Origin of the sequence: Nonomuraea zeae, assembly GCF_005889725.1 — a bacterium.
Classification (GTDB): domain Bacteria; phylum Actinomycetota; class Actinomycetes; order Streptosporangiales; family Streptosporangiaceae; genus Nonomuraea; species Nonomuraea zeae.
Genome location: NZ_VCKX01000001.1, coordinates 1 through 57065 on the forward strand (window position 1 = coordinate 1; position 57065 = coordinate 57065).

A 57065-nucleotide genomic window follows, 5' to 3' on the forward strand; every position below is an offset into this window, starting at 1 on the left:
GGCTGATGAGGGAGGGAGGCGTCGGGCCTGGCTCAGCGGGGGGCGTTGACCAGGCTGGTGCGGTGGTGGGCCACCAGCTCGGCCAGCTCGGGCTCGAACTCGGCGACGATCTGCTTGACCCGGAACTCCGCGAGCGGGCCGAGGGTGTCGTAGACCTCCACGAACACGTCCCTCGCCGCGCTCCTGGGCCAGTCGGCAGGCAGCAGCTCGGCCGGCAGGTCGGGGTCGTGGTTGGGGAAGGTCCGCCAGGTGTCCATGATGCCGCTGCGCGCCACGAGCGCCTCGGACGCGCCCACCGCCCCCTTGCGGACGCGGACCAGCAGCGGCGAGTATTGCGCCACGAAGCCTTCGTAGGTGCGCCGGAGCTGGTCGAAGTCCCACGCCTCCTGCGGCGCCCGCATGCCGGGCAGGTCCAGGGCCCGGGCGCGCAAGATCGTGGACGTGGGCACCTGCAGCTCGGCGAGCACCGCCGCCGCGTCGTCGGCGTCCGCCGTGGGAGAGACCCACAGCCCGTCGTAGAGCGGGGCGAAGCCCAGCCAGCGCAGCCGGGCGCGCAGCGCGTGCCGCAGGTCGCGCTGCTCCTCGGAGATGGAGAACGCGGCCACCACCCAGGTCCCGTCCCACGCGTCCTGGTCCAGCCCGAAGGACATGATCCGCTGCCGCCCGTCCAGCAGGACGGCGGCGGCCCGGTCGGTGAGCCGGTAGTAGGTGCGCCGCCCCACCTTGGACGACTCCAGCAGCTCGCGCCGCGTCAGGCGGGAGAGCGCGGCCCTGGCGGCCACGGCGGACACGCCGAACTCCTCGGCCAGCCGCACCAGCGCCGCGGACGGCAACTGCTCGGGCCTGCTGATCCAGTAGTCGCCGAGCAGCGTCGTGATCAGATGCTGCGGAGGCGCACCCACCTGGAAGCGCGGGAGATCGACGTCGCCTGCCTCGGCCCATGCACCGTCAGTCACGGTAGGAGTATATGTATAACGCTTACGCATACGCACGCAATCGAATCGTCGTACATCTCAGGCCGGCCGAAGCCGTACCGGAACGGACACGGCACCGATCTCGGGCATGCGCGCGCTCTCGGTCGGCCCGCTGACCTCGATCGCGGACGTGCGCCGCAGCAGCTCCTCCAGCGCGACGCGCATCGACAGCCGGGCCAGCGGCATGCCGGCGCACGCGTGCCGGCCGCGCCCGAAGGCCAGGTGCGCTGCGATGTTGGGACGTCCCAGGACGAACGTGTCGGGGTCGGGGAAGACCTCCTCGTCCCGGTTCGCAGAGGCGTAGACGAGCGTCACCGGCTCGCCGGGGCGGATGGTGCGCCCGTGCAGCTCGACCTCCCGGCTGACGGTGCGGGCGAAGCCGCGGTAGGGCGCGTACAGGCGCAGCAGCTCCTCCAGCGCCGCGGGCAGCAGCTCGGGGCGCGCCCGCAGCTCCGACTGGAGCTCCGGGTGCTGCGACAGGTGCACGCAGATGGAGCCGAGCAGGATGGGCGGCGCCACCATGCCCACGACGAGGCACTGGCGCAGCGCGCCGACGATGTGCTCCTCCTCCAGCGGCCGGCCGTCCGGCCGTTCGGCCAGCAACGAGCTGGCCGGGTCCTCCTCGACGGGGCGCGGGGACGCGCGGCGGTCGCGCACCAGGTCGCGCGCGATGCCGTACATGCGCTCGCTGGTCTCGTTGACCACGTCCCGGTCGAGTGCCCGCCAGGCCCGCACCCACCGCGCGGCGGTGGCGGCCAGCTCGGGGGCGAGCTCGGGGTCGAGGTTCAGCCATTCGGTGGTGACCCAGGCGGGGAACTGCGCGCCGAACTCCTGGGCGATGTCGCCGCCGCCGCGCTCGACGAGCGGGGTCAGCTCGCGGGCGGCGTGCGCGCGCAGCCGCGGCTCCAGGCGAGCGATGCGGGCCCGCTGGAGGGTGCGGTCCAGCGCTCTGCGATAGGGCGTGTGGGCGGGGGCGTCGTAGTTGAGCGGCGGGCGGCGCAGGCCGCGGGGGTCGCTCGGGACCACGGCGCGCACCGAGGAGATGAAGGTCGCCGGGTCGCCGGCCGCGGCGGCCACGTCGGCGTGCCGGGTCAGCGCCCAGAAGCCGCCGTACCTGCTGCTGCGGGCCACCGGGCAGGAGCCGCGCAGCCGGGCGTACATCTCCAGGCTCTCGGGGGCCGAGCCCGCCTCGTCGGGGTCGAAGTCGTCGGGGACCACCGGATCGGGCGCCGCGACGTTGGCCGGGCCGGGCGCCGCGACGTTGGCCGGGCCGGGGGCCGCAGGGTTGGCCGCGCCGGGGGCCGCAGGGTTGGCCGCGCCGGGGGCCGTGCCGCCTGCCGAGCCGGTCATCGGGTGGCCGCCGTGAACCGCATGGGGACCGAGTTGGTGCCCCACTCGGCCCAGCTCGCCATCCTGACCTCGCCGCTCACCTCGAACGCCGACGTGCGCGCCAGCGCCTCCTCCAGGGTCGCGATCAGCATGATGCGGGCCAGCGGGGCGCCGGGGCAGGTGTGGACGCCGCTGCCGAAGGCGAGGTGGCGGGCGAGGTTCGGCCGGTCGAACCGGAACGTCTCGCCGTCGGGGAAGACCGTCTCATCGCGGTTGGCCGAGGTGTACACCAGCGCGATGGGCTCACCGGCCTTGATCAGCCGGCCCCCGAACTCCACGTCTTCCCGCGCCGTCCTGGCCATCCCCCGGTACGGGCCGTACAGGCGGAGAAACTCCTCGACGGCGGCGGGGATGCGGGATGGGTCGGCGCGCAGCAGGTCCGCGAGCGCCGGGTCGCCGCTCAGGTGGACGAACATGTTCCCGATGAAGACGCTGGGCGCGACCATCCCGGTGACGAGGAGCTGGCGGACGCAGCCCAGCACCATGTCCGGAGGCAGGGGGTCGCCTTCGTACTCGGCGTTCATGAGGGCGCTAGCGAGGTCGTGGCCGGGGTCGATCGGGTGGGCGAGCCGCTCGTCGATGACCGCCTGGGCGATCTCGTACAGCCGGCGGCTCAGACGTACGACGTTATCCGTGTCGACCACTTGAATGGCTGCAACATACTGGGCGCTGATCTCCTTGATCAGCTCAGCCAGGTCGGTCGGCAGATTGAAGAACGCCGCGAAGACATGTGCCGGGAACTTCTGGGCGTAGTCCACCGAGACGTCCCCCTCGCCGGCGTCGATGAGCGGCTGGAGCAGCTGCACGGCGTACTCGCGCACGCGCGGCTCCAGGGCGGCCATCTTGTCCCGGGTGAAGAAGCGGTTGATCACCCGCCGGTAGGCCGTGTGCTCCGGCGGGTCGAAGTGCAGCGGCGGCCGGCGGCCGGTGAAGGCGAACTTCGGCACCGTGTTCTGCACCGACGTGGTGAAAAGGGTCCGGCCGTCGAGGACGCGCTTGACGTCCTCGTAGCGGAACAGCGCCCAGAACCCGCCGTCATAGGTCGTGCTGTGGGCGACGGGACAGGACGACCTCATCTCCTTGTACAGCGCGTGGGCGCTGGTGAAGGTCTCGGGGGCGCGGGGGTCGAAGTCATGGGTGACGTCGCGGTCGGATCCGATGTCCTGGTGGGGCGTGGTCATCTTGGCCTTTCGTCGCGCTCGCGGACTCAGCAGGGAGACCTTCTGACATTAGACATTTATCATTACGTGCGTCAACACAGTGACGCTTATGTGTGCGCGGGCCACGGGGATGCAACTTTCAGGCGTCGGCAGCAGGGATCCGCAGCTCACCTCCGGGCGACTTCACCGGCAGGACACGAGATCTTGACAGCGCCTGTCGGCTCGCCAACACTCGGAGCCGCTCAACGGCATGTCACATACCGCAACCCGGCCCGGAGTGTTAGCGCTAACACCTCGTCTGGAGGTCCTTCACATGAGACGACTGCGGGTGGCCGCGACCGCCCTCCTCCTGCTTGCCGGCCTGTTATCCCTGTCCACGCCCCCCGCGGCGGCGGGCAGCGGGTCGGCGCTCGCCAAGACCGTCTACATCCCGTCGCGCTGGGCCACCACCGGCGAGGTGCCCTGGGTCCCCGAGCGGACGAAGGAGTCGGCCGATTTCATCCTGCTGTGGGGTGATCGATCGGGCACCGACCCCAGGAACGCCCCCTCGGCGTACCGCTTCGACCCCGACAACATCCTCGGCCAGCTGGAGAGTCTCTACTCCTTCTACGTGAACACCATGCGGTTCACGCCGGAGACCGGCCTGCTCGCCCAGCACAAGATCATCGTGATCATCACCAGGACCTGGTCCACCGCCCCGCTGGACGCCTGGGCGACGGGCGGCTCGACCGACGGCAGGGTCGGCGTCATCAACATCGCCCCGGGGGCCGCGCAACCCGGCTCGTGGGGCCTGGCGCACGAGCTGGCCCACGTCTTCCAGAACTACACCTTCCTCGGCAGGTCCGGTTACGGCTTCACCCACCCGGGCTCCGGGACGTTCTGGGAGGCCAGCGCCGAGTTCATGGCCATGCAGGTCTACCCCAGGACGGCCGCGGGCGACCTCACCAGGTTCATCCGCACGGAGAACCTCGCCTACAGCAGCAGCCGCCACCACTACGGCGCCTGGATGCTGCTGCAGTACATCAAGGACCGCGACGGCCTGGCCATGTTCAACCGCCTGTGGAACGAGGCCAGGAACACCGAGCACCCCCTGGAGGTCTACCGCCGCATCACCGGCATCGACCAGGCCGAGCTCAACCGGCGCCTCGGCGAGTACGCCCAGCGCAACGTCACCTGGGACTACTCCAACCGGGCCGACTTCATGCCGTTCATCACCGGCCTGTACCCGTTCGTCACCGCCTACAACGGCGTCGCGGTGGAGGCGGTGAACGCCGCGGCCGGCCACTTCCGCGTCTCCGACGCCCTCGCGCCCTCCGACTACGGCTACAACAAGATCCGCCTCGTGCCCGGCAGCGACGGCGCGCTCATCCGGCTGCGTTTCCGTGGCCACGTCAACGCCGCGGCGCAGTCCGGATGGTCGTACGGGTTCGTCGCCGTACGGAACGGCACGCCCCGGTACGGCCCCGTCCACAGCTCGTCCAACGGCGAGGTGACCTTTCAGACGCAGCCCGGCGAGAAGGACGTCTACCTCGTGGTCCTCGGCGCGCCGGGGACCGTGCACAAGTACGCCTACCTTGACGGCTATCCGCGCAACTACCGCTACCCCTACCAGTTCCGCCTCCAGGGGGCGACGCCGTGGGGCTTCGAGCCGGGCCACGTACGGCCGTCCGCGCCGGGCAACGGGCACTGGCACTCCAACGGCGGCGGCTGGGTCGACAATCGGGCCAGCGTGGCCGCCACCGCCTACGTCGGCCCGCGAGCCGCCGTGTACGGCAACAGCACCGTCAGCGGCAACGCCCGCATCGAGGACCTGGCCTGGGTCAACAGCGGCGCCACCGTCACCGGCAACGCCGTGGTCAAGAACAGCGCCCTCGTCCAGGGAGGGGCCAACCTGAGCGGTGGGGTGGTCGTCGGCGGCGACGCCGAGCCGGCCACGGCGTGCGGCTCGGGGACGTACCTGATGTTCAACCCGGATCGCCGCTGCGACGGCGGCGCGGGCGAGACGGACGTGAACCCGGCGCATCCCGTCTTCAGCGACAGCGACCTCGCCTTCGGCAGCGGCTGAGCCCGACCGGCGGTGGACTCGGTGATCGCGTTCCGCTCGGCCAGTGCTCCCCGGTGCTCGCCAGCGCCGCGACCGGCGGTGGACTCGGTGATCGTGTCCCGCTCGGCCATGCCCCCGTCGCAGGTCGGCACGACCTCGCCGCGCAGCGCGTGCTCGGCCAGGCGGGCGAGCATTCTGGCGTTGGCCGTCAGATGGGCCGGCACGTGCCCGCGTGGACCATCCGGGAAGCGCGGACGCGCCGGTCGCCGGGCTCGGCCAGGACCTCCTGAAGCGCGCGGTGCGCCTGGGCGGCCTCGGCCGCTGGCGGCTCCTCGCCCTCCTTAGGAGCCCTGCTTCTAGGAGCCCTGCTTCTCAGAGCCCTCCTTGCCTGCGCGCCACTCCGGCGCGAGCACGGACCAGACCTCCACGTCGTGCCGCTTGCCCCGGTGCGGATAGCTTTCCCGCAGCACGCCGTCCTTCCTCATGCCGAGCCGCCGGGCCACGGCGATGCTGGCCGCGTTCCCCGCCGCGACGAGCCACTCCACCCGGTGCACGGCCCGCTCCTCGACGGCCCAGTCGATGATCAGGCGGGCCGCCCGGGTGACGAGCCCCTTGCCGGCGGCGGCGGGCTCCAGCCAGCAGCCCGCCTCGGCAGTGCCCATCTTGATGTCCATCGTGCGGAAGAGGACTCCGCCGACCAGCTTGTCATCCACCCAGATGCCCCAGAGCCGCGCCGTGTCGGCGGCGGCCTTGTCCGCGTACGCCTGGAGGAACGCCCGGCTCGACGCCAGGTCCACGACCGCGTCCGGCAGCATGATGTACTGCCCGATGAACTCCCTGCCCCGCTCCATGTGGGCCAGCAACTCCTCGGCCCGCCACGGCTCCAGCGGACGCAACTCCGCGCCGTCATCTCCCAAAGAGGTCGCGAACATTGGTCATCTCCACATTTATCGACCTAAGGAATGCAGTGACGACGTAAGGTACCAGAAGTCCCTTAATGTTGTCATCGGACCCGTCACGCGAACACCCCCGCCGACCAGGTTGCAGAGATAGCCGATGGCCATGAAGGCGACCGCGCCGGCGGCGTACGCGGCGGGATCGACCGAGAGCCGCCCCGACAGCCCCCATCACCCCTTCCACCAGGCGACGCCCGCGCACCCCACGAGCCCGGCGGTCAGCACCGAAGGCAGGCAGGGCGCCGACCAGCAGCGGGGAGCCCACGAAGATTGAGCCGGTGCGATGACGAACATGGCGGCCGGCCCGTACAGGACGACGGCGACGAGCACGCCGGCCGGCCAGGCAAGCCACCAGGCCAGGCGGTGCCGGGCAGCGCAACGAACGCCGGCAGCAGGGCCAGCACGATCCCGACCCGCATGTCAGCGGGCCGCGGCCCGGCTCAGCCGCGCGCGGCGGTAGAGCAGCGACCAGCCGATCAGCAACGCGAACGTGGCGAGCTGGAGCACGGTGGACAGGCCCACCATCACATCGAGCGGCAGGCTGTAGATGAGCGGCACCCTGACGATCGACTCGGCGAGCAGCCCGGCGCCCCAGACCAGGGTCAGGGTGAGGAACACCTTGCGGAACTGGGGCGCGGACGCCCACAGCCGCTCCCATTCCGCGAGCTTGCCCGGGTCGCCGGCCGTCAGGCGGCGCATGAGGGCGTACATGAGGGGCTTGCCCACCAGGCAGGAGCCGAGCAGGAGCAGGCCGAGCAGCCCGGACAGGAACGACTCCTTGGCCAGCAGGAAGCGCGGGTCGCCGGTGACGAGGGTCAGCAGCGCGCCGGCCGCGAAGCCGGCGCACACCAGGGCGGCCAGGCCGTTGAACCGGCGTCCCACGACGGCGGCGAGCAGCACGCGGACGAGGGCCGCCGCCGCGCCCAGCAGCATCGAGCATTCCTCCGCCACGCCGAGCCTACGGCAGGCGTAGTAGACCGCGACGGGCAGAACCACGTCCGGGATGAGTGTCTTGAGCAGGCTGGACTTGTTCACAGTGACTCCCCGAGGAGATGAAAGATCCAGTCCCCTATTAAGGGACGTTTAGTACCTTACAAATGGGTGCCCTAGGATGCAATAAGAGACGAACCGGACCGTAAACGTCAGGAGGAGCCCGTGGCGCCGACGACGAGGGCGGATGGTGACAAGCGTTCCCGGCGACGGGGCGCCGAGCTGGAAAAGGCGCTCCTCCAGGCCGCGGTGGACGAGCTGGCCGACGGCGGCTACGCGCGGCTGACCATCGATCGGGTGGCGCAGCGGGCGGGCACCAACAAGACGGCGATCTACCGTCGCTGGCCGAACCGCGCCGCGCTTGCCTTCGCCGCCTACCGCCACTTCGTAGCCCGGCCGGCGGCCCTGCCCGACACCGGCGACCTGCGTGCCGACGTGCTGGCGCTGTTGCGGGGGGCGGCGGCCCGGATGGGGTCGGCGGTGGGCGGCGAGATCCTGCGCGGCGTCATGTCCGAGACGCACGCCCATCCGGAGCTGCTGCAGCACCTGCGCGAGGAGCTCGCCCACGAGCCCGGCGCCATGATGACCATCCTGGGCCGGGCGGTGGCGCGCGGCGAGGCCAGGCCCGACGCGCTGAGGCCCCGCGTGGCTACCGTGCCGGTCGTCCTCCTGCGCCAGGAATATCTGATGAACCCGGACGCCAGCATCTCCGACGAGGTGCTGGTCGAGCTGGTCGACCAGGTCTTCTTGCCCATGGTCCGCCGCTGATCACCTCATTTCTCCCCGGGAAGCTCCAGGAGCATGGGCCGAAGCCGGCTCGCGAGATCGGGGACGGTCCGGTCCATCTCCTCCGCGAGCGCGGCGGGTGACGGCGCGGAAGGAGCGGCAGGACTCGGCCTCGGCGAGAGAGCGGACGAGCGCCACCTCCAGTGGTGCTGTCCAGCTGGGCGAACTCGAGCAGGCGCGCTGGAACGCGATCCCGTTTCTTCGGCGGAGAACACGGTACGAAACGCCCAGAAGGCGGTCATCACGTTACAGTGGACGGTATGACGGTGACGGTGGACGCGATGCCGCTGGCGGGCCTCGTCGAGCTGGTCAACGGGTGGGGCACGGTGCCCCGCGAGGCGCGGGCCGAGGACGGCGGGGAGGAGGCCTACCCGCCCATCGCCGCGCAGGCGGGCGTCCCGCCCGAGGCCGCGGGCGTGCTCACGGACCAGGCGATGGCTCACATCGCCGACCGCCTTCACCCGATCTTCGCCACGTCCGGCGCGGCCGAGCAGGTCCGGCTGGTCAACGAGCTGCTCGCCGAGACCGGGGTCCGGCCCATCCTGAGCATGGAGGAAGATCAGCCGCGCCTCGGGTGGATCGTCGGCGGCGGCAAGGACGCGGTCCTCGCCGCCGGGGCGGTCGCGCTCCGGCAGTATCTCGCCGACCACAGATCCGACCGCCTCGGTGTGTGCACCGGACGGCGCTGCGCCGACGTCTACATCGATACCTCACCGGCCGGACGGCGCCGCTTCTGCTCCCTCACCTGCCAGAACCGCGCCCGCGTCGCCGCCTTCCGCAGCCGCCGGGCGCGGTCGGGCTCGTCGCGGACCTAGCCGCCCAGGCCGTACCCCCCAGCCGTTGATCTCCTCGACGAGTGCGTCCTCGTCGATGAAGGACCGCGTGGCCGTGACGGGGCCGAAGATCTCCTCCGACCACAGCGCGAGGGAGCCATCGGGGCATTCGACCACCGAGGGGCTGACGAAGCAGCCCTGGCCAGGGGCGTCCGGGCCCGGGGATGACCCGCGCGCCGGCCGCGTGCGCCTACGCGACCAGGCCGGCCAGCCGCCGCTGCTGCTGCTGCTCGGCGGTGATGAGAGGGCCGAGGCCGGTGCTCTCGTCCGCGGGGTCGCCCTACCGCAGAGCCGTCGCGCGTCTGGCGAACCGCTCGATGAACGGCGCGTACAGGTCCTCGTGCACTTCACCGAGCTGTCCGGCACCGGCCGCGATCGGCCGCGCCGGTCGCGTCCGGCGGCGTCTCCGGCTGAGCGCGCACCCCGACCGGCCGCCGACACGTGTGGTGTCTCGGCGTCAGGCGGCCGGTCCCTGAACATTTCACGCCACGGACCGTCGTCCCCCGCGTTCGCGCAGGTCGCCGAAGAGGGTCGGGCACCGGCATTGCATCCGGGATCGGCGCATCGTGCAATTTACGATGATCCGCCCCTTCGAGATGGGAGTCCCGGTGCGTCACCGACTCGTCGCCCTGTCACTGTTCGCGGCCACCGCTCTGACACCGGTCCTGGCCACGGCCACGCCCGCGCAGGCCACCCCGACCCTCCAGGTCGTCTACACTAACCTCCCCTACGAGATCTGCCTCTCGTTCGGCCGGTCCGGGCAGGAGAACGACCGGTGGGGCACCTGGTGGTGCAGCATGCACTATCCGTCGAATCCGTACTATCCGGCGTACGACCTCTGGGCGTACGTGAACTGAGCGCAGGACCGCGTCACTGCTCCAGCTCGGAGTGCCGCCGGCTGTACGCGAAGTAGACGATCAGCCCGATCGCGAACCAGACGATGAACCGGAGCCAGGTCTGCGGTGCCAGAAAGGTGATCAACCAGAGGGAGAAGACCACCCCGATCGCCGGCACCGCGGGCATCGCCGGCGTCCGGAACGCCCTGGGCAGCTCCGGATGCCGGTAGCGCAGCACGATCACCGCGACGCACACCACCACGAAGGCCAGCAGGATCCCGATGTTCGTCAGCTCGGCCGCCTCCCTGATGGGCAGGAACCCGGCTATCAGCGCCGAGACGGCGCCCACGATCCAGGTGACGCGCGTGGGCACCCGCCGTACGGGGTGCAGCCGGGCGAACCACGCCGGCAACAGCCCGTCCCGGCTCATGGAGAACCAGACCCGGGTGACCCCCAGCATGAACGTGAACATGACGGTCAGGATGCCGATGATGGCTCCCACGGCGATCACGCTAGCCAGGCCGGACAGCCCGACCGACGCGAACGCCGAGGAGAACCCGCTCTCCGGGTCGATCTCGCGGTAGTTCTGCATGCCGGTGAGCACGAGCGTGGCCAGCACGTACAGCACCATGGAGATGGCCAGCGAGTAGATGATCGCCCTGGGCATGTGCCGCGTGGCGTCCTTCGACTCCTCGGCGGCGGTGCTCATCGCGTCGTAGCCGAAGACGGCGAAGAACACCGTGGCCGCGCCCGTGAGCGCCCCGCCGACACCGAACGGGAAGAAGGGCGTGTAGTTGGCGGTGTTCACGTAGAAGAAGCCGACCACGATCACCAGCAGCACCACGGCGATCTTGAGCGCGACCACGAACGTCTCGAACCTGGCGGCCGTCCGGATGCCCAGGTTCAGCAGGAACGCGATCAGCAGGCACAGCACCACCGCGAACAGGTCCACCACGCGCCCCTCACCGGTGCCGGGCGCACCCAGCATCCAGGCGGGCAACGCGAAGCCCAGCTGCTGGACGAGGAAGCCGAAGTAACCGGAGATGCCGATGGCCACGACCGCGACGATGGCGGTGTACTCCAGCAGCAGGTCCCAGCCGATGAACCAGCCCACGATCTCGCCCAGGACCGCGTAGCCGTAGGTGTAGGCCGATCCCGCCTTCGGGATCATCCCGGCGAACTCGGCGTACGACAGGGCCGCCGCCGCGCTGGCCACACCGGCGATCAGGAACGACACGAGCACGGCGGGCCCGGCGGTCTGGTTGGCGACGGCGCCCGCGAGGGCGAAGATCCCCGCGCCGATGATGCCGCCGACGCCGATCGCGGTGAGCTGCCACAGGCCGAGCGACCGGGACAGCTCGCCCTCGTGCTCGACGGCGATCTGTTCCACCGGCTTACGGCGGAAGATGCTCCGCGAAGAGACCATGACACCACTCCTGACCTGGCATTACACCAGTCCTTCCCGCCTGGCCTCGTCTCCAAGCCCCACCTTTCCGGCGTTCGCCCGGCCGGGGCCGGCCGCCGGGAACGAGCCGTCGCCGAACAGGATCCGCGCCGCCAGGGCCCGGCCGGCGCGACCGCGCAGCGCGCGCACCGCCGCCTCGGCCATGGCGGGGGATCGGATGCCGGCGAACACGCGGCGCAGCAGCAGCCGGCCTCGGAACCGGGCCCGCAGCGCGCCCCCGTCGTACTGGCTCAGCATGCGCTGATCACCGGTCCGCAGGTATCCGGCGGCCACCGACGCGGCCAGCTCGGACATGCGTAAGCAGGGGTCCAGCCCGCCGGCGGTCAGCGGCGACACCGCGCCCGCCGCGTCCCCGACGAGCAGCCCCTCCGGGCAGACCAGCCGGCGCAGCACACCGCCGACCGGGATCGGGCCGCCCCGGCGCTCGACCGGGCCGGCCGGCGCCGCGCGGCCGGGCGCGTCCGCGGCGAAGTCGTCCAGCAGGTGGCGGATGCCGGCGCGCATCGCGTCCGGATATCCGGCGACGCCGACGTGCGCGTGCCGTCCGTCGTCGATGACCCAGCCCAGGTAGCCCGGGGCGACCCGGGGGTCCAGCACGCAGTGGAACGCCGGGGTGGTCGTGCCCGGCGCGATCGGGTGGACGATCTCGGCGCCGACGAGGAAGCGCCGGTTGACGTCGAGCCCGAGGTCACGCGCCACCCGGGAGCGGGCGCCGTCCGCCCCGACGATGAACCGGGCCGTCACCGGCTCCGCGTCCGCGAACCGCGCCAAACCCTTCGACGCGCCGGCGTACCGCACGCCCAGCAGGACCCGCGCCCCGGCCGACTCCGCCGCGCGGTGCGCGTGCTCGTAGACGGCCGCCATGTCGGCCACCCGGTACTCGTCCCGGTCGCTGGTGAGCCGGATCGGCGCCCGCCGCGACGGCGGATACAGCAGCACGTCCCGTACGCCGGGCCCGAGCAGGTGCTCTGGCAGGTCGAAGTCGTCGAGGGTCCGCCGCACGAAGATCCCGGTGGTGCGGATGCCCGCCGACAGCGACCTGCGGCGGTCGACCACCATCACGTTCAGCTCCCGTCGCGCGAGCAGACGGGCTGTACGCAGACCGGCCAGGCCCGCCCCCACGACCAGTACGTCTACTGTCTGCATACTCCGCGACGTTAGGAGCCACGCCCCACCCACGCGATGGTTTGCACGCTACCCACCCAGTACCTCTACACCGTCGCCACACTCGGGTCGTAGCGGATGATCGGCCCCGCCGTTGTCCTCTTGCCGACCGCACGGCGCGTCGGGTCGCCGGCGGATCGCGGCAACGCCCGGCGAATGTCCGGTCATTGACCTGTCAGCGGTCACGCCTGCGATGAAAGTGTGATGTCGCGCGAACGAATGATCAGGCCAGATTCCGCGATCGACGCGAAAGCCACCACGAACGCCTCGCGGATGACGCATGCCCTCATGCGGAAAAAGGAGAGCCCATGAAATCGACGATGCAGAACTTCTTTCTGGCCACCACGGCGGCATTGATGCTCATCACCACGGCCGGCGCCGCACACGCCACCGGCACCAGGCAAGCCGGTTTGTGCGACGCGCCCAACGCGTGCAACTACAAGACGCAGATTCTCAAGCCCAATCCGCGTGACGATTGGGCCTACAGCCAGGCGATCAGGACCATCTACCTGGCAGCGGGCACGTACTCGCTGCGGTACGAAGGGTGCCTCGACCACGCCACCGCCTCGACCTACCTGCCCGCCGGAACGTACAGCTGGCGCAATCTCCTCGACCCCAAGAACGGCTATTACCACCAGAGCGTGGTGCTCGACGGGCCCGTGTACTGGAGCAGGGGAACCTGCGACTGGCAGGTTTTCACCGAAGGGTCCTACACGTGGGGCACCAGCCTTTCCCCGGTGCGATAGGCCAGCGAATTCCCCGATCTCCGAATACCGCCAGATCGGCTGCCGGAACATCCCCGTCCCACAAATGCCAACCGGAGGTACAAATGAAACGTCAGCTCTCTGTGCTCGTCGGCACGGCGGCCACCGCGTTGTTCACCACGTTCGGCGCCGGCACCGCCGCGTACGCACAACCGGCGCAGGCCGACCCCGTCACCGTGGCGGCCACGTGCAACGGGAACACCTGCTCGGGCAAGGACCCCAACGCCACCGGCTGTTCGGCCGGCGCGCGGGTTCTCGCCGACATGGTGGTCCCCGGCTACGCCTCCAAGGAGTTTCTCGTCCGGCTCTCGTACTCGCCGACCTGCAACGCGAGCTGGACGGACATCCAGGCCATCAACCAGCCGGACTGCTACGGCGGGGAGAACATCTGGCACGAGGCGGTCAACAACAGCACCGGCGCCGTGACCAGAACCGCGAGGGTGTACGACGGGGACGCCTGCAGTGCGTACACCGTGATGATGAGCCGGGTCGGCAGGTCCACCCGAGCCTGTTCCACCAGTGCCTGGACCGGCGGTAACTACTGCACCCCGTGGAAGTAACCAAGCGATCCGCGCACCGGCGACCCACGGGGGACTAACCCCTGGATCCATCCGCCGGCGGACCGTCAGCGCCGGTGGCGCTGGCCGTCCGCCGGCTCTTGACTTTACGGCCGCGCTACTCAACGTTATGAACTATCTAGTTCGTACTCTCGGGACGGAGTCTCCCATGCGCCCCCTCCTCCTGGCCTGCGCGTTATCCCTCGTGCTGATCAGCACCCCGGCCCTCCCCGCGAACGCCCATCTGGATCAGCCGGGCTCCCCCTTGGTGACAGGACCGATCCCCGCCGGCGACCAGCCCCGGGACCACCCGTTCTTCGCCACCGACCAGGACCTCGGCAAGGCCGGATACGTCGAGGAGGAGTACTTCATCGAGGGCACGGCCAGCCGCTACACCACGCCCGACCAGGCCACCGGCACGGTCATCGACAGCGGGCACCCGTACCGGACCCGCATCGTGGTCCGCCGGCCGATCTCGCCGAAGAAGTTCAACGGCACGGCCGTCGTGGAGTGGTACAACGTGACCAACAACTTCGACTACGAGGTCATGTGGTCCCGCTCGTTCCGCCACCTGCTCGACGAGGGGTACGCCTGGGTCGGCGTGAGCGCGCAGCGCAACGGCGTCCACACTCCCACCGGCCTCAAGCTGTGGAATCCGGCCCGCTACGGCGATCTCGACCTGACCGCCGGCGGCGCCGTCACCGACGACGGCCTGGCCTACGATGTCTTCACCCAGGCCGCCAAGGCCCTGACCGAGCCGCGCGGCGCGCACCCCCTCGGCAACCTGAAGGTCAGGACGCTGATCGCGACAGGCCAGTCCCAATCGGCATCAAGGCTCGCCGTCTACGCCAACTCGGTGCACCCCCTCGCCCCCGTCTACGACGTGATCACCGTCGTGGACGGCGGCGTGCAGATCCGCACCGACCTGAGCACCAAGGTCTTCAAGACCGCCAGCGAGTACGACGTCCTCGCCAACCAGGCCGCCCGCCGCCAGCCCACCGGCGACCGCTACGCCTACTGGGAGATCGCCGGAGCCTCGCACTCCGACCGGCACGCCTATCTCGTCAACAACCCGATCAGGCTCCGCGACGCCGGAGTGTCGGGCCTGCTCGCCGGGCCCACCGCGCCGTGCGTGTCCCCGGCGCGCAGCAACGTCCCCTACGAGTACGTGCTGAACGCGATGTTCGACCACTCCGTGCGCTGGGCGCGCGACAACCGGCAGCCGCCCGCCGCTCCCCTGCTGGAGGTCACCGACACCACCACCAGCCCCGCCGTCGTCACCAGGGACGCCTACCAGCTCGCCCGCGGCGGCATCCGGCTCGCGGCGGTCGACGTCCCGACCGAGCGCAACACCGGCTGGAACCTCGGGCTGACCGACGCCACCGCCAGCGCCTGCCGCCAGGGCGGAACCTGGATCCCCTTCGACGAGACGACCCTGGACGCGCTGTATCCCAGCCACCGCGACTACGTGGCCAAGGTGCGCGCGGCCACCGAGCGGAACCTCCGCGCGGGCTTCATCACCTGGCGGGACGCCGACAGGACCATCCGCGACGCCGAGCGCTCACGGGTAGGCAGGTAACCGCGAAAGGCGCACGTCGTCCGGCTCGGCGACGTGCGCCTTCGCCGCGCTGGACGCGTGACGAGCCGATCACATTACGAATTATGGCCCGCTCCAATCGGATTAGATGCCATATCTCGCTATTTATGGACATGGGGTAAAAGCGTCGATTGTCCCCGGGGCCGGGTATGGCCCGGCTAAGGTGATCAACACTCGCTTCAGGGAACCCCCCGACTGGAGGCCCTTTGTTAACCCATCGACGGGCGGTGCCTGCCGTCCTCGTCGCCTTGGCCTGCGTGTTCACCACCGGTGTGACGCACGCGTCGGCTGCGACGGCGCCGGTGAGCGTCGTGGTCCCCTCGACCAACGACGTGTTCATCAGTCAGGCCGCTCCTGAAACCGTTTACAGTAGCGCTGAGTGGATGTCAGTCTGCGTCAAGACCTGCAACGACGCCACCAACGCCGAGCGTAGAGCCCTGATGGGGTTCAAAGTGTCCGGCATCCCGGCCGGCGCCCAGGACGTCAAGCTGACGCTCCAGGTGCGCTCCACCCGGACGACCGACACCACGGTCAGCGCCCACAAGGTCACCGGCACCTGGTCGCAGAGCGCCACGTCGTGGACCTCCCGGCCGACGTTCGGCACGGCGCTGACGACCCACACCGGTTTCACCGCGAACGCGGTGGCGAGCCTGGACGTCTCCAAGGCGTACACGGGCAACGGCACCTACTCCTTCGGCCTCACCGCGTCCAAGGGACCGGTGGCGGTGCTGTACTCCTCGCGTACCTCCGGCAAGGGCCCCAGCCTCAAGGTCACCTACACCCCGGCCACGGCCACCCCGACCGCGAGCCCCACCGCGACGGCGTCCCCGACGGCCACCGCCACGGCGTCCCCGACCGCGAGCCCGACCTCAAGCCCGACCGCCAGCCCGACGGCGACGGGCAACGTCCCCTGCCTGCCGTTCGACAAGCCGGCCGCGTCCACGCTGCGCTCGTACGACAAGAAGGTCTTCGCCTTCTACTTCCCGCCCTATCCGCTGTCCATCGACAACAAGGACCCGTCGAAGGACCAGTACGCGTCATGGCTGGACCCCGCGGGCTCCAACGGCATGTACGCCGCGCAGGGCGGCCACTCGCGTGACCGGCCGCTGACCCGTCCGGTGCGCACCGGCGACTGGCGGCAGGCGGACTTCGAGGTCGAGGTGCGCCAGGCCATCGCGATGGGCCTGGACGGCTTCATCTACGAGCACCACACCTCGGCCAGCGACCAGCGCTTCAACCAGTTCCCCAAGATGCTGGCGGCGGCCAAGGCGGTGGACCCGGGCTTCCGGATCATGCTCAGCCCGGACTTCCCGACCACGAAGGACGCGGCGCCCGACAAGGTGATCACCGACATCCTGATGGCCAAGGGGCACCCGTCGCTGTACACGCTGCCCGACGGGACGATCCCGCTCGCGCCGTTCTACCCCGAGCGCCAGTCCCCGGCCTGGTGGGACACGCTGCGCGAGAAGCTGTCCGCCCAGGGCATGAAGACGGTGCTGGTGCCGATCTTCCTGGACTGGAGCGGCTCGGGCAAGACCGAGTGGAACGACTCGGTGGCCGGCTACTCCTCCTGGGGCGTCCGCTGGCAGACCTCGACGGACGGCTACCGCAAGTCGGGCATCGAGGCGGCCAAGCGCGGCAAGTTCTACATGGCCCCGGCGGCCCTGGAGGACGTGCGCCCGCGCGACAAGCGCTACTGGGAGCCGTCCAACAGCGGCACCCTGCGGCAGTCCTTCGTCAAGGCCATGGAGGGCGACGCGGACATCGTCAACCTGCTGACGTGGAACGACTACGCCGAGTCGTGGCTGGCCCCGTCGGTCGAGCGGGGTTACGCGCCCGCCGACGTGATCGCGTACTACACGACCTGGTTCAAGACCGGCAAGGAGCCCAGCGTCAAGCGGGACGCCCTGTACTACTTCCACCGCAGCCACCGCACCGACGCGCCGTTCGACGCCACGAAGCAGACCATCGGCCCGATCTCCATCCCGTACGGTGACGCGGCCACCAACAACGTCGAGCTGCTCGCCTTCGTCAAGGAAGCGGGCACCCTGACCATCAAGCAGGGCGACGACGTGCAGACCAAGGAGGTGACCGGCCCCGGCATGGTGTCCTTCAAGGCGCCGATGGTGCCAGGGACGACCCCCGTCTTCGAGCTGAAGCGGGACGGCAAGGTCATCCAGACGGTCAAGAGCGACACCCCGATCGTCAAGAGCGTCGTCTACCAGGATCTGATCAACCACGCAGGCGGCGGCGTCGCCTGCTCGCGCCCGCTCTAGCGGCCACCCAGCCGCCTGGCGGCCACCGCCTCCCGGCCCCTCTCGGGCCGGGAGGCGTTCGTGTTCCGGCGGGTGGCGGTGTACGCGGCGATGGCCCTACCTGCCGTGCCGGTCCCGGAGGGCGTCGCGGAGCTGGCCGCGCGCGGTGATGCCGAGCTTGCGGAACACCCGGTACAGATGCGTGCTGACGGTCCGGTGCGACAGGTACAGCTGCTGGCCGATCTCGCGGTTGGTCAGCCCGGCGGCGGCCAGCCGGGCGATGTGCAGCTCCTGTGCGGTGAGCTGGTCGACGCTGCTCGGCAGGCGCAGGTCGCTGGCCTCGCCCGCGGCGCGCAGCTCCTGCCTGGCCTTCTCGCCGAAGGCGAGCAGCCCCAGCGCGTCGAAGGCGTCCCGCGCGGTACGCAGCGGGACGCGGGCTTCCTGGATCCTGCGCCGGCGGCGTAACCAGACACCGTGGGCGAGCAGCAGTCGTGCCCGCGCGGTGGGCCAGGGCGACAGGTCGGCGTTCAGGGCGTCCTGGTAGAGCGGTCCGGCGTCGGCGTCGTCGGCCAGGACCGCCCGCGCGTGGCGCAGCCCCACGTGCAGCAGCGGGGCCGGGGTCCGCGCCCCCACCTCCTCCAGCTCCGCCAGCACCGCCCTGACGGCCTCGCGCCGCTCCGGGATCGCGGCCTCGGTCAGGTCGATGATCGCCCACAGCCGCCACATCGGGTGGTAGACGGCGTCGTCCGGGTCGAACAGCCGCCGCAGACGCCCGAACGCCTCCTCGTGCCGTCCGGCGCACAGAGCGATCACGCCCCTGGCGTGCTCGACGATCGCCATGGTCGAGCTGTTGGCGCCGGAGCCGAGCACGCGCTCGGCCTGCGCGGCCAGCGCCAGGCCGCGCTCCTCCTCCCCGCGGAGGCCGGCGAGCAGCGCCAGCGCGGCGCAGGCGGAGGACTGCCAGCGCGGCTGGGCGGTCTCGCGGGCCAGTCGTTCGCCCTCCTCGGCGGCCAGCAGCGCGCTCTGCCAGTCGCCGCAGAAGAGCCGGCTCCACATCTGCGAGCCGAGCGCCTGCGCCAGCAGGCCGAGCCGGCCCTGGGCGCGCGCGTCGGAGATGCAGGCGTCGAGGAAGTGCCCGGCGAGGTCGTGGGCGCCGACCGCGGTCCCGGCCACGCCCAGGAACCTGGCCATGGCCGCGTCGAAGCGGGCGTCGCGCAGCTTGGTCAGGCGATCGATGATGGCGCCGCCGCTCTCGACGGGGGTGACGGTGGCCAGGATCAGCAGCAGCTCGGGGTCGTCGCCGCTGCTCGCCAGCCGCTCGGCCAGCGCCATGACGCGCCGCCGCAGGTCCCGGCCGGAGTCGGTCCACCAGCAGCGCAGGGCGGCGGCGCGGGCGAAGTTGAGCGCGAGCGTGGGATCGCCGGCGGACTCCATGGTCTCGGCGTACGCGATCAGCCGCAGGATCCGTTCGGGCCCCTCGTTGCGCCCCTCCTCCAGCACCTCGCCCAGCCAGGCCAGCCTGGCCCGTTGCGGCCGGCCGAGGAGCGCGGGCTCGACCAGGGCCAGCAGCGCGGCGACCTGGTCGCGGCGGCCGAGCTCGAAGGCCAGCTCGGCGGCGCGCAGGAGGCGCTCGGCGCGGACCGGCGGGTCCTCGCTGACCTCCGCGGCCCGCCGCAGCGCGGCCACCGCCACCGTGATCGCGCCGCGCCGCCGCGCCCGCGCGGCCACCTCTTCGAGCTCGGCGGCGACGGACTCGTCCTGACGGGCGATCGCGGCGGCGCGGTGCCAGGTCCTGCGGTCGGGATCGGCCGCGTGCACGGTGGCCAGCGCGCGGTGGGCGGCCAGGCGGTCGGCGGGCCCGGCCTTCTGGTAGACGGCCGAGCGCACCAGCGGATGGCGGAACTGGATGCCCGGCTCGCGCAGCTCCACCAGGCCGGCCTCGACGGCCGGGGCCAGGGCCTCGGCCGTCAGCTCCGTGCCAGTCACGGCGGCGCCCGCCAGCAGGGCGGCGGAGAGGTCGGGGCCGTCGTTGGCGGCGGAGACCAGCAGCAGCGCCTTGGTGGGCGGCGGCAGCGCGGCCAGGCGGGCGGCGAAGGCCCGCTCCAGACGCGCGGTGAGCGGCAGGAACTCCGCGTTCGTCGTGGCCGCGCCGCTGTCGAGGGCGAGCGGCAGCTCGACCAGGGCGAGCGGGTTGCCGGCCGCCTCGGACAGCACCCGCCAGCGCATGCCGACGGGGAGCGCGGGCGACTGGGCGTCCAGCAGCGCCTCGGCGGCCGCGGGCGCGAGGCCGTCCAGGGCCAGCTCGGTCAGGTCGCTGTCGTCGAGGCTCGTGGCGTAGCCGTCGCGGACGGCCAGCAGCAGCGCGATCGGCTCGGAGCGCACCCTCCTGGCCACGAATCCCAGCACCTCGGTGGTGGAGCGATCAAGCCACTGGACGTCGTCCACGACGATCAGCAGGGGCCGGCGGGCGGCCGCGTCGCCGAACAGGTTGAGTACGGCCAGCGCGATCAGGAACGGCTCCGGGGCGGCGGCGTCCTCCATGCCGAAGGCGCCGAGCAGGGCCTCGCGCTGGCGGGCGGGCAGCTCGTCCGCGGCGCCGAGCAGCGGCTGAACGAGCTGGTACAGGCCGGCGAAGGGCAGATGCGTCTCGCTCTGGACGCCGGACGTGCTCGACACGGCCACCTCGTGCGCCCGCGCCCACTCGCTCGCGACCGCGAGGAGGGCAGACTTGCCGATCCCCGGCGCGCCCCGCAGCACGAGCGCGTCGCCGCGCTCCCGGATGCGGTCGACGAGCGCTTCGACCTGCGCCGTCTCACGCTCGCGCCCGACTAACGCGATCACGCTGCCTTCTCCCCGCCTGATGATCATGTCCGTCCCCGAGCGAATTGTCGCAGACGTACGTCATGTGACGAATGTCCGGCAGGTAACTTCCGCCTAGTGTCAGCGGCGGTCTCGTCCTTTCCTTGGAGCGCCCATGACCAAGCCCGTGCTGGAGCCCGCCGCCCAGGCTTTCGCCGATGCCACCGCGAACCCGCCCTACCTGTACGGCATACCGCCCCACCAGGCCCGCACGGCCGTCGGCGACGTCCAGCGCCCCGAGCCTGCAGTGCCGGGCGTCTCGCGGCAACGCCTGCGGGAGGCGGGCGTGACCGTCTTCCGGGCCGAGCGGACCGGCGGCCTCCTCCCCGTCGTGCTCTACCTGCACGGCGGCTGGGTCTTCGGGGACGAGCACACCCACGGGCGGCTGGCCCGGGAGCTGGCCCTGTGCGCGACGGCCGCGGTGGTGTTCGTGCACTACAGCCGCGCGCCCGAAGCCCGCTATCCCGTCGCGCTGGAGGAGAGCGGGGCCGCGCTCGACTGGGTGCGCACGCGCGGGAAGGCGTACGGGCTGGACGCCTCCAGGATCGCGGTGGCGGGCGACTCCGAGGGCGGCGCGCTGGCCGCGGCGCTGTGCCTGCTCGACCGGCGCGGGCTGGCCGGGCAGGTGCTGTTCTGCCCGGTCACCGACGCGTCCTTCGACACCGGCTCCTACCACGACTTCGCGGAGGGCGTACGCGGCCAAGCTCCGCGCGGCGCGCGTGGCCATCACCGCGGCGCGCTACCAGGGCGTCATCCACGGCTTCGTCACGCTCAACGCCCTGCGCGGCACCCACGCCGCCGAGGCGGCGATCGACCAGGCCGGGCGCTTCCTCACGCGGGTGCTCGGCCACGGAGGTGATCATGACCAGTAGGCGTGTCGTCAACGCCGCCGTGATCGGCAGCGTCGTGGAGTTCTACGACTTCACCCTCTTCGGCCTGGCCGCGGCGCTCGTCTTCAACGAACAGTTCTTTCCTTCCGCCAGCCCGGTCGCGGGCACGCTCGGCGCCTTCGCCACGTTCGCGGTCGGCTTCTTCGCCAGGCCGGTCGGCGGCGCGGTGTTCAGCCACTTCGGCGACCGCGTCGGCCGCCGGCAGATGCTCGTGGTGACGCTGCTGCTGATGGGCGTGTCCACGGCCGGGATCGGGTTGCTGCCGACGTATGAGACGGCCGGTCTGCTCGCGCCCGTGCTGCTGACGCTGCTGCGGGTCGCGCAGGGCTTCGGCGCGGGAGCGGAGTACGCGGGCGCCCTGGTCATGACGGCCGAGGCCAGCGACCCGAGGCGGCGCGGCCTGTGGGCCGCGCTGCCGGGCGCGGGGGTCTCCGCCGGCATCCTGCTGGCCACGCTGGTCTTCACCGGGGCGGCCGCACTGCCGTTCTTCGAGACGTGGGGCTGGCGGGTGCCGTTCCTGCTCAGCCTGGCCGGGGTGGGCGTGGGGCTGTACTTCAGGTTCCGGGTGCCGGAGTCGGAGATCTTCGAACGCGAGCGCTCGCGCGGCCTGAGCCGCTTCCCGATGCTGGAGGTCGTCAGGCGGCAGCCGCGCAGCCTGCTGATCGTCTTCGTGGCGAACGCCCCCTTCGGCGCGATGAGCTACATCATCCAGGTCTTCGTCCTGTCGTACGTGACCAGGACCCTGGGCCTGCCCGCCACCGTGGGATTGCTCGCCAACGTCGCCTGCGCCGCGGTGGCGATCGTGGCGGGCCCGCTGTTCGGGCTGCTGAGCGACCGCGTCGGCAGGCGGCCGGTCTTCCTCGGCGGCGCGGCCTTCCTCGCGGTCTTCGGCTTCCCGATGTTCTGGCTGCTCGGCACCGGCGACCCCGTCCTGGTCATCGTCGCCGTCGTGCTCGGCTACGGGGGCGGCATCACCGCCATGTTCGCCGCGCAGGCCGCCTTGTACACCGAGCTGTTCCAGACCCGCTACCGCTACAGCGGCATCGCCATCGCCCGCGAGTGGACGGCCGCGCTCACCAGCGGGCCCGCCCCGTTCGTGGCCACGGCGCTGGTGGCGGGCGCGGGCGGCGCGTCCTGGCCGATCGCACTGCTGATCACGGTGTGCGCGGTGATCTCGTACGTCGCGGTGGCGCTCGCCCCCGAGACCCGCGACACCGACCTGGACACCTACGCCGGCGACCTGGCCACCTACTCGCCTTCCTGAACTCCTGACGAGCCACCAGCACGGCCCCATCCCTCTAACCGAAGGAAACCCGCCATGAAACCCGACACGATCGTCCTGATCCACGGCTTCTGGGTCACGCCCCGCAGCTGGGAGCACTGGATCGCCCACTACCAGGCCAAGGGCTTCAAGGTCCTCGCCCCCGCCTACCCCGGTTTCGAGGTCGAGGTGGAGGCGCTCACCGCCGACCCCACCCCGATCGAGCAGGTCACCGTCCCGCAGATCATCGAGTCGCTGGAGACCCTGATCCGCGGCCTGGAGACCCCGCCGATCATCATGGGCCACTCCGCCGGCGGCGTGTTCACCCAGATCCTTCTCGACCACGGGTACGGCGCCGCCGGGGTGGCCATCAACTCCGCCCCTACGGAAGGGGTGAAGGTCATCCCGCTGTCCCAGCTCAAGGCCACCTTCCCGGTGCTCAAGAACCCGGCCAACCGGCACAAGGCCGTCGGGTTCACTTACGACCAGTGGCGTTACGCCTTCACCAACACCTTCCCCGAGGACCAGGCCCGCGCGACGTACGAGCGCTACCACATCCCCGCCTCCGGCCACATCTTCTGGGGCAGCGCGCTGGCCAACGTCCACCCGGGCAAGGACGACAACTGGGTGAACTACCACAACGACGATCGCAAGCCGCTGCTGTTCGTCGCCGGTGAGAACGACAACCTCATGCCGCCCAAGATCCAGCGATCCAACGCCGCGCACTACAAGTCGCCGAAGACCGTCACCGAAGTGGTCGAGTACCCCGGCCGGGCCCACCTGCTGCCTGCCCAGGACGGCTGGGAGGAGATCGCCGACCACGCCCTGGCCTGGGCCCTGGACCACTCCTGACCTCGGGGGCCGGCTTCCGGGCACGCCGCCAGGGAAGCCGGCCCCAGGGGCCTGATCGGCGCCGCCCAGGTCGTGGCGCCGGAGCTCACCACCGCCGGGAGGACCATTCCATGACGAAAGCGCGCTTCACCCATATCGGCGGCCCCACGGTCCTGATCGAGTTCGGCGGCTGGCGGCTGCTCACCGACCCCACCTTCGATCCCCCGGGCCGCACCTACTCCTTCGGCTGGGGGACGTCCTCCCGCAAGCTCACCGGTCCCGCCGTGACCGCCGCCGGCCTGCCGCCCGTCGACGCCGTGCTGCTGTCGCACGTGCACCACGGCGACAACCTCGACGATGCGGGACGCGCCCTGCTCCCGGACGCCGGCACGATCGTGACGACCGCCTCCGGCGCCCGCTCCCTGCCCGCCGCCCGCGGGCTGAGCGCGGGCCGGACCACCCGCCTGGAAGCGCCCGGACGCCCGGCTATCGACATCACCGCCACCCCCTGCCGCCACGGGCCCCCGCTGAGCAGGCCGATCGTCGGCGACGTCATCGGCTTCTCGCTCACCTGGCCCGGCCAGGAGCACGGGCCGCTCTGGATCACCGGCGACACCGTCTACCATCGCGCGCTCCGCAGGGCCGCCGCCGGGATCCGGCCGGGAACGGTCCTGCTGCATCTGGGCGGCGTCGGCTTCCCCCTCACGGGGCCGCTGCGCTACACCATGACCGCCAGGCAGGCCGTACGGCTGTGCGAGGCCATCGCCCCGCGCACGGTCCTGCCCGTCCACTACGAGGGATGGCAGCACTTCCGGCAGGGACGCGACGGCATCGAGCGGGACCTGCGGCGGGCACCGGAGCGGATCCGCGACCTGTTCCACTGGCTGCCGCCAGGCACGGCGGACCACGTGCTGCTCTAGCCGCCCGCCGGGTAGGGCGACGCACCACACCCGTCATTCACCTTCGCGTCAGGCGCGGTTCACACATTATTCCCAGCTTCGTGCTGTCAGATGTGTGCTGACGTAAGGAGGGACATGCTGAAAAGGTTCCGCAAACCAGCCGTTTCCGCAGCCGGCAGTGGCGATCAGCCGGTGCCCGGTGCGGAGACGGGTGGCGACCTGGGTCACCGGCTGCGGGCGCCGAGCAGGCTGCACGCCTTCAACCGGTACGAGATCAAGTATCTCGTGGACGCGGCGGAGGCGGCCGCGCTCAGGGAGGAGATCGAGCAGCGCCTGGATCGCGACCACCACAGCGGCGACCAGGGCTACGGCATCTGGAGCGTCTACTACGACACCCGGCAACTCCGCTTCTACTGGGAGAAGATCGAGGGCCTGAAGTTCCGCAGGAAGCTGCGGATCCGCCACTACGGCGACCGGTTCGCCGTGCAGGACGGCACGCCGGTGTTCGTCGAGATCAAGCAGCGGATCAACCGGGTCACCCAGAAGCGCCGGGTACGCCTGCCGTACCGGGACGCGCTGCGGCTGTGCGACCGGCGCGAGATGGTCGAGCACGAGCCTTCCCAGGCGGCCTTCCTCGAAGAGGTGCTCGACCTGGTCCTCCGCCTGGACCTGCGGGCCGTCGCGATGACCGGCTACCAGCGGCACGCTTACATGGGACGCGACGCCGACGTGGGCCTGCGCGTCACCTTCGACCAGCGCATCCGCGGCCGTGACCGGGACTTCCACCTCGGCGCCGACAGCGAGAACCGGCTCATCGTCCCCGCCCGCAAGTCGATCGTCGAGGTCAAGGCCAACGAGCGGGTGCCGTACTGGCTGACCGACCTGACCGCCAAGCGGAACCTGCAGGTGGTGCGGGTCTCCAAGTACTGCCAGAGCGTGGAGGCCCACGGCCTGGCCCCGCGATCGATCTTCCACGTTCCCGACCACGACCACGACCTCGGCCGCGACCGGCCGACCGTTCTCTCGGAGGCATGACCCCCCATGGACTTCTCCTTCCAGGACCTGTCCGGCACGTTCAGCGTGGCTGACATCGCGATCGCGATGGCCCTGTCGTTCGTGCTCAGCGCGATGATCGGCTGGGTGTACCGGGCGACGCACCGCAACGTGTCCTACAGCCAGTCGTACGTGCAGACGCTGGTCATCCTGGGCATGCTGATCTCGCTGATCATGCTGGTCGTGGGCTCGAACATCGCCCGTGCCTTCGCGCTGGTCGGCGCCCTGTCGGTGGTGCGGTTCCGCAACGCCATCAAGGAGACACGCGATGTCGGGTTCATCTTCCTGGTGATGGGCGTCGGCATGGCCGTCGGCACCCGCTTCTACCTGCTGGGCATCGTCGCCGCCGTGGCCATCTCGCTGATCATCATGGTCATGAGCCGGTTCAACTGGTTCCAGCTGAACGTGCGGCGCCAGGTCGTCAAGGTCCAGGTCCCGTCGGACGAGGACTTCACCGCCTCGATCCAGGATGTGCTGATCCGGCACACCGACGAGTTCGAGCTGGTCAGCATGGAGTCGATCAGGGCGGGCGCGCTCATGGAGCTGATGTACACGGTCAAGATCAAGAAGGGCAGCGAGCCCGCCGACCTCATCGCCGCCCTCCGCGAGCGCAACCACGGCCAGTCGGTCACCGTCCTGACCGGGTACGACCAGACCGATCTGTAGGCCCGGCACATGGCACAGTCCAAGCAGCTCAAGCACCGCATTCCGGTCAAACTCCGGCACAACTGGAAGCTGGTCGCGCTGTGCGTGGCGTTCCTCGCGGCGTGCTGGGGCGTGTTCGGCAGCGGGACGATCCGCCCGTACGTCACCACCGCCCAGGCCGCCGAGGCCAGGACCGTCACCACGAACCTGACCGGCACCAAGGACCTGTTCGACGCCTCCATGGCGCACGAGGTGAAGCTCACCTTCACCGACGAGGCGTATGAGGACATGCTGACCGAGTACTTCAAGGAAGGCGAGAAGAAGTACGTCGAAGCCGACCTGACCGTCGACGGCACCCGCATCCCCAGCGTGGGTGTCCGGCTCAAGGGCAACTCCACCTTGCAGGGACTGACCTGGAAGGGGCAGTCCAAGCGGCGGGCCGTGCCCGGTGGCGGGCAGCGGCCGGAGGGGATGCCCGAGGGCTTCCAGCCACCCGAGGGCTTCGAGCCACCTGAGGGTTTCCAGCCGCCTGAGGGTTTCCAGCCACCCGGCAATGGCCAGCCTCAGACCGGCCAGCCTCAGACCGGGCAGCCTCAGACAGGGCAGCCGCAAGGTAATGGGGGGCCGCCCGGAGGCGGCATGTTCGGCTCGTCCCTGAAGGCCGAGGAGCCGGAGAACCTGCCGTGGCTGATCAGCTTCGACGAGTTCGTGGAGGGCCGCCGCTATCAGGGCCACAGCCAGGTGGCCGTACGACCGGCCGCGATGGGCTCGACGACGATGCTGAACGAGGCACTGGGCATCTCGGTCGTCGGCGCCTCCGGCGAGCCGACCCAGCGCTCCGCCTACAGCTCCTTCACCGTCAACGACCGCTCCTCGACGCCGCGCCTGGTGGTGGAGTACCTGGACGAGGGCTACGCCGAGGGTCTCGGTGACGGCGTGCTGTACAAGTCGCTGGCCACCAGCACGTTCACCTACAAGGGCGAGGACCAGACCGAGTACACCACCGACTTCAAGCAGATCAACAAGGTCGGCGGCAAGGACCTGCAGCCGGTCATCGACCTGGTCAAATGGGTGAACGAAGCCTCCGACGCCGAGTTCGCCGCGGGCCTCGCCTACCGCCTGGACGTGGAGTCGTTCGCCCGCTACCTGGTCCTGCAGAACCTCATGGTCAACTTCGACGACATGGCCGGCCCCGGACGTAACTACTACCTGTGGTACGACACGGCCGCCAGGAAGTTCAAGGTCATCACCTGGGACCTCAACCTCGCCTTCAACGGCGACGCCAAGAGCGGGGTGAACGACTCGATCGGGATGGGCGGCTTCGGCCGGGGACGTCCCCAGCAGAACCAGCAGCAGAACCAGCAGCAGGGCCAGCAGGCACAGCCCCAGCAGCAGGGGCGGGCACAAGGTGGCGGCGGGATGCGCATGGGCCACCCCCTGAAGGAGAAGTTCCTCAAGAACGCCACCTTCAAGAAGCTCTACGAGGAGCAGTACCGCGCCCTGTACGCCAAGCTGCTGAGCGACGGCACCGCCTCCGGCCTGCTCGACGACCTCGTCACCTCCTACAAGCTGAACGAGAAGGCCGACGACGCCAAGGTCGACGCCGAGGCGCAGACCCTGCGCACGTTCCTGCAGACCCGGGCCGAGACACTGCGCTCCGACAAGGCGATCAGCGGCGCCTGACGCTTTCCCGGTGATGGGTTCCCGGGGCTCCAACCCGGAGAGCCCATCACCGGAACGCGGGTCCAGCAGCCCGCCCGGCGCGCCACGTCCGAGCGGACCGGTTCGGCCGGCACCGGCGCTAGCTGACCTTGCTGACCTGCCACGTCTGGTTGGCGCCGCTCCAGCACCTGGACTGGACGAGCCTGACGCCGTCGGTCTTGCCGGCCCAGGCCACGTCCAGGCACTTGCCGCTGTGCTTGGCGATGACCTTCTGCGGGCGCGAGCCGTCGGCGGGGTCGTCCTTGATCCACCACCGCTGGTTGTTCCTGAAGTAGCAGGTGGCCTGCACGACGATGGTGGCGTCGGTGGTGCTCGCGCTGTACACATCCAGGCACCGGCCGCTGCGCCGGTTGACGATGCCGTAGGAGCCGTCGTCGAGCGGGCGCAGCTCCCACTGCTGGCTGTTCAGCCCGGGGATGCACTGCCACTGGTGGACGCGGGCGCCGTGCGCGGTGCTGCCGTCCTTGACGTCCAGGCACTTGCCACTGTGCTTGGCGGCGAAGGTGTAGTACGGGCCATCGGCGTGGGCCGTACCCATGCCGGCGAGGACGACGCCCGCGGCGGTCAGGGCGACGGCGACGGCGCGGCGGGTTGCTGTGATGGACATGTTTGTCCTCTCTGATGGGTGTGCTTGGGCGGGTCAGGCGCGACCGGGGGCGGCGAGGTCGATCCCGTCGGAGGAGCGCCGGGCGCGGCGGCGGTCGCGCAGCCAGGCCCCGAGGGCGACCAGGCCGAGCCCGGCGGCGTAGATGGCGAGGTTGACGACGGCGTACGGCCATTCGGGCTGGTTGGGATCCTTGGCGAAGGCGTCGTAGGCCCCGCCGACCCAGGCCTTGGTGAGCGTCATGGTCTGGAAGGTGAAGACGAAGGAGTGCGCGCCGATGTAGGCGAGGTAGGCGGCGACCCGCGACCGGACGAGGTAGCCCAGTGGCAGGGGCAGCAGCAGCATGACGATGAGTTCCACGGTCGGTCCTTTCCTGCACCTGTTGCCGGTGTGCACCGATCGTGGCCGGGCGGCCGGGCCCGGCACATCCGGGCCAGCGCCGGATCGGCGAGGAGGCGGCCACGCACGTGCTGGCACGGATGTCCCGGGCCGCCCGTCCCGTGCATCATGGCGAGATGGACGTCCGGAGATCGTTGCGCCGGCCGGTGGCCGCGCCCGTGGGCGTGTTCGCGGTGGGCGCCGCCTTGCAGGTGGCGTTATCGGTCTCGGCGGGGGTGGACGGCCGGCCGGGTGAGCCCGCGGTGACGTTGACGATCCTGGCGATCCCGGTGCTGATCGGCTGCCTGGTCGGATGGCGGGCGCCGCAGGTGCCCGTCGGCGCCGCGCTGGCGTGGGTGGGCGCGGCGCCGGCCGCGGTGTTCGCGCTGGAGCAATGGGGAGAGAGCGCTCTGACGCCGCACCCGTGGCCGGGCGCCGACGCTGTTTACGTGGTGCAGCTCGGCGCCTGGGTGTGGAATCTGGCCGGGTTCGCCGCGCTGTGCCTGGTCTTCCCGTCCGGGATGCTGCCGGGGCGGTGGTGGCGGACGGTGGCGTGGGGCGCGGTGGCGACCGGCGTGCTGGCCAATGCCGCGATCTCCTGGCTGCGTACCGACGCCGGCCAGGCCACGCTGGCCGGCCTGCCGGACCTGGCGCAGACGGCCATCACGGTGGTGCTGTTCGGGGTGCTGCTGGCGGTCCTGGCCGCGGTGCTGTGCAGCCTGCTGGTGCGGTACCGGCGGGGTGACGAGGTGACCCGGTTGCAGCTGCGGTGGCCGCTGCTGGGCGCCGGACTGGTGCCGGTGCTGCTGGGCGCCGGGTGGGTGGCGGAGGCGTACGGCGCGCCGGTCATCGTCGCCTACACGGGGTTCCTGCTGGCGATGCTCGTCGCGATCCCGTCCGCGGTGGCCGTGGCGGTGCTGCGGCATGATCTGTTCGACGTCGATCGGCTGCTCGGCTCGTCGCTGGCGTGGCTGCTCACCTCGCTGCTGTCGGCCGCCGTGTTCGCCGCCGTCGTGTACGGAGCCGGCGAGGTGGCCGGAGCGGCCGCCGGCGGCCTTGGGACCACGGCGGCGGCGTTCGTGACGGCGCTGGCGCTGCTGCCTCTGCACCGCCGCGTCAACGAGCTCGTCGGCCGGGTGACCGACGCCGAGCGGTACCGGGTGGACGCCAGGGTCCAGCGGTTCGTCGCCCGCGTACGCGACGGCACGGCCGAGCCCGAGTCCGTCCTGGACGTGCTGCGCGAGGCGCTGGCCGACCCGCGGCTCCAATTGCTGATCAGGCTGCCGGACAGCGGCCCGGGCGAGTACGTCGACCTGTCCGGCGCCCCCGCCGTGCCCGCGCCCGGCCGGACCCGCATCCCGTTGCGCACGGGTGACACCGAGGTCGGCGTGATCGTGCTCGGCACGTCCTCGGTCCGCCGGCTGCGCCTGGCCAAGGACGTGGCCCGGCAGGCCAGGCTGCCGATCGAGGTGACGCGGTTGCGGCTGGAGCTGCGGGCCGCGCTGGAGGAGGTCCGCCAGAGCCGTACCCGTCTGGCCATGGCCGCCGTGGAGGAGCGGCGGCAGCTGGAACGCGACCTGCATGACGGCGCCCAGCAGCAGATCGTCGCCGCCGGCATGCGCCTGCGCTCCCTGCAGCGCCGCTTCCCCGCCACGGCCGGCGAGCACGCGGACCTGGACGCCGTGGTCGAGACCTTGGAGGGCGCGATCGCCGAGCTGCGCCGCCTGGCCCACGGGATCAGGCCCAGCCGGCTCGACGACGGCCTGGCCGCCGCGCTCCAGGCCCTGGTCGCGGACGCGCCCATTCCGGTACGGTTGTCCGTCGCCGACGTGGCGGTGCCCGAGGTCCTGGCGGCGACGCTGTACTTCGTGGTGGCCGAGATCTACGCCAATGCCCTCAAGCATGCCAAAGCGTCCACAGTGACCATCGACGTGACGGAGACCGCGGAAGGGGCACTGCGCGTGCGAGTGACGGACGACGGGATCGGCGGCGCCACCACCGGGCTCACCTCCACGCGCGACCGGGTCGCCTCCGTCGGAGGCGAGCTGCACGTGCACAGCCCGCATGGGGGCGGCACCCGGGTGGAGGTGGAGATCGCTGATGCGCATCGTGGTGGCCGATGACTCGGTGCTGTTCCGGGAAGGGCTGATCAGGCTGCTCACCGAGGCCGGCCATCAGGTCGTCTCGGGGGTCGGCGACAGCGACGCGCTGGAGGACGCGGTGGCCATGCACCTGCCCGACCTGGCGGTCATCGACGTACGCATGCCGCCCTCGATGACCGACGACGGAGCCCGCGCGGCACGCCGCCTGCGGCAGGCGCATCCCGGCCTGCCGATGATCCTGCTGTCCCAGCACATCGAGACCCGCCACACGGTCCCTCTCGTCGCCTCCGGCGGCTTCGGCTACCTCCTCAAGGACAGAGTGCTGCGCGTCGACGACTTCCTCGACGCCCTCCGCCGGGTCGCCGACGGCGGATCAGCCCTCGATCCCGAGGTCGTCGCCGCCCTCCTTGCCCCCACCCGGCACCAGGGCGCGCTCACCGTGCTCACCCAGCGCGAACACGACGTGCTCGCGCTCGTGGCCGAGGGCCACAGCAACGCGGGGATCGCCGCCAGGCTGTCCCTTGCCGAACGCACCGTCGAGACCCACATGCGCAGCATCTTCCAGAAGCTGGGCATCGCCGAGAGCGGAGACCGCCACCGCCGGGTCCTCGCCGTGCTCGCGTACATGACCCATCAACCACCACCCGCGACCTGACGGGCCTCGCCTCGCTTCCAGGGATTCCGATGACCACACTTCTGGACCGCATCCACGGCAGCCTGGCCGCCGCCTGCATCGCCGACGCGCTCGGCGCCCCCACCGAGGAACGCTCCATACCGGAGATCCGGCAGCTGTTCGGCCGGCGGGTGGAGACCTTCCACGCGCCGCTGCCCGACGCGGCGTACGCGGCCGGGCGCGGGCCGGCCCAGATCACCGACGACTCCAGCCAGATGCTGCTGCTGGCCGAGGCGTTCATCGCGCATGGCGGGGAGGTCACGCCCGAGATCATGGCCGACCTGCTCGTCGGCTGGTCCGGCAACCCCGACTACTTCCCGCGCTTCGCCGGCCCCACCACGCGCCGGGCGATCGAGCGGCTCAAGGCCGGCGACAGCCCCTGGGAGTCAGGCAAGGCGGGACGCACCATGAGCGAGGGCACCAGCAACGGCGGCGCGATGCGGGTCGCTCCCGCCGGCCTGGTGCACCCCGGCGACATCGAGGGCGCCGTGCGCGCCGCGCACCTGACGTGCGTGCCGAGCCACCACACGAACATCGGCGTCGCCGGGGCCGCGGCCATCGCCGCCGCCACCGCCGCGGCCTGCGTGGACGGCGCCGACCTGTTCCAGGTCGTACGGGCGGCGCGGCACGGCGCGGAGCTCGGCGAGCGGCTGGGCTCCGACCAGGGCCGGCGCGTCCCCGGGCCGTCGGTCGCCGAGCGAATCGACCTCGCGGTCACCCTCGCCGTCCAGTCCCGCGACCTGGACGACGCCATCGAGCGGATCGCCGCCGTCATCGGCACCGGGCTGCCCGCGGCGGAGGCCTGCCCGGCGGCCATCGGCCTGCTGGTGGCGGCCGGTGGCGACCCGTTCGGCACGGCGGTCGCGGCGGCCACCGCCGGCGGCGACTCCGACACGGTGGGGTGCATGGCGGCGGCGGTCGCGGGCGCGCTCAACGGCATCGCCGCGCTACCCGCCGAGCCCGTCTCCCTGGTCGAGCAGGCCAACAGGCTGGACCTGGCCGACGTGGCCGCCCGCCTGGCCGCGGTCGCCCACCCGGTGCCCGCGGGGGGCGCCGCGGGCCGGGAGTGAGCTCCGCGCGGGGCCCGGGGTTCGTGCGAATCGGCCCGGCGACGCGCTCGTGACAGCCTCACCGGGCGAGCAGGCGCGCCACCGCCGTGCCGAGCATCCGCACGCCGAGGGTCGAGCCGGGCTCGATGCCGGTCACCTTACGGGCGCGCCGCAGCCGATAGTCCAGGGTGCGCGGGTGGATGCGCAGCGCGGCCGACGCGGCGGCGCGGTTCATGTCATGGCGGTAGTAGGCATGCAGCGTTGACACGAGGTCCGGCCCGTCGGACAGCTGCCGGGCGAAGTCGCGGAGCCAGGTGTCGATCTCCGGCGTCTTCGCCACGGCCATCTCGACGAACAGGTCGGCGAGGACGTACAGGCGCGCCGGCCGGTCCTCCGCCGGCGCGACCCGGGCGGCCTCCCGCGCCCAGGTGAGGGATCCGGCGAGCTGACCGGTCACGCCGTCCGCTGAGGCGATCTGGCAGGCGCGCCCGATGCTCGCCACCGCCGCCCGCACCTGGCGCAGCGCCACCGCGTCGCCGGCCGCCCCGGGGGTCAGCAGGACCAGCTCGCTACGGCTCACCCAGGCGACCAGCGCACCGGTCGCGAGCGCGCTCACCATGGCGGAGCGGTCCTGCTCCGGCACGGCCGGGGCGGGCACGCGCAGCACCGACACCACGTAGCGGGAGGCCACCAGCGGCCGCAGCAGGCCGGCCAGGTGGGGCTCCACCGGCTCGTCCGCGAGGAGTGCGCGGGCGAGCAGCTCGTTGCGGGTCGCCAGCGTCCGCGATCGGCCGACCCCGTCGGTGTAGCCGTGCAGGTACGCGTTCCTGGCCCGGACCCCCTGCGCGCCGAACCAGCCGAGCATCCGCAGCAGGTCGTTGCCGTCCTCCGGGCCGGCCACTTTGTGGATCTCCTGGAGCCTGAGATGCGTGTGCAGCCCGAGCACGCGCTGCAGTGACAGCACCGACAGCCCCAGTTCGGCACGCCGCCGACCGGCCGACGAGATCACCGACAGGTCCTCGACGCTGAGCGGCCGGCCCACCGGCGCGAGGTCGAGACCCCGGGACCGGATGTAGACCGCGAAACCGTACATGCTCGCCTGGTCGTCACGCTCACCGCCGGCCATCGGAACGTCCTCGTACTCGGGTATCTCGCGCAGATACACCGACACGGCGTTCCGCGCGCTCTCCTCCACCTGCTCACGTAACGACTCGAACAGTCCGCCCACGTTCCGTTCCCCCTTCAACGGTCTGGTTCGGCCCGTGCGTATTCGTCCCGCCGCCCGTCGTGGATCATCGCCTTTCACGCGAACGCGCAACGACGCGTGAAACGTTGTGTCGCCGTCACGAAGACCTGCTTGCCGGACGGATCTGACACTTGGCACGCCGCGGCAGGTTTCGGCCGCGGCGCATCCACCGTCCGACGAAGGGATCGGTATGCGACTGCGTCAGCTCGTCCTGGCCGTACTGATGGTGTGCCTGGGCGCGACCTGGATCGGTGCCTCGCCCGCTCAGGCCGCCCCGCTCAGAGCCCAATCGGTCGACGTCTATCTGGGCGGCGTCGACCTCAGCGGCTACTGCCGGACGCTCGGCTACCAGGGCGCCAAGCGGATCGGCCAGCACGGCATCGGGGACTGGCGGTGCTACAACGCCAGCGCCGAAGCCAGCCTCTCGGTCATCAGCGCCTGCCAGTGGCAGTTCAAACCCCTCGTGGCCGCCGGCTATCCGGTCACCGCGGGAACCAACGGCGACAGCGCCGGCGAGTGGAAGTGCCACGCCACGGCGGGATCGACCGAGTTCTACCGGAGCATGAATCTCGCCGGCTTCTGCGGGTCGATCGGTTACAACGGCGCGAAGCACACCGGCGACAACGTGACCGGCTGGCGGTGCTACCTGAACAGCGGTGCGACGATCCCCCTCGACCTGCACGCGGCCTGCACCTGGCAGCACGCGGCCAAGGTCGCCGTGGGGTACACCGTCGTAGCGGTCTGGGAGAGCTACGCCGACTCGTTCAAGATCAATTGCCGGGGGGCGCACGCGTGACGCTCGCCTGACCAGCGCGCCGGTGGTCCCCTGGTACGGGCACCACCGGCGCGAGGCCAGAGGCACCGCAGCGGGCCCAATGGGCGGCAAAGTGCAATTGCTCACGTCTGGAGTGATCTTCAGGCACGCCACCTTCAGGTACGCCATCTTCAGGCGGCACATCACCGGCCGGGACGCCGGACGGACAGAACCGGCATCGGCGCTTGCACTTGCCTTTCCTCCACCGAATGTGAGTGCAGGAGATCGTCAGGAGTCTCCGGGTGGGGTGGTTGGCACCGATGGCTCGGGGCGGGAGAGCGGCAGGGCCGTGACGAGGATCATCAGGACGACCCCGGCGGCGCACCACGCCCCGATGACGGCCGAGGTGGGGAAGCGCTCGCTGAGGGCGCCGGTGGTCAGGATCGCGGCGCCCTGGGCGATCTGGATTCCGCTGTTCATGACGCCGAAGGCCCGCGCCCGGTATTCGTCCGGGAGCACGTCCTTGAACAACGTCTGGGCGGCCGGCAGCAGCAGCGACATGACCACGCCGGAGGCGGTGACCAGGATCAGCACGCCGGTCAGCGGCGGGTCGAAGATCGCGGGTACCAGGGTGAGAGGGGCCAGGACCGCCAGCGGGCGGATCAGCCGGATCCGGGCTTTCGGCCGCAGCAGCCGGGTCAGCAGCAGGCCGCCGATGGCGACGCCGAGCGGGTTCGCGGCCATGATGAGCCCCTGGGCCGCGCCTCCACCGCCGATCTCGGACGCCCAGGCCGCCGCGAGGCCCTCCGGCACGATCACGAAGGTGACTGTCGCGAAGGCGATGAACGCGATGACCCGCATCACCGGGTCGCCGAAGACGAGGGCGTACCCCTGCAGGGTCTCTCGCCACAGGCCCGTGCGCCGAATGTGCGCGAGCGACGCCGGCCGGAGCCTGACGTGGCGGTGCAGGAGGAACGCCGAGCCGACGAAGGTGCCGGCGTTCAGCAGCAGCGCGACATGCGAGCTGTAGCCGGCGATCAGGCCGCCCGCGGCGTACCCGAAGACCTGGGCCACGTGGAAGACGGAGTTGTTGAAGGCGAGGCCGAGCGGATACCGGTCGCCGGTCAGGATGTGCGGGAGCTGCGCGGACCGGGCCGCCTCGAACGGCGGGGCCAGCAACCCGCCGGCGAACAGCAGCACCAGCAGGACCGGCACCGGCACGCCGGGGATCGCGATCAATCCGATGAGCGCGGCCCTGACCAGGTCGCAAGAGATCATCACCGAGCGCGCGGGATAGCGTTCGGCCGCTGCCGCGAGTATCGGCCCCGCGGTCAGCCACGGCAGGTACCCCACGGCGAAGGTCACCGCCGAGGCCAGCACCGAGCCGGTGCGATCGAAGACCAGCAGCGCCACCGCGGCCTTGCATAAATAGTCCCCGATCCAGGAGAGCAGGCTCGCGCCGAACACCGCGCGGTATTCCACCGAGGCGAACAGATCTCGATAGCTTGCCGGTCGTTCCGCATCCGCCGCCGGGCGACTCATCCGGTCTCCGCAGTGTGCTCGAAGGAAAGGCAGGCCACACGCCTGGAACTGCGCGCCGGTGCGACCGGCGCGCGTGAATCCACGGTCGGCCGGCGACCGGCCGCCGAAGATCATAAGTTACCCGACTATCCCGTCAGCCCGGATGTTTCCGTACGGCGTCTCTCCCTTGATCGTCAACGCCGTGGTCACTTTTACCCCGCCCGTTGACACTTGTGGCGTATGTGATCAGAGTGGTCCGCGTCGGAAGAGATCTTCCGGCGCGCCACAGCGGCGCGAATGCAGAGGGAGTCATGTTGAGCGATCTGCTTACTCTGGAACCCCGTGAGGCAGGAACGGACGTGCTGGAGCCGGCCGTCCACTTCCCCGAGACCGTCAAGGCGCAGGACGGGCGACTGCAGGCCGACAGCAGCTGGTCCCTGGCCCACGACAGCAGCTGGTCCCTGGCCCACGACAGCAGCTGGTCCCTGGCCCACGACAGCAGCTGGTCCCTGGCCCATGACAGCAGCTGGTCGCTGGCGCAGGACAGCGGCCTGTCCTAGGCGGTTGACAGCACCCGGCCTGCACTCAGGGCGGTGCTGAGTCTTCTGGAGAAAGAGATCCGGCATGCTCTTCTGGCGTTATGGCATCAATGTCTGACGGGTCAGCCAGTGACTCCGAAACCATCGAGAAAATCGTCGGGGAGCATGTACGGACCGGCCATCGCATACGCCTCGGCCCGACCTGGCTGACGGTCTATCCCGATGATGTCCCGCTCCCCGAACACGGCTGGAAATTACACGTTTCCTCCAGGTTGGCCACCTACTCGGAGCTGGTCGAGAAGCTTCTCCCCCTGCTCCTCGCCGAGGGCTGCGTGTTCAAGCTCGCCCGCTCGCACCAGGCACTGAAGCGGCTGAACGACGGATACAGCGCCCCGGCGAGCGTCGGCAAGGCGTTCACGATCTATCCGGACCAGCGGCGCGTCCGCGAGCTCGGCGAGCGGTTGGCCGAGCTCCTGCGTGGCCGCGAAGGACCGCGAGTGCTCAGCGACCGGCGGGTGGACCAGGCTTCGCCGGTGTACTACCGATATGGCCCGTTCGTGCGGGTCGAGGAGTCAGGCGCGCGAGGACGGTTCGCCGCCCGCATCGACGGGCCCGGCGGCGAGGAGTTCGAGGGGCTGGCCGGCCTGCACTACGAGCAGCCGGCCTGGGTCGTCGATCCGTTCACCGGCCTGCGCGGGGGCGAAGAGGACCCGGTGGCCGAACCGGCGGTTCTCGGCCACCACTACCAGGTCGTCGCGGGGATCTTCGAATCCGCGCGCGGCAACGTCTATCGCGCCGTCGACCGGCGCGACGGGACGAACGTCGTGGTCAAGCAGGCCCGCGCCCTGGTGGACGAGCACGGGGCCACCGGCGACATCCGGATGCGTCTGCGCAACGAGCGCCGCGTCCTGCAAGCGCTCGAGGACTGCCCGGGCGTCCCGCGATTCCTGGACCACTTCCGGCACGGCCAGGACGAGTTCCTGGTGACCTCCGACGCCGGCCCGTTCGATCTCGCTGAGGACGTCGCCCGGAACGGCCCGTATCCGATCGATCCGCCGCATGGCGCCGGAGAGCGGCGTTCCCTGGAGACGCTCGGCAGGAGGCTCGCCGAGATCGTCCTCGATCTCCATACGCGCGGCGTCGTCATGCGCGACCTCACGCCGAAGAACGTGGTGATCGACGGCGACCGGGTCAGCATCGTCGACTTCGGCGTGGCCGGATACGACGGCCTGCACCTCCCCGGCGGGACGGACGGCTACGCACCGGCGCGGCAGCGCCGCGAAGAGCCGCCGCAGGACACCGACGACCTGCACGCCCTGGCCATGACGCTGCTGTTCGCGGCGCTGTACCTGCAGCCGGTCACGCTGCGGAGAGACTTCGACCTGGCTCGCCTGCGCGCGCTCCAGGCGATTCGATCCGCCCATGGCGAGGAGCCGGCCGGGGTGATCGGCGTCATCGCGGACCTGCTCGGCGACGGGGACACCGCCCGGGCCGCGCTGCGCAGGCTCGCCGGAGGAGAGATCCGGCGAGCCGAAGCGAAGCGCACGAGACGGCTGCCCGCGCCGCCGGTCGTCACCCCCGAGCTCGCCGCGGACATCACGGCGAATCTCCTCACCGACGTGCTCGCTCAGACCCGCCGGAAGCTGGCCGCCCCATCGGCACTCGCGTACGGCGTCCACGACGGGACGGCGGGCATCGGCCTCGAACTGCTGGAGCATCTGGACGAGGCCGGTGTCGCCGACCGCGTGCACGAGCTGGCGGCCGCCACCGTCCGTGCCATGCCTGCCCGCCCGAGTCCAGGTCTGTTCCGCGGCCGGACGGGCGCCGACATCTTTCTGGCCCGGGCGGGCGAGCACGGGATCGCACCGGCCGGCGAGTACGCGGGGCCGTACGTCCCGGACGCGGAGTGGGAGCCGGACGGGCTCGGCCTGATCTCCGGGGCGGCCGGTGTCGGTATCGGCCACCTGGTGCTGTCGCGGCACGACGCCGGCGCGGCCCATCTCGCCGTCGTCCGGCGATGCGCGGAGCTCGTCCTCGAAGGCGGCGAATCCGGCCCGGCCGCCGGCGCCGACCTGCCGCGCCGCTGGGCGGCCGTCGACCCGTCCATGGGGCTGGCGCACGGGCGGGCGGGCGTCATCGAGTTGCTGATCAGCGCCGGCACGCGTACCGGCGACGATCGTCTGCTGGCGGAGGCCGTCAAGCGCACCGGACGGCTGGCCGAGCACGCGGCGATGTGGGCCCGGCAGGCCCGCGAGGAGTCCGTGCCGCCACTCGCCCTGTCCTGGTGCCGTGGCCTGGCCGGCATCGCGCGCACGCTGCTCCACGCGGGCGCGGCGTTCGGCGATCCGGCGCTGACCGACCTCGCCAGGGAGCTCGGCACGGCGATGGAGCCCGCCCTGCCCCGGATCGGTGCACTCGATCAGTGCTGCGGCGCGGCCGGCATCGGCAACGCGCTCATCGACCTCGCCGTCCTCGATGGGGATCCGCGGCGTTGGGACGCCGCCCGCGCCGTTGCCGTCCAGCTGCTGGCACGCAGCGCCGGTCCGGCCGACCACCCGGTCTTCATCAAGGACCCGGGCGAGGCCGGCGCGGCTTCGCTGATGACCGGGCTGGCCGGAATCCTGGGCTTCTTCCGCCGGCTCGCCCGGGAAGGTGGCGAAACGGCCCTGCCCCTGCTGCCCGTCCCAGCCCCAGCCCCAGCCCCAGCCCCAGCCAAGGAGACACCATGACCGCTCCCGACCTCCGCACTCTTGACGCTGAGGAGGAGCCTCGCGACGGCCAGGGAGATCGGTTCGGTCCGCGCGTCGGTGACGCGATCGGAGACATGCTGCGCGATGCCTACCTGGCGGCTCAGACTCCGGACGCCGCCCCGGTGCTCCAGATCATGGAACGCGACGACGGCCTGGTGAAGTCCCTTCCCGTCGCGCCCTGGCTAGCGCCGATCGAGCAGTGGCCGGACGACGAACGCCGGGCACTGGATCTACTCAAGGGCAAGGTCCTGGACATCGGCGCGGGCGGAGGACGAGCCGCACGCGCGCTGCTCGACCGTGGCTTCGCCGTCACCGCGCTCGACACCTCCCCTGGCGCGCTCGACGTGTGCGGGCAGCGAGGGATCCGGTCAGTCGTTCTCGGCACGGTGGACGAGCACGCCGCGACCGGGGCGCGATACGACAGCTTCCTGCTCATGGGAGCGAACCTCGGCCTGCTGGAAAGCCGCGAGCGGGCACCGCGGTTCCTGCGGGCCCTGGCCGCGATGGCCGCGCCCGGCGCCGTGATCGTCGGCCAAGGCACCAACAGGACCGATTCCGACGATCCCGAACACCTGCCCAACAACGAGCGGAACCTGCGGGCAGGCCGCATCGCCGGGCAGCGCACCCTGCGGATCCGCTATCGCGACGTGGCGACGTCCTGGTTCCACTACCTGTGCCTGGCACCACGCGAGCTCGCCGACCTCGCCGCCGGCACCGGCTGGGAGCTGGTCGAGGCCACCTATTCCAAGGACTCGACGGTCAGCTACATCGCCACCCTCCGCCTCGTGGGCTGACCGCCGGCACCATCGAACCGGATCAAGCCCGCTCGCGGATGAACGGGCGTTCGCCGGCGTAGAACACGTAGACGCCCGTCTGGAAGACGGCCGCGACGGCGAGGCGGTGTGCGGTGTCCCGGTCGCGGCGCAGGCCGGCCATCCCCAGGACGACGGTGGTCACGCGCAGGAGCGGGTGTCGCGCCTTCCGGTGCTGAACGGTTCGGGGTGCGAGCAGGGCCGTACGGGGATCACGGCCTGCTCGCCCTCGCTCTGGTGGAGGTGGACGGCGATCGGCGGGACGCCCCGCAGACGTTCGACGCCGGCCCTTCACCTGGAACGACCCTCAGCGCGTGGCAGAGATTCGACGGATCCCCTGCCTCACTCCCGGCCGGAATGGTTCACCGCGGGTGAAGGGAAGGTGCGTTATTGGGCCTGCTGGTCGTACAGGCCGTCCAGCATCCGCAGGAGCGGGGCGGGGTAGGAGCCCACACCCTCCTCGCTGAGCTGCCCGCCGTACGTCGCCTGCCAGTCGCCGGTCGAGGTGTTCCGGATGGAGGTGTGGCTCAGCGTGCCCCCGTCCGCATTCGAGCTGTAGAGCGCCCAATGGTGGGCGGTGCGCTTGTTGGTCGCCGAATCGGAGCTGACCGTGTCGTCGTGACTCGACGCGAGGAAGGTGTAGTCGGTGCCCATCTGGGAGAGCGGCTGCTTTCCCAGCCAGCTGATGAAGCCGCTGCCCGGGCGCATGTCGCTGCACTGCTCGTGGGTGAGGGCGCACGCGGTCACCACCGCGCTGCCGATGCCCTGGTGCGGCGTGGCGAGCGTGACCATGTCCTCGATGTACAGGAATGGGGGCCAGGCTCTGGGCCACACGGTCGCGCCGAGGTCGTCCGGGTTGACCGTCAGCCCGCTCAGGTCGGGCGGCGGCTTGCCCACGCCGTACCGGTTGACGCCTTCGATGGCCGCCTTCGCGACCAGACCGCCCATGGAGTGCGTCACGACGTCGATCGCCACGTCATGGCTGGAGTACAGGTAGTAGACGGTCCACGCGAACTGGCGGCCGACCTCCTGGATGCGCGTGTCGGTGGTCCCCTGAAGCCTGAGGTCGCAGTTCGTGGCCTTGTTGTAGTAGCCGAAGGTGACGACGTCGCCCCAGCCGTTGGCGTTCAGCAGGTTCTCGGCGCTGTTCCAGGCGCCGGAGCAGCTGATGTCGGCCTCGCGGTCGAAGCCGTGGACCATGACGGTGACCCGGTGCCCGTCGCCGCGCGCGGGTACGGCTGACGCGGCCGGTGCGGTGGCGACCAGGGCGGCCGCGACCATGACTCCCACCGAGGACAGGACAAAACCGGATCTGGCTAATCTGCGCATCCACGCTCTCCGTTTCCGTGAGGTCGGAGGCAGGGTAGCGCGCGGACGATCACCTGGGAATGAGCCTGCGTCCGGCAGGCCGCCGGTCATGCCGCGTCAGCGGGCGCGGTCACTGGCGTTTCGGTGTTCCGTACGGGTCGTGCGGTGTGTCGGCGTAGGCCCACTGGTGGTCGCGGGCGTGGCGGCAGGCCGTCTCGACGTCTCCGGCGCGCATGACGTCCAGCAGCTCGCGGTGCTCTTCGGCGACCCGCTCGAGTTCCGGTCTGGTGACCATCAGGGCGATGGCCGTACGCGCCTCGATCTGCAGCACCTCCCAGGCGCGGGTCAGCAGCCCGTTGCCGCCGGCCCGCACGACGTGCCGGTGGAACCGGGCGCTGGCCAGGCCGATGCCGGGCACGTCGTCGTTGCGGGCGCAGCGGTACATCTCCTCGACCGCTTCCTCCAAGCGGTCCAGCGGGAGGGTCCCGGCCAGCATGGCGAGCCGCGTCGCGGTCTCCTCAAGTGCCGCCCGCAGGATGTACGCCTCGCGGATCGTCTGCTCGGCGAAGGGAAGCACCCGGCTGCCGTGTCGCGGCTGGCCCTCGATGAGGCCGAGGCCCTCAAGCTCCCGGAGCGCCTCCCGGACCGGGGCCTGGCTGGTTCCGAACTCGAGGGCGATCTTCGTCTCGATCAGCCGGTCGCCCTCGCCGAGCTCGCCGCTGACGATCCGCTGCAGCAGACCGTCGCGGATCTGCCGGCTCAGGGTCGGCCGTGCGGAGCGCGGGACGGTGTACGGGGTCCCCGTGGGTTCCGACAACAAGCCTCCCGTGACTTCGAGTGCCCAGAGTGCCCTTGACTCTTAGATCATGCCATCTAGTCTCAAATTATCGATATCGATAATTGGAGCCTAGATGCTGATATCGGTTCAGATGCCGGAGAGTGCCGAGGCGGCTCATGCGGGCCTGCAGACCGGGGCCACGGCTCTCGGCGGCGGCACCCACCTGATGACCCGGCTGAACGACCTGGCCGGCGGCGACCTGCGGCTCGTCAGCCTGCGCAGGGCGGGGCTGTGCGGCATCGACGTCAACGGCGCCGCCGTGGCCCTGGGGGCGGCCACCACGCTCGCGGACATCGAGGACGACGCTCGGCTGGATTACCTGTCGCGCTGCGTGCGCTCGATCGCCTCCCCGCCGGTCCGCAGCCTTGCCACGGTGGCCGGCAACCTCTTCGTGCCTCAGCCGTACGGCGACCTGGCGGCGGCCCTTCTCGCCCTGGACGCGGAGCTGGACGTGCTCGGCACTGACGGCGCGCGCCGCGAACCGCTGGAGCGGGTCGTCACGGACGGCCTGCCCGCGGGCGAGCTGGTGACCTGCGTCCGGTTCACCGCTCCGGCGAAGGACACGTTCCGGTTCTACAAGGCGAGCCGGCGGCGGCTCAACTCGGGATCCATCGTCACGGTGGCGGCCCGGATCACGATCGAGGACGGCCTGGTCGGCGACATCCGTCTCGTGCTCGGCGGTCTCGCCCGCCGCCTGGTGCGGGCGGCCGGCGCCGAGCGCGTCCTGCTGGGCGCGCCGCTGAATGCCGAGGTCGTCGCCCGGGCGGCCGAAGCGGACGTCATCGAGCCGTTCGACGACGCCTACGCCTCCGCCTGGTACCGGGCTCGGGTCTACCCCGTCCACCTGCGTCGTGCCCTGCTCGGGGCCTGAAAGGGGATCGTATGCCCTCGACCATCGTCACGCTCAAGCTGAACGGCACCGAGCGCGAGCTGATCGCCCGGCCGTCGACGACTTTGCTGAACGCCCTGCGCGAGACATTCGGTCTGATGGGCGCCAAGCGCGGCTGCGCACAAGGGGGCTGCGGCAGTTGCACGGTGCTGCTGGACGGCCGGCCTGTGGTCTCGTGCCTGATCCCCGTCGTGACGGTCGACGGCTCCACCGTGGAGACGATCGAGGGCCAGGCCGACGGCGACCGGCTCAGTGCCGTGCAGCAGGCGTTCGTCGATCACTTCGCGACGCAGTGCGGGTTCTGTACCCCCGGGATGATCATGTCAGCCACCGCGCTGCTCGACCGGACGCCGAATCCGACCCGTCAGGAGGTCTCCGAGGCGATCTGCGGCAACGTCTGCCGCTGCACCGGGTACGAGCCGATCATAGCCGCCGTCCTCGCCGCCGCGGAGCGAGGCCGCGACGCCCTGCCGGAGCCCGCGAAGGCCGACGTCTGATGGCGCGCATCACGCCGATCGACCTCGCGTACTTCAAGGGCGAGCGGGCGGGCGACTTCGCCGTCATCGGCTCCGCGGTCCAGCGCTCGGACGCCCGCGGTCACGTCACCGGCCGCACGGTCTTCTTCGAGGACATGACGCCGCCGGAGATGACGCACATCAAGATCCACCGCTCCACGCGGCACCACGCCCTCATCAACCGGGTCGACGTCTCCGGCGCCCTCCAGGTGCCGGGCGTGCTTCGCGTCATCACCCACGAGGACGTGCCGGGCAACTGGTACGTCGTGCTGCGCCTGATCGGTGTGGGGCCCGACGACGAGCCGGTGCTGGCCGAGGACCGGGTCCTCTACCGCGGCGAGCCGATCGTCGCGGTGGTCGCCGAGACCGAGGACGCCGCCCGCGAGGGTGCCGCCCGGGTCCTGGTCGACTACACCGACCTGCCCGCCGTGCTCGACGTCGAGGAGGCACTGGCCGACGGCGCGCCGATCATCAAGCAGGCGGGCACCAACCACTTCGTGTACGAGGGACACCACTGCCGCCGGGTCCGCTTCGGCGACGTCGAGCGGGGGTTCGCGGAGGCGGACCGCATCATCGAGGGCGGCTACAGCTCCTCGCCGATCGAACACGCGCCGGTCGAGCCGACCGGCTGCATCGTGGTCCCCCAGGGCGACGGCCGGCTACGGATACACACCAACACCCAGGCCGCCTTCTTCACCCTCGACAACACCGCGCTCATCCTCGGCGTCCCGCCCACCGGACTGCGCGTCGTCGGAGGCACCGTCGGGGGCGGCTTCGGCGGCAAGGTGGACGTCATCGTCGAGCCCCTCGCCTGCATCGCCGCCACGCTCACCGGCCGGCCCGCCAAGTACGTCTACAGCCGCGCCGAGGAGATGCAGGTGTCATCCACGCGCGCGGCCGAGCGCATCTACATCAAGGACGGCGTCATGAACGACGGCCGGATCGTCGCCCGCAAGATCACACTTTATGTGGACGCGGGGGCGTACTCCCGGCACAGCCCGTACGGCGTCACCAAGGCGGCGGCGCACATGCCCGGCCCCTACACGATCCCGAACGTCCACGTCGACTGCTACTGCGTCTACACGAACCGGACGCCGTCCAGCGCCATGCGCGGGTTCGGCGTCACGATCGGCGACTTCGCGCTGGAGTCGCACATGGACCACGTCGCCCGGGAGCTGGGCATGGACCCGCTGCGGCTCCGGCTCACGAACGCCTACCGGGACGGCGACATGAAGGCCCATCGCAAGATCGCATCCGGCACGGCGCTGGTCGAGGTGATCCAGAGCGCCGCCGACCTGGTGGGGCACGACCTTCCGCCGGAGTACCGGGCGATGTCGTCGACCGAACGAGCGGAGGGCTGAGCGATGGCGTCGACCGAACGAGCGGAGGGCTGAGCGATGGCGTTACGGCACGGGCGCGGATACGCCGCGGTCAACTACCCGACCGGGATGAACCTCGGCGGCGACCCGTCGCAGGCACTCGTTCATGCCACCACCATGGGCGGATTCGTCGTCACGCTCTCCTCGGTGGATCTCGGCCAGGGGCTGCGGACGGTCGTCGCGCAGTGCGCGGCGGAGACGCTCGGCATCCCGATCGAGCACATCATCGTCGACACCGCCGACACCGACACCGGCCCGCACTGCATGGGGACGTTCGCCAGCCGCGGCACCCATCGCGTCGGCAACGCCGTGATCATGGCCGCACGCGAGGCCAGGGAGGTCATGCTCCAGGTCGCCGCCGACGAGTTGGAGGTCGACGCGGAGGATCTGGAGACCGACGGCACGGGCTTCATCCGCCTGAAAGGCTCGTCGGAGATGAAGATCCACGTCAGCGACGTCGCGCTAGCCGCGCACTTCCGGCAGGGCCGGACCATCTCCGGCCGGGGCATCTTCCTCAAGGAGCCGAGCACTCCGGTGCCGGAGACCGGCGAGATGGACCCGGACTCCTGCCAGGCGCACGCGTGCACGGTGGCCGAGGTCGAGGTCGACGATGAGACCGGCGTCATCGAGGTGCTACGGCTCTACAACACCTACGAGGTCGGCCGGGCGCTCAACCCGGCCATCGCCACGCAGCAGGTCGAGGGCGGCGCCTGGATGGGCCTGTCGCATGCGCTGTTCGAGTCGACCGAGCCGTACTATCCGGGGTCGCGCGAGCACGGCCCGGTCGATTTCGTGGAGTACCTGATGCCGGGGCCGGCCGACATCCCGGCGCAGACGAGCGTGTTCCTCGAACGGCCCGCCGGCAACGGGCCGTTCGGGGCCAAGGGGATCGGCGAGATGACGGCGAACGCGCCGATCCCCGCGATCGCCAACGCGGTGTACGACGCGGTCGGCGTACGGCTGACGAGCATGCCGTTCACCCCGGAGAAGGTGCTACGCGGACTCGACGCGCTGCGGGCCGGCCGTGCTGGTTGATCAGGGCGCGCTGGCCCGGCGGCTGGGCGCGGAGGGCTATCTCGCCGACGATGGCCTGCTCACCGCCGTCCGCCTGGCCGGCGTGCTCGGGCTTCCGCTGCTCCTGGAGGGTGAGCCGGGGGTCGGCAAGACGGAGATCGCGAACGTCCTGGCCAGGGTCCTCGACCGCGAGCTGATCCGGCTGCAGTGCTACGAAGGGCTGGACGCCTCCCAGGCCCTGTACGAGTGGGACTACCCGAAGCAACTGCTGTCCCTGCGGGCCGCCGAGGTCGAGGGGCGCGGCGTCGGCGACCTGTACCGCGAGGAGTTCCTGCTGGAGCGCCCGCTGCTGAGGTCGCTGCGGGCGGCGGCCGGTGCGGTGCTGCTGATCGACGAGATCGATCGCGCGGACAGCGAGTTCGAGGCGTTTCTTCTGGAGTTCCTCAGCGACTTCCAGATCACCGTCCCCGAGATCGGCACCATCAGGGCGGCGAGCGTTCCGTTCGTCATCCTCACCTCGAACCGGACCCGCGAACTGCACGACGCGCTCAAGCGCCGGTGCCTGTACCACTGGATCCCCTTCCCCGACGCCGAACGGGAGCGAGCGATCATCCAGGCGCAGGCGCCGGGCCTGGACGAGAGGAGCGCGGCCCGCCTCGTGGCCGCCGTGCACCGGATCCGCGGACTGGCCCTGCTGAAGCGCCCGGGCATCGCGGAGTCGACCTCGTGGGCCCGTGGCGTGCAGGTGCTGGCCGAGGAGGGTTCGAGCTGGCTGGAAGCGATGCGCCGCTCCGCTGGGCTGCTCGTCAAGCACGAGGAGGACCTGGCCCTCGTCAGCCGCCATGCCGCGGAGGTGTTCCGTGACTGATCGGTCCCTCGTCCTGCGCATCGGCGATCACGTGCACGGGTTCCTGCGGGACCTGCACGATCAGGGCCTGCGCGTGCCGTTGCCCAGGCGGCGGGTCTTCCTCCAGGCGATCGAGGCCGTCGGCCCGTGCGACGCCACGGACCTCTACTGGATCGGGGCGAGCACGCTCACCATGTCCCGCGAGGACCTGGAGGTGTACTCCCCCACCTTTGAGCGCTGGTTCGGGGCGGTCGCGACACGGCCCGCCCGCGATCAGGAGTCCCCCGACGACGAGACCCCCGTGCCGCATGGGAAGGGGGGCGAGGCTCCCTTCACGGCGGCGCTCGGCGGGCAGGCGGGCCTTGAGGCCGGCTACTCGGAGCGTGAGAGACACCCGGTGTTCGGCCCGGCGAGCGCGGAGGACCGGGAGGTGCTCTCGCTGCTGCGGCGGGAGTTGCGTGGTGCGGTGCCGACGGTCCGGTCACGCCGCCGCCGGCCCGGCCGGCGAGGTCCCTGGATCGACCTCGCCCGGATCTGCCGTGAGTCCTGGCGCGGCCACGGCGAGATCGTGACGTTGCGGCGGCGGAACCGTCCGCGGCGGCAGCGCCGGGTGCTGCTGCTCATCGACGTGTCGGGGTCGATGAAGCAGCACAGCGCCGGCTACCTCCGTTTCGCCCACGCCGCGGTCGGCTGCCTCGACCGCGTCGAGGTGTTCACCTTCGGCACCCGGCTGACCCGCGTCACCGAGCCGCTGCGGGCCCGGGATGTCGACGCGGCCGTCGCCTCGCTGAGCGATGTCGTCCTGGACGCCGAGGGCGGGACGCGGATCGGTGTCTCGCTCCAGGAGTTCCTCGGCAACACCCGATATGTCACCGTGGCGCGCGGCGCTCTGGTGATCGTGCTCTCGGACGGCCTGGAACGCGGCGACTGCCGGCCCATGCAGGCGGCGGTACGGCGGTTGTCGCTGCTGGGCCACCGGTTGCTGTGGTGGACGCCGCTCGCCTGCGACCCGGCGTACCGGCCGGTCACCCGCGGCATGTCGGCCGTGCTCGGCAGCGTGGACGCGCTGGCCGGCGTACGTGACCTGCGCACGGCGTACGAGCAGGTACAGACCTTGATCAGGGAGTGATCGTCATGCCGGAGGCGACCCGCTACACGGGCGACATCGTCGACTCGCACCATCACATCTGGCGGGCCAGGGACCTGCCGTGGCTCTCCGGCCCGATGGTGCCGCGGATCTTCGGGCCTTACGAGCCGATCAGGCGGGACTACCTGATCGACGAGTACGTCGCCGAAGCCACGGCCTCGGGCATCGGCGAGTCGGTCTACGTGCAGACGAACTGGCCGCTCGACCGGGTCGTGGACGAGGTGCGCTGGCTCGGCGAGGTGCACCAGGAGACGGGATGGCCGATGGCCGTCATCGGAGCGGCCGACATGTTCGACGAGGACGCTCCGGAGATCATGCGACGGCAGGCCGCGCTCACACCACTGATGCGAGGGACCAGGCAGCAACTGCACTGGCACGAGCGCCCGGAGTTCCGCTTCGCCACCGCGCCCGACCGCATGAGAGATCCGGTCTTCCGCAAGAACATCGGCGCGCTCGCCGACCTCGGCTGGCTGTTCGAGCTGCAGATCTTTCCCGAGCAGATGGCGGATGCGGGCGAATTGGCGGCGGCCTTCCCCGATGTCACCTTCGTCCTCGTGCACGCGGGCATGCTCACCGGCCACGAGTGCCTCGAGTCGTGGCGGGCCGGGATGGCCGCGCTGGCCGAGCGGCCGAACATCGTCGTCAAGCTCACGGGGCAGGGCACCTTCGTCCACCGGGTGGATCACGACGTCATCTCCCTGGTCGCCGACGAGGTGATCGGCTGGTTCGGCGCCGGCCGGGCCATGTTCGGCACCAACTTCCCGATCGAAAAGCTCTGGGCCACCATGCCGCAACTGGTCGGCGTCTGGAAGGACGCGCTGGCCCACCTCTCCCCTGACGACCAGCACGCCGTTTTCGCCGGCAACGCACGACGGGTGTACGGGCTGGGGGGCTGACATCTAACTTCCGGCACCACGCCCAAGAGGAAGCTCGAAAGCTCCGGCCGGCGTCAGGCAGTCCCGGTCGTCCAGCGACAGAACCGAAAGGAAGTAACTCGACATGGCACTGTTCGTTCTGACCTATGGCTACAACGACACACCGTTGAGGGCGGAGCGCCGCGAGGACCATCTCGCGCATCTGAACAAGCTCTGGGAGCAGGGCAGCCTCGTCGCGGCCGGCCCGTACACCGACCTGACGGCCGGCATGATCGTCCTGCGGGCGGAAGACGAGAACGCGGCGCAGGCGCTCGTCGGCCAGGACCCCTACACCCAGCTGGAGGTCACCAAGGACCGCAGGCTGCGCGAGTGGCGTGTGACAGTCGGCTCGCTCGGCTCCGGCTAGAGCCGCTCAGGGCAGAGCCGCCCATGTCCACCGCCGGGTGGTACCGACGCCGCCGGCGAGAGTCGTTCACGGGCGCGGGACGTTGCGCAGGTTCGAGCGGGCGAGCTGGATCATGCGGCCGACGCCGCCGCTGAGCACGAGCTTGCTGGTGGTCGTGGCGAAGCCGGCCAGCTGCTGTCCGGTGATGTGCGGCGGCATGGACAGGGCGTTGGGATCGGTGACGAGATCGAGGAGCGCCGGTCCGTCGTGGTCCAGCGTCTGGCGCAGCGCGTCGCGCACGTCGCGTGGATCGTCGACCCGGAGGCCGTGAATGCCGCACGCGCGGGCGATCGCGGCATAGTCGGTGTGCGGGTACGTCGTGCCGTACGGCGGGAAGCCGGCGACGATCATCTCCAGGTCGACCATGCCGAGCGCGGAGTTGTCGAACAACACGATCTTGACCGGAAGGTCGTACTGGGTCAGCGTGAGCAGGTCGCCCATCAGCATGGAGAGCCCGCCGTCGCCCGACAGGGAGATGACCTGCCGGCCGCGGTCGGCCAGCTGCGCGCCGATGGCTTGGGGCAAGGCGTTGGCCATCGACCCGTGGGAGAAGGAGCCGAGCAGGCGACGCCGGCCGTTCGGAGACAGGTAGCGGGCCGCCCAGACCGTGCACATGCCGGTGTCCACGGTGAAGACGGCGTCGCCGGCGGCCTCGTCGTCCAGCAGGGAAGCGACGTATTCGGGGTGGATCGGGCGGTGCCGCTCGACGTCGCGGGTGTAGGCCGACACGGCTCCTTCCAGAGCGGTGGCGTGCTTGTGCAGCATCCGGTCCAGGAAGCGGCGGCTGCTCTTCTCCCGCACCCGCGGCGTCAGGGCGCGCAGGGTTTCGCCGGCATCACCCCAGACGGCCAGGTCCAGCTTGCAGCGGCGGCCCAGGTTCTCGGGGCGGATGTCGACCTGGACGACGCGCACGTCGCCGGGGAGGAACGCGGTGTAGGGGAAGTCGGTGCCCAGCAGTATGAGCAGGTCCGCCTCGTGCATCGCCTCGTACGCGGCGCCGTAGCCGATCAGGCCGGACATGCCGACGTCGAACGCGTTGTCGTACTGGATCCATTCCTTGCCGCGCAGCGCGTGTCCGACCGGCGCCTTGACGCGGGCGGCGAAAGCCATGACCTCGTCGTGGGCGCCGGCCGTCCCGCTGCCGCAGAACAGCGTGACCGTCTCGGCTTCGTCGACCAGCCTGGCCAGCTCGGCGATCTCGGCCTCGCCGGGCCGCACGACCGGTCGCCGGGTGAGGATCGCCACGTCCGCACCCGGTTGCGCGGCGTCCTGTCCGGCGATGTCGCCCGACATGCTGACGACGGCGACCCCGCCCAAACCGATGGCGTGCTGGACGGCGGTCTGCAGGACGCGCGGCATCTGCTCCGGGTGTGAGATCAGCTCGGAGTAGTGGCTGCACTCGGCGAACAGCCGGTCCGGGTGGGTCTCCTGGAAGTAGGAGGTGCCGATCTCGGCGCTGGGAATGTGGGCGGCCAGCGCCAGCACCGGGGCCATGCTGCGATGCGCGTCGTACAGACCGTTGATCAGGTGCAGATGACCCGGGCCGCAGCTGCCCGCGCAGGCGCCCAGCCGCCCGGTGAGCTGTGCCTCCGCACCTGCCGCGAACGCTCCGACCTCCTCGTGCCGCACCTGCACCCACTCGATCGCCGGATGACGGCGCACGGCGTCGGTGACCGGATTGAGGCTGTCACCGACGACGCCGTACATCCGCTCGACCCCGGCCCGCACGAGAATGTCCACGAACTGCTCCGCGACGCTCTGCTTGGCCATATCCCTCGACGCCCCCGTCTGCTCAGAAACTCCGGCCGATCAGCAGGCCCCCACCTCTGATCTGCCGAATCTCCATCGAATCGCCTTGTCCGGCTGGATTCCCCTAGCGTTCCCGTTTCCGCCAGTACGAAGAGTGGCCTTTCGTCACGGACAGCCCCGCCCGGCTTACGGCGAGCCCGAAGCCGCATCATCCACGCCCCGAAACGTCAGGAGGCGTGCATGGAGCTGTCGTCCGTGGGAAGTCAAGCGTGGCGGCCGATCAGCACTAATAGGTGACAGATCTGTGTTTGGCCTCAAGTCCAAATGAATTACTTGGGCATGAAGTGGGATAACTCTAGTAATAGATCTTGGATTCTAGTTTACTTTTAGTCTGGAGACCAAAGATCAGAGACAGGGTCCACTATGAACCGGCGCAATGGACAGCAGAAGAAGCCGGCCGAGATCGCGATCATCGGAATCGCCTGCCGGTACCCAGGAGTGCACGGTCCTCGTCAGTTCTGGCGTTCTCTCATGAGCGCCGACGACGCGATCGGCAAAAGCCCGCCGCAGCATTCCCGCTGGGGCCGTCCACAGGGCGGCTGTCTCGACGCGATCGACGAGTTCGACGCGGCGTTCTTCGACATGGCACCGCGCGAGGCCCAGCAGGCCGACCCGCAGCTGCGGCTCTTCCTCGAGACCGCGTGGGAGGCCGTCGAGGACGCCGGCGTGGTCCCGGATCGGCTCGCGGGCACCCGTACCGGCGTGTTCGTCGGGCAGGTGACCTCCAACTACTGGGAGCTGCTCTGCCGGAGCACCGATCCCGACATCTACAGCCTGGTGGGCAGCGAGTTCCGGGCGTCGTTACCCGGGCGCGCCTCGTTCCATCTCGATCTACGGGGTCCCAGCATGTCCGTGGACACGGCCTGCTCGGCGTCCCTGGCGGCAGTGCATCTCGCCTGCCAGAGCATCCAGCTGGGCGAGTCGGTGATGGCCCTGGCCGGAGGAGTCAACCTGGCGCTGCTGCCGTTCGAGGAGGAGGCCTTCTCCGACGCCGGCATGCTCGCCGCCGACAGGCGCTGCAAGTTCGGCGACGCGCAGGCCGACGGGTTCGTGCGGTCCGAGGGCGTCGGAGTGGTCATGCTCAAGCCGCTGCCGCACGCCATCGCCGACGGCGATCGCGTGTACGCGGTCATTCGCGGCAGCTCGGTCACCAACGACGGCCACAGCAACGGCCTGCTGATGACTCCCAGCCAGACCGGGCAGGAGCACATGCTTCGTCACGCCCTGGACGACGCCGCGATACACCCGGCACAGGTCGACTACGTCGAGGCGCACGGCACCGGGACGCCCGTGGGCGACGAGGTGGAGCTGACGGCCCTCGGCAACGTCCTCGGCGAGGGCCGCCCGCCCGGACGACCGTGCCTCGTGGGCTCGGTCAAGTCGAACATCGGTCACACCGAGGCGGCAGCGGGAGTGGCCGGGCTCATCAAGGCGGCTCTGTGCCTGCATCACCAGGTCGTGCCGCCCACCCTGCACGTGCGCGAGCCCAGTGCCTCGCTCGGCTGGAACTCCTCGGCTCTGGAGCTCCCCACCCGGGCGCGGCCGTTGACCCGCGGCGACGGGCCGCTGGTGGCGGGTGTGAGTTCGTTCGGGATCACCGGCACGAACGTGCACGTCGTGCTGGCCGAACACGTCTCGGCCGGGCACCCGGAGCCGGCCGGCGCGCCGGTGGGCGGCCGGCATCTGTTCGCGCTGTCGGCGCGCTCGCCCGAGACCCTGCGGGCGGCCGCCTCGCAAGCCGCCGACTTCCTGTTACCCGGCGGCGCCGGGCACGGTCTCGGGCTGGCGGACATCTGCCACACGGCCACCCGGCGACGTAAACATCACGAACATCGCCTGGTGGCGGTGGGCTCCACCCATGAGGACCTGGCCGCGGCCCTGCTCACGCACGCCCGCGGCGACGACGACGCTGACGTCGCCGGCACGGCGCCGGCGGCCGAGGCGGGCGGGCCCGTCTCGGGAGAGGTGCCAGGAGAGGCGGCCCGCATCGTCTTCGTGTTCCCCGGCCAGGGTGCCCAGTGGACCGGAATGGCCCGCGACTTGCTGTCGGACTCGCCGGTTTTCCGCGCGGCGCTGCGGGAGTGCTCCGACGCCGTCGAGGCGGAGACGGGCTGGTCCGTGCTCGACCGGCTGGCCGGCGACACCCCTCTGCCGCCGCGCGCCCGAGATGTCCAGCCCGTCCTGTGGGCGGTCCAGGTGGCGCTGGCGTCGCTGTGGTCGTCGATGGGTGTGGAGCCGGATCTGGTCATCGGGCACAGCATGGGCGAGGTGGCGGCCGTCTGCGCGGCGGGCGGCCTCAGCGTGCCGGACGCCGCGGCGGTCATCTGCCGCCGCAGCGCGCTGACCGAGCGGATCAGCGGCCGTGGGGCCATGCTGTCCGCGGGTCTGTCGCCGGTCGAGGCCCAGGCGGTGCTGGCCGGTTTCGAGGACCGGGTGTCCGTGGCCGCCGCCAACGGTCCCGCCTGCACCGTGCTGTCCGGCGAGCGGGCGGCGCTGGCCGAGATCGCCGGCAAGCTCGATCGCGCGGGCGTGTTCCATCGCAGGGTGGCGGTCGACTTCGCCTCGCACAGCCCGCAGGTGGACGAGGTCGCCGACGACCTCGGCCGCGCCTTGGCCGGGATCCGCCCGGTGGCCGGCGGCGTGCCGGTGTGGTCCACGATGCTGGACCGGGTCACGGACGGCGCCTGTTTCGATGCCGCCTACTGGGTGCGTAACCTGCGCGAACCGGTGCGCTTCGCCTCCGCGGTCGCCGGGGCGGCGAAGGAGCAGCCGACGGTGTTCGTGGAGATCAGCCCGCATCCGATCCTGGCGGGGGCGGTCCAGGACTGCCTGCGGCATCACGGGCTGACCGGGACGGCGGTGCCTTCGCTGCGGCGCGGGTGCGAGTCCTGGCCGCAGTTGCTGGAGTCGCTGGCGTCCATCCATGTGGCCGGGGGCGCGGTGGACTGGGCCCGGCTGCACCCGGCGGGACGCCCGGTGAGCCTGCCGACCTATCCCTGGCAGCGCGAGAGCTACTGGTTCGGCCGGCCCGATGCCGCCCCGCCGGGCCCGCCGCGTGATCCCGCCGCCTTTCCCTCTGCGCCATCCCACCACGCCCCGGCCGTACCGGTCGCGCAGAACGCGGCGGGCGGACGCCCGGCAGTGCCGGTCGAGCTGGTCGGCGACCTGCGCCTGCTCGGTCTCGAAGGCCCCGTGACGGCCGAGCTGCGCAACGTGAGCCTGCAACTGGTCGTTCGGGACGACGCCGCGGATCCCGGTCCGCAGCCACAGATCGGCCCGGCAGCGCAACCCGCCGCACGGCCCACCGCATGGCCCGCCGCACAGCCCGCGGCACGGCCCGCCGAACAGCCCGCCGCACGGCCCGCGGCTCGGGACGGAGCTCAGGGCGGTGAGCTGGCCGAGTGGGTGATGGACCAGATCGCCCGGGAGCTGTCCCTGCCCGCCGCGCGGCTCAACCCTCGCCGGTGCCTGCACGCCATGGGCCTGGACTCCTTGATGGCCGCGCGCCTGGCCGGCCGCCTGCGTGCCGACGCCGGAGTGGACGTCCCCACCGGCCTGCTCCTGGGTGAACGCCCCCTCGGTGACGTGCTCGCCACCATCCAGTCGCTTGCCCGCCAAGCGCCATAGTGTAGACTCGGGTCCAAGATTCTACTGCGAACCATCGAGGTGGACCCACGCAATGACACCTCAGCACAGCGTCGGCCGACGAGAGCGCAACAGGGAGGCGATGCGGGCTCGGGTGTACGAAGCCGCCATCTCCCTCTTCGCCGAGAAGGGCTACACCGCGACCTCCTTCGACGAGATCGCCGACCGGGCCGATGTCGCACGCGCCACCGTCTTCAACTACTTCAAGCGCAAGGACGAGTTCCTCCTGGCCTGGGGCGACGAGCGCCGCCGCCGCCTCGGGGTCATGCTCATCCAGGAGAGCTCGCGCGAGAGCGGCGTCCTCGACCAGCTGACGCGCTGCATGAGCCGGCTGGGCGAGGTCACCACGCACGAGCGCCGCATCACCAGCGAGCTGCTGCTGGCCTGGGTGCGCACAGGAGCCCCGGTGCTCGAGGAGCCGTACACCGCCTTCATCTTCGCGCAGATCCTCACCGACGGTAAGGCGCGGGGGGAGGTGCGTCCCGACATCGACGCGGTGGCCGTGGGCCACCTGCTTCGCGACATGTACCTGGGCACGCTGTACCGCTGGGTGGGCGAGGGGCCGCCGCCGTTCCCGCTGGCGCAGTCGCTGACGGCATCGCTGCGCCTCATCTTCGACGGCATACTCCCCGAAGACGCCACGGTTGCGCACTAGACATAGGCTTGAGTATCAAGTTAGACTTGAGTCTATAAATATCCGCTGATGGGATGGCGTCATGAGCCTCAGCGAGCCGAACGGCCGGGCAATGCCCGGAGGACTACGCCGCAGGTGCGGCGGACGGTCCGACAATCCGAGCCGGGCTCCGCGGCCGGCACCCGCCAAACCTGATCATGGACGCTTCGCCGCGCGGAAGACCACGGCGACCTCCGGCCCGGGGAGGCCGTGATGATGGATGTCGAAGCCCTCCTGGTCGATGCCCATCCGGCCTTCCGTGATGGCCTGCGGGCCGCGCTGGAGTCGGCCGGGATCGCCCGCGTGGTCGGAGAAGCCGGCGACGGGGTCAGCGCGGTCCAGATGGTCGCGGCCATGCAGCCGGACGTCGTCCTCATCGACGTCACGCTCAACGGGAGCTCCGGCATCGAGGCCACCCGGCGCATCACCGGAGGACCCCACGCTCCCCACGTCCTGGTGATCTCCGCGGTCGATGACGACGATGCCGTCATCGGAGCCCTGCGGGCCGGCGCCAAGGGGTTCATCGACAAGGCCGTGTCGCGCGAGGAGCTGCTGCACGGCATCCATCTGGTGGCGCACGGCGGAGCGGCGTTCAGCCCGAGCGTGGCCGATCGGCTCCCCGCCTACTTCTCGGCCCTGCACGAGGTGCCCGGCCGGGTGGCCTTTCCCGACCTCACCGACCGCGAGACGCAGATTCTCGAGCTGCTCGCATGCGGGTACGACAACCGCAGCATCTCCCGGCGCCTCGTGCTGGCCGAGAAGACCATCCGCAATCACATCACGCGAATATTCACCAAATTGGATGTGCCTGACAGAATGACCGCGGCGCTGCGCGCCAGAAACGCCGGACTGGGTTTGGAGCACGTTTCCTGACACTTCCCGGCACCGGCCGGCGAACTCCGCAAGCGTCCATGCCCAGACCGGCTCCGCATTCACAGGAGCCGGTCTTGGCTGCGTCGACACCCGGAAAATCCCGCAAACTTTCCCGTTTCCCCATGGGCCCTATACGGGACCTGATAGGGACATCGCTCCCAAGAAAGCGGGACATCCGGCCGCCTAGGCTCATATGTGTCAGCTGACCGGCAAAAGGCATTCTCGAGGCGGAAACCGCAATGGCCTCCGCAGCACCGCTCCATGCGGAACAGAATTCCCCTTTTGTCATCAGCGCAGGTGACATCAGCACATATCTGGGAGGTACGATGCGTGACGACGTTCTCACCCGCGACCTCGACAGCGACTCGCGCGGTGACCCGCGGCGCGCGTCCGGCACCGGCGCCAAGGGCCCGCTGGCGCCCGGCGCGCAAGTCTGGCACAACTTCGCGC

52 protein-coding genes (1 of these 52 running past the window's edge) are annotated in these 57065 nt (G+C 70.9%); 35 read left to right on the forward strand and 17 right to left on the reverse strand.

Annotated features, from left to right (window positions below):
* Positions 1-32: 32 nt before the first annotated feature.
* Genes ETD85_RS00005 through ETD85_RS00015 form a run of 3 tightly spaced genes read right to left on the reverse strand, consistent with a single transcriptional unit; the run spans position 33 to position 3544 of the window.
* Entirely contained in the window at positions 33-956 is a 924-nt protein-coding gene (locus tag ETD85_RS00005) for a PaaX family transcriptional regulator (RefSeq protein ID WP_240778675.1), read from the reverse strand.
* Between the two features lie 57 nt (positions 957-1013).
* Positions 1014-2324, reverse strand: coding sequence for a cytochrome P450 (locus tag ETD85_RS00010; RefSeq protein WP_206057989.1), 1311 nt, complete (start codon positions 2322-2324; stop codon positions 1014-1016).
* On the reverse strand, positions 2321-3544 hold the full coding sequence (locus tag ETD85_RS00015; RefSeq protein ID WP_138687459.1) for a cytochrome P450: 1224 nt from the start codon (positions 3542-3544) through the stop codon (positions 2321-2323). Before ETD85_RS00015 ends, ETD85_RS00010 begins: the two co-directional genes overlap by 4 nt.
* Positions 3545-3836: 292 nt before the next feature.
* On the opposite strand from ETD85_RS00015, the gene ETD85_RS00020 reads away from it, so the two are divergent.
* Complete coding sequence (locus ETD85_RS00020) at positions 3837-5588, forward strand: DUF6055 domain-containing protein (RefSeq protein WP_206057990.1); 1752 nt, start codon at positions 3837-3839, stop codon at positions 5586-5588.
* Between the two features lie 335 nt (positions 5589-5923).
* Here the strand turns inward: ETD85_RS00020 and ETD85_RS00025 are convergent, their stop codons facing one another.
* Complete coding sequence (locus ETD85_RS00025) at positions 5924-6499, reverse strand: GNAT family N-acetyltransferase (RefSeq protein WP_138687460.1); 576 nt, start codon at positions 6497-6499, stop codon at positions 5924-5926.
* 130 nt (positions 6500-6629) lie between these two features.
* Between ETD85_RS00025 and ETD85_RS62770 the strand changes: the two genes are divergently transcribed.
* A complete protein-coding gene (locus ETD85_RS62770) occupies positions 6630-6797 on the forward strand; it encodes a hypothetical protein (protein WP_170246423.1) in 168 nt (55 codons plus the stop codon).
* 146 nt (positions 6798-6943) lie between these two features.
* Here the strand turns inward: ETD85_RS62770 and ETD85_RS00030 are convergent, their stop codons facing one another.
* Positions 6944-7558: a VC0807 family protein gene (locus ETD85_RS00030; RefSeq protein ID WP_170246424.1), complete on the reverse strand. Its 615-nt coding sequence runs from the start codon at positions 7556-7558 to the stop codon at positions 6944-6946.
* 120 nt (positions 7559-7678) lie between these two features.
* On the opposite strand from ETD85_RS00030, the gene ETD85_RS00035 reads away from it, so the two are divergent.
* Positions 7679-8281 carry a TetR/AcrR family transcriptional regulator gene (locus ETD85_RS00035; protein WP_138687462.1) on the forward strand — a complete coding sequence of 201 codons (603 nt, stop codon included), beginning with the start codon at positions 7679-7681 and terminating at the stop codon, positions 8279-8281.
* Positions 8282-8559: 278 nt separating this feature from the next.
* On the forward strand, positions 8560-9114 hold the full coding sequence (locus ETD85_RS00040; RefSeq protein ID WP_138687463.1) for a CGNR zinc finger domain-containing protein: 555 nt from the start codon (positions 8560-8562) through the stop codon (positions 9112-9114).
* Here ETD85_RS00040 and ETD85_RS67395 read toward each other — a convergent pair.
* The gene (locus ETD85_RS67395; RefSeq protein WP_138687464.1) at positions 9010-9612 is read right to left on the reverse strand and encodes an aldehyde dehydrogenase family protein; all 603 of its coding nucleotides are present in this window, start codon (positions 9610-9612) and stop codon (positions 9010-9012) included. The genes ETD85_RS00040 and ETD85_RS67395 overlap by 105 nt on opposite strands.
* Positions 9613-9740: 128 nt before the next feature.
* Between ETD85_RS67395 and ETD85_RS00050 the strand changes: the two genes are divergently transcribed.
* Positions 9741-9989: a hypothetical protein gene (locus ETD85_RS00050; protein ID WP_138687465.1), complete on the forward strand. Its 249-nt coding sequence runs from the start codon at positions 9741-9743 to the stop codon at positions 9987-9989.
* 13 nt (positions 9990-10002) lie between these two features.
* On the opposite strand, the gene ETD85_RS00055 is transcribed toward ETD85_RS00050, so the two are convergent.
* Positions 10003-11394, reverse strand: a complete 1392-nt coding sequence (locus ETD85_RS00055; protein WP_138687466.1) for an amino acid permease — start codon at positions 11392-11394, stop codon at positions 10003-10005.
* Between the two features lie 21 nt (positions 11395-11415).
* Positions 11416-12579 (reverse strand): FAD-dependent oxidoreductase, encoded by a 1164-nt coding sequence (locus ETD85_RS00060; protein WP_240778676.1) that lies wholly within the window; start codon positions 12577-12579, stop codon positions 11416-11418.
* 326 nt (positions 12580-12905) lie between these two features.
* Here ETD85_RS00060 and ETD85_RS00065 point away from each other — a divergent pair, with 326 nt between their 5' ends.
* The 4 genes from ETD85_RS00065 (at position 12906) to ETD85_RS00080 (ending at position 17791) form a co-directional block, all read left to right on the forward strand.
* Positions 12906-13343, forward strand: coding sequence for a hypothetical protein (locus ETD85_RS00065; RefSeq protein WP_138687467.1), 438 nt, complete (start codon positions 12906-12908; stop codon positions 13341-13343).
* 83 nt (positions 13344-13426) lie between these two features.
* Entirely contained in the window at positions 13427-13921 is a 495-nt protein-coding gene (locus ETD85_RS00070) for a DUF2690 domain-containing protein (RefSeq protein WP_138687468.1), read from the forward strand.
* A 166-nt stretch (positions 13922-14087) separates the two neighbouring features.
* Positions 14088-15497: an alpha/beta hydrolase domain-containing protein gene (locus tag ETD85_RS00075; protein ID WP_138687469.1), complete on the forward strand. Its 1410-nt coding sequence runs from the start codon at positions 14088-14090 to the stop codon at positions 15495-15497.
* Positions 15498-15826: 329 nt separating this feature from the next.
* Positions 15827-17791 (forward strand): endo-1,3-alpha-glucanase family glycosylhydrolase, encoded by a 1965-nt coding sequence (locus tag ETD85_RS00080; protein ID WP_420847223.1) that lies wholly within the window; start codon positions 15827-15829, stop codon positions 17789-17791.
* Positions 17792-17887: 96 nt separating this feature from the next.
* Here the strand turns inward: ETD85_RS00080 and ETD85_RS00085 are convergent, their stop codons facing one another.
* A complete protein-coding gene (locus ETD85_RS00085; protein WP_206057992.1) occupies positions 17888-20611 on the reverse strand; it encodes a helix-turn-helix transcriptional regulator in 2724 nt (907 codons plus the stop codon).
* Positions 20612-20744: 133 nt separating this feature from the next.
* Between ETD85_RS00085 and ETD85_RS00090 the strand changes: the two genes are divergently transcribed.
* The 7 genes from ETD85_RS00090 to ETD85_RS00120 all read left to right on the forward strand — a co-directional run bounded on the left by ETD85_RS00090 (position 20745) and on the right by ETD85_RS00120 (position 27891).
* Entirely contained in the window at positions 20745-21488 is a 744-nt protein-coding gene (locus ETD85_RS00090; protein ID WP_240778689.1) for an alpha/beta hydrolase, read from the forward strand.
* Positions 21489-21490: 2 nt separating this feature from the next.
* On the forward strand, positions 21491-22783 hold the full coding sequence (locus ETD85_RS00095) for an MFS transporter (RefSeq protein ID WP_138687472.1): 1293 nt from the start codon (positions 21491-21493) through the stop codon (positions 22781-22783).
* A gap of 54 nt (positions 22784-22837) precedes the next feature.
* Positions 22838-23632: an alpha/beta hydrolase gene (locus tag ETD85_RS00100; protein ID WP_138687473.1), complete on the forward strand. Its 795-nt coding sequence runs from the start codon at positions 22838-22840 to the stop codon at positions 23630-23632.
* A 110-nt stretch (positions 23633-23742) separates the two neighbouring features.
* On the forward strand, positions 23743-24531 hold the full coding sequence (locus tag ETD85_RS00105) for an MBL fold metallo-hydrolase (RefSeq protein ID WP_138687474.1): 789 nt from the start codon (positions 23743-23745) through the stop codon (positions 24529-24531).
* Positions 24532-24645: 114 nt separating this feature from the next.
* Positions 24646-25545 carry a polyphosphate polymerase domain-containing protein gene (locus ETD85_RS00110; protein WP_138687475.1) on the forward strand — a complete coding sequence of 300 codons (900 nt, stop codon included), beginning with the start codon at positions 24646-24648 and terminating at the stop codon, positions 25543-25545.
* 6 nt (positions 25546-25551) lie between these two features.
* Positions 25552-26229: a DUF4956 domain-containing protein gene (locus ETD85_RS00115; protein ID WP_138687476.1), complete on the forward strand. Its 678-nt coding sequence runs from the start codon at positions 25552-25554 to the stop codon at positions 26227-26229.
* 9 nt (positions 26230-26238) lie between these two features.
* Entirely contained in the window at positions 26239-27891 is a 1653-nt protein-coding gene (locus ETD85_RS00120; RefSeq protein ID WP_138687477.1) for a CotH kinase family protein, read from the forward strand.
* A 118-nt stretch (positions 27892-28009) separates the two neighbouring features.
* On the opposite strand, the gene ETD85_RS00125 is transcribed toward ETD85_RS00120, so the two are convergent.
* Positions 28010-28537 (reverse strand): RICIN domain-containing protein, encoded by a 528-nt coding sequence (locus tag ETD85_RS00125; RefSeq protein ID WP_138687478.1) that lies wholly within the window; start codon positions 28535-28537, stop codon positions 28010-28012.
* A gap of 33 nt (positions 28538-28570) precedes the next feature.
* Positions 28571-28894, reverse strand: coding sequence for a hypothetical protein (locus ETD85_RS00130; RefSeq protein ID WP_138687479.1), 324 nt, complete (start codon positions 28892-28894; stop codon positions 28571-28573).
* Positions 28895-29049: 155 nt separating this feature from the next.
* Between ETD85_RS00130 and ETD85_RS00135 the strand changes: the two genes are divergently transcribed.
* The 3 genes from ETD85_RS00135 to ETD85_RS00145 are packed head-to-tail and all read left to right on the forward strand — an operon-like array spanning position 29050 to position 32757.
* Positions 29050-31035: a sensor histidine kinase gene (locus ETD85_RS00135; protein WP_138687480.1), complete on the forward strand. Its 1986-nt coding sequence runs from the start codon at positions 29050-29052 to the stop codon at positions 31033-31035.
* Positions 31013-31669 (forward strand): response regulator transcription factor, encoded by a 657-nt coding sequence (locus ETD85_RS00140; RefSeq protein ID WP_138687481.1) that lies wholly within the window; start codon positions 31013-31015, stop codon positions 31667-31669. Before ETD85_RS00135 ends, ETD85_RS00140 begins: the two co-directional genes overlap by 23 nt.
* Positions 31670-31698: 29 nt before the next feature.
* On the forward strand, positions 31699-32757 hold the full coding sequence (locus tag ETD85_RS00145) for an ADP-ribosylglycohydrolase family protein (RefSeq protein ID WP_138687482.1): 1059 nt from the start codon (positions 31699-31701) through the stop codon (positions 32755-32757).
* Between the two features lie 58 nt (positions 32758-32815).
* Here the strand turns inward: ETD85_RS00145 and ETD85_RS00150 are convergent, their stop codons facing one another.
* The gene (locus ETD85_RS00150; protein WP_138687483.1) at positions 32816-33964 is read right to left on the reverse strand and encodes a PucR family transcriptional regulator; all 1149 of its coding nucleotides are present in this window, start codon (positions 33962-33964) and stop codon (positions 32816-32818) included.
* 208 nt (positions 33965-34172) lie between these two features.
* Between ETD85_RS00150 and ETD85_RS00155 the strand changes: the two genes are divergently transcribed.
* Positions 34173-34778 carry a hypothetical protein gene (locus ETD85_RS00155; protein WP_138687484.1) on the forward strand — a complete coding sequence of 202 codons (606 nt, stop codon included), beginning with the start codon at positions 34173-34175 and terminating at the stop codon, positions 34776-34778.
* Between the two features lie 246 nt (positions 34779-35024).
* Here ETD85_RS00155 and ETD85_RS00160 read toward each other — a convergent pair whose 3' ends face one another.
* A complete protein-coding gene (locus ETD85_RS00160; RefSeq protein WP_170246426.1) occupies positions 35025-36218 on the reverse strand; it encodes an MFS transporter in 1194 nt (397 codons plus the stop codon).
* Positions 36219-36616: 398 nt separating this feature from the next.
* Between ETD85_RS00160 and ETD85_RS00165 the strand changes: the two genes are divergently transcribed.
* From ETD85_RS00165 to ETD85_RS00175, 3 genes are all read left to right on the forward strand, one after another.
* On the forward strand, positions 36617-36817 hold the full coding sequence (locus ETD85_RS00165) for a hypothetical protein (protein WP_138687486.1): 201 nt from the start codon (positions 36617-36619) through the stop codon (positions 36815-36817).
* Positions 36818-36906: 89 nt separating this feature from the next.
* Positions 36907-39525 carry a class III lanthionine synthetase LanKC N-terminal domain-containing protein gene (locus ETD85_RS00170; RefSeq protein ID WP_449290116.1) on the forward strand — a complete coding sequence of 873 codons (2619 nt, stop codon included), beginning with the start codon at positions 36907-36909 and terminating at the stop codon, positions 39523-39525.
* Positions 39522-40340 (forward strand): methyltransferase domain-containing protein, encoded by an 819-nt coding sequence (locus ETD85_RS00175; protein ID WP_206057993.1) that lies wholly within the window; start codon positions 39522-39524, stop codon positions 40338-40340. The genes ETD85_RS00170 and ETD85_RS00175 overlap by 4 nt, the downstream gene beginning before the upstream one ends.
* Positions 40341-40362: 22 nt before the next feature.
* Here the strand turns inward: ETD85_RS00175 and ETD85_RS62775 are convergent, their stop codons facing one another.
* The 3 genes from ETD85_RS62775 to ETD85_RS00185 all read right to left on the reverse strand — a co-directional run bounded on the left by ETD85_RS62775 (position 40363) and on the right by ETD85_RS00185 (position 42483).
* The gene (locus tag ETD85_RS62775) at positions 40363-40503 is read right to left on the reverse strand and encodes a hypothetical protein (protein ID WP_170246428.1); all 141 of its coding nucleotides are present in this window, start codon (positions 40501-40503) and stop codon (positions 40363-40365) included.
* A 242-nt stretch (positions 40504-40745) separates the two neighbouring features.
* Complete coding sequence (locus ETD85_RS00180; RefSeq protein WP_138687488.1) at positions 40746-41648, reverse strand: esterase/lipase family protein; 903 nt, start codon at positions 41646-41648, stop codon at positions 40746-40748.
* Between the two features lie 148 nt (positions 41649-41796).
* Positions 41797-42483: a GntR family transcriptional regulator gene (locus ETD85_RS00185; protein ID WP_170246429.1), complete on the reverse strand. Its 687-nt coding sequence runs from the start codon at positions 42481-42483 to the stop codon at positions 41797-41799.
* 94 nt (positions 42484-42577) lie between these two features.
* On the opposite strand from ETD85_RS00185, the gene ETD85_RS00190 reads away from it, so the two are divergent.
* The 8 genes from ETD85_RS00190 to ETD85_RS00225 all read left to right on the forward strand — a co-directional run bounded on the left by ETD85_RS00190 (position 42578) and on the right by ETD85_RS00225 (position 49576).
* Complete coding sequence (locus ETD85_RS00190) at positions 42578-43375, forward strand: FAD binding domain-containing protein (RefSeq protein ID WP_138687490.1); 798 nt, start codon at positions 42578-42580, stop codon at positions 43373-43375.
* Between the two features lie 11 nt (positions 43376-43386).
* The gene (locus tag ETD85_RS00195; protein ID WP_138687491.1) at positions 43387-43890 is read left to right on the forward strand and encodes a (2Fe-2S)-binding protein; all 504 of its coding nucleotides are present in this window, start codon (positions 43387-43389) and stop codon (positions 43888-43890) included.
* Positions 43890-45269: a xanthine dehydrogenase family protein molybdopterin-binding subunit gene (locus tag ETD85_RS67210; RefSeq protein WP_138687492.1), complete on the forward strand. Its 1380-nt coding sequence runs from the start codon at positions 43890-43892 to the stop codon at positions 45267-45269. The genes ETD85_RS00195 and ETD85_RS67210 overlap by 1 nt, the downstream gene beginning before the upstream one ends.
* A gap of 36 nt (positions 45270-45305) precedes the next feature.
* Complete coding sequence (locus ETD85_RS67215) at positions 45306-46322, forward strand: xanthine dehydrogenase family protein molybdopterin-binding subunit (RefSeq protein WP_138687493.1); 1017 nt, start codon at positions 45306-45308, stop codon at positions 46320-46322.
* Complete coding sequence (locus ETD85_RS00210) at positions 46312-47169, forward strand: AAA family ATPase (RefSeq protein ID WP_138687494.1); 858 nt, start codon at positions 46312-46314, stop codon at positions 47167-47169. Before ETD85_RS67215 ends, ETD85_RS00210 begins: the two co-directional genes overlap by 11 nt.
* Entirely contained in the window at positions 47162-48277 is a 1116-nt protein-coding gene (locus tag ETD85_RS00215; RefSeq protein WP_170246430.1) for a vWA domain-containing protein, read from the forward strand. Before ETD85_RS00210 ends, ETD85_RS00215 begins: the two co-directional genes overlap by 8 nt.
* Positions 48278-48282: 5 nt before the next feature.
* Positions 48283-49191, forward strand: a complete 909-nt coding sequence (locus ETD85_RS00220; RefSeq protein WP_138687496.1) for an amidohydrolase family protein — start codon at positions 48283-48285, stop codon at positions 49189-49191.
* Positions 49192-49294: 103 nt separating this feature from the next.
* Complete coding sequence (locus ETD85_RS00225) at positions 49295-49576, forward strand: YciI family protein (RefSeq protein WP_138687497.1); 282 nt, start codon at positions 49295-49297, stop codon at positions 49574-49576.
* Positions 49577-49642: 66 nt separating this feature from the next.
* Here the strand turns inward: ETD85_RS00225 and ETD85_RS00230 are convergent, their stop codons facing one another.
* Positions 49643-51385: a pyruvate dehydrogenase gene (locus tag ETD85_RS00230; protein WP_138687498.1), complete on the reverse strand. Its 1743-nt coding sequence runs from the start codon at positions 51383-51385 to the stop codon at positions 49643-49645.
* Positions 51386-51787: 402 nt separating this feature from the next.
* On the opposite strand from ETD85_RS00230, the gene ETD85_RS00235 reads away from it, so the two are divergent.
* From ETD85_RS00235 to ETD85_RS00250, 4 genes are all read left to right on the forward strand, one after another.
* Positions 51788-55051 carry a type I polyketide synthase gene (locus tag ETD85_RS00235; RefSeq protein ID WP_138687499.1) on the forward strand — a complete coding sequence of 1088 codons (3264 nt, stop codon included), beginning with the start codon at positions 51788-51790 and terminating at the stop codon, positions 55049-55051.
* A gap of 52 nt (positions 55052-55103) precedes the next feature.
* Positions 55104-55724: a TetR/AcrR family transcriptional regulator gene (locus ETD85_RS00240; RefSeq protein ID WP_138687500.1), complete on the forward strand. Its 621-nt coding sequence runs from the start codon at positions 55104-55106 to the stop codon at positions 55722-55724.
* Between the two features lie 231 nt (positions 55725-55955).
* On the forward strand, positions 55956-56615 hold the full coding sequence (locus ETD85_RS00245; RefSeq protein WP_206057994.1) for a response regulator: 660 nt from the start codon (positions 55956-55958) through the stop codon (positions 56613-56615).
* A 326-nt stretch (positions 56616-56941) separates the two neighbouring features.
* On the forward strand, positions 56942-57065 hold the 5' portion of the coding sequence (locus ETD85_RS00250) for an aminotransferase class III-fold pyridoxal phosphate-dependent enzyme (protein WP_170246431.1). 1118 nt of this gene lie beyond the right edge of the window; only the first 124 of its 1242 coding nucleotides appear in the window; it begins with the start codon at positions 56942-56944; the stop codon falls past the right edge of the window.

Bases quoted from the DNA above. Each gene is read 5' to 3' on its own strand.
- ETD85_RS00075 (WP_138687469.1), top strand. From the start codon at position 14,088: ATGCGCCCCCTCCTCCTGGCCTGCGCGTTATCCCTCGTGCTGATCAGC.
- ETD85_RS00145 (WP_138687482.1), top strand. From the start codon at position 31,699: ATGACCACACTTCTGGACCGCATCCACGGCAGCCTGGCCGCCGCCTGC.
- ETD85_RS00125 (WP_138687478.1), bottom strand. From the start codon at position 28,537: ATGTCCATCACAGCAACCCGCCGCGCCGTCGCCGTCGCCCTGACCGCC.
- ETD85_RS00135 (WP_138687480.1), top strand. From the start codon at position 29,050: ATGGACGTCCGGAGATCGTTGCGCCGGCCGGTGGCCGCGCCCGTGGGC.
- ETD85_RS00105 (WP_138687474.1), top strand. From the start codon at position 23,743: ATGACGAAAGCGCGCTTCACCCATATCGGCGGCCCCACGGTCCTGATC.
- ETD85_RS00040 (WP_138687463.1), top strand. From the start codon at position 8,560: ATGACGGTGACGGTGGACGCGATGCCGCTGGCGGGCCTCGTCGAGCTG.
- ETD85_RS00230 (WP_138687498.1), bottom strand. From the start codon at position 51,385: ATGGCCAAGCAGAGCGTCGCGGAGCAGTTCGTGGACATTCTCGTGCGG.
- ETD85_RS00095 (WP_138687472.1), top strand. From the start codon at position 21,491: ATGACCAGTAGGCGTGTCGTCAACGCCGCCGTGATCGGCAGCGTCGTG.
- ETD85_RS00235 (WP_138687499.1), top strand. From the start codon at position 51,788: ATGAACCGGCGCAATGGACAGCAGAAGAAGCCGGCCGAGATCGCGATC.
- ETD85_RS67210 (WP_138687492.1), top strand. From the start codon at position 43,890: ATGGCGCGCATCACGCCGATCGACCTCGCGTACTTCAAGGGCGAGCGG.
- ETD85_RS00070 (WP_138687468.1), top strand. From the start codon at position 13,427: ATGAAACGTCAGCTCTCTGTGCTCGTCGGCACGGCGGCCACCGCGTTG.
- ETD85_RS00225 (WP_138687497.1), top strand. From the start codon at position 49,295: ATGGCACTGTTCGTTCTGACCTATGGCTACAACGACACACCGTTGAGG.
- ETD85_RS00065 (WP_138687467.1), top strand. From the start codon at position 12,906: ATGAAATCGACGATGCAGAACTTCTTTCTGGCCACCACGGCGGCATTG.
- ETD85_RS62770 (WP_170246423.1), top strand. From the start codon at position 6,630: ATGAAGGCGACCGCGCCGGCGGCGTACGCGGCGGGATCGACCGAGAGC.
- ETD85_RS00100 (WP_138687473.1), top strand. From the start codon at position 22,838: ATGAAACCCGACACGATCGTCCTGATCCACGGCTTCTGGGTCACGCCC.
- ETD85_RS00025 (WP_138687460.1), bottom strand. From the start codon at position 6,499: ATGTTCGCGACCTCTTTGGGAGATGACGGCGCGGAGTTGCGTCCGCTG.
- ETD85_RS00245 (WP_206057994.1), top strand. From the start codon at position 55,956: ATGATGGATGTCGAAGCCCTCCTGGTCGATGCCCATCCGGCCTTCCGT.
- ETD85_RS00010 (WP_206057989.1), bottom strand. From the start codon at position 2,324: ATGACCGGCTCGGCAGGCGGCACGGCCCCCGGCGCGGCCAACCCTGCG.
- ETD85_RS00060 (WP_240778676.1), bottom strand. From the start codon at position 12,579: ATGCAGACAGTAGACGTACTGGTCGTGGGGGCGGGCCTGGCCGGTCTG.
- ETD85_RS67395 (WP_138687464.1), bottom strand. From the start codon at position 9,612: ATGTTCAGGGACCGGCCGCCTGACGCCGAGACACCACACGTGTCGGCG.
- ETD85_RS00220 (WP_138687496.1), top strand. From the start codon at position 48,283: ATGCCGGAGGCGACCCGCTACACGGGCGACATCGTCGACTCGCACCAT.
- ETD85_RS00155 (WP_138687484.1), top strand. From the start codon at position 34,173: ATGCGACTGCGTCAGCTCGTCCTGGCCGTACTGATGGTGTGCCTGGGC.
- ETD85_RS00115 (WP_138687476.1), top strand. From the start codon at position 25,552: ATGGACTTCTCCTTCCAGGACCTGTCCGGCACGTTCAGCGTGGCTGAC.
- ETD85_RS00090 (WP_240778689.1), top strand. From the start codon at position 20,745: ATGACCAAGCCCGTGCTGGAGCCCGCCGCCCAGGCTTTCGCCGATGCC.
- ETD85_RS00175 (WP_206057993.1), top strand. From the start codon at position 39,522: ATGACCGCTCCCGACCTCCGCACTCTTGACGCTGAGGAGGAGCCTCGC.
- ETD85_RS00240 (WP_138687500.1), top strand. From the start codon at position 55,104: ATGACACCTCAGCACAGCGTCGGCCGACGAGAGCGCAACAGGGAGGCG.
- ETD85_RS00120 (WP_138687477.1), top strand. From the start codon at position 26,239: ATGGCACAGTCCAAGCAGCTCAAGCACCGCATTCCGGTCAAACTCCGG.
- ETD85_RS00195 (WP_138687491.1), top strand. From the start codon at position 43,387: ATGCCCTCGACCATCGTCACGCTCAAGCTGAACGGCACCGAGCGCGAG.
- ETD85_RS00015 (WP_138687459.1), bottom strand. From the start codon at position 3,544: ATGACCACGCCCCACCAGGACATCGGATCCGACCGCGACGTCACCCAT.
- ETD85_RS00190 (WP_138687490.1), top strand. From the start codon at position 42,578: ATGCTGATATCGGTTCAGATGCCGGAGAGTGCCGAGGCGGCTCATGCG.
- ETD85_RS00055 (WP_138687466.1), bottom strand. From the start codon at position 11,394: ATGGTCTCTTCGCGGAGCATCTTCCGCCGTAAGCCGGTGGAACAGATC.
- ETD85_RS00170 (WP_449290116.1), top strand. From the start codon at position 36,907: ATGTCTGACGGGTCAGCCAGTGACTCCGAAACCATCGAGAAAATCGTC.
- ETD85_RS67215 (WP_138687493.1), top strand. From the start codon at position 45,306: ATGGCGTTACGGCACGGGCGCGGATACGCCGCGGTCAACTACCCGACC.
- ETD85_RS00140 (WP_138687481.1), top strand. From the start codon at position 31,013: ATGCGCATCGTGGTGGCCGATGACTCGGTGCTGTTCCGGGAAGGGCTG.
- ETD85_RS00110 (WP_138687475.1), top strand. From the start codon at position 24,646: ATGCTGAAAAGGTTCCGCAAACCAGCCGTTTCCGCAGCCGGCAGTGGC.
- ETD85_RS00020 (WP_206057990.1), top strand. From the start codon at position 3,837: ATGAGACGACTGCGGGTGGCCGCGACCGCCCTCCTCCTGCTTGCCGGC.